A 57671-nucleotide genomic window follows, 5' to 3' on the forward strand; every position below is an offset into this window, starting at 1 on the left:
TCCGTATTAATTATGGCTTATCAGCAATAGTGGCAGAGGGTTTTATTAGTCAACCTCAGCTGACGACAAAACGTTAACCGCACCCTTTCTTAACACCTCCGTATTAATTATGGCTTATCAGCAATAGTGGCAGAGGGTTTTATTAGTCAACCTCAGCTGACGACAAAACGTTAACCGCACCCTTTCTTAACACCTCCGTATTAATTATGGCTTATCAGCGATGGCGACCTTGAGTATGCATTGACAGATTATCGCGCCGAGAGGATATTTCTGGGAATAGTGGCGCTTGGATGTATGCCTTTGAGGCAACAAAAAATCGACGTTCGCCAGATTGTCAAAGCCCTTGGCACCACCAACATAATCCCAATACATTGGATGACTTTGCCATTGACCTCACTGATGCGATCGATGAGCTTGGCCTTAGTTAAGCTTGAAAGTCTATGGCCTTCTTACTTCACCGATTCAGCGACAACCAGGGGCTTTCAATCGAACTTATCACCCGCTCAGACAACATAATCTGCCTTCAAACGACGGTGATTAGTTATTCGATAATGTATGTAAACCCTTAAATAGTTATACGGAAAACTATCAAATATGGTAGTTCAGGTAAATATGCTAGTTAGGTATTTGGTAGTTTAGCAGTTGATATTATTCAAGCATATAAAAATAGCATTTAATATCAATGAATTAGTTTAGTTTCGGTCCGATATTCATTCTGGCATACTCGTTGCAAATACCTCAATAGAACGGACAACCAGTCCGAAAGTAGTAACAATCTTGTTACTACTTAATTTAACATTCCTTATAAGGGAAATAATGATGATCATGCTTAAAAAAAATTTGAACAAATTACTGTTGCCATTAGTTATTGGTGGTTTATTTGCTGGAAATGCAATGGCTGCTGGCCCAACTGCAGTTAATCTTAAAAGCGCAGGTTCATTCACTATTTTGAGTCAAACAGGTATTACTGATGTTTATCGTTCTGCCATTGTTGGTGATGTCGGCACTAGCCCTATCACAGGTGCGGCGCTACTACTTAACTGTAATGAAGTGACCGGCGCTATTTACACGGTTGACACTGCGGGCCCAGCTCCTTGCGCGATAAATTCAGCAAGCTACCTAGAATTGGCTGTGGGTGACATGGGATTTGCCTATGATGACGCCGCAGGACGTGTTTCAGTGGATTTCAATGAACTTGGTGCCGGCGAAATCGGCGGCCTAACTATGGTTCCTGGTCTTTACAAATGGTCTTCAGACCTTAATATCAGTAAAGATGTCACCCTTTCTGGCGGCCCAAATGATGTCTGGATTATGCAGGTGGCAGGTAATCTTAATCAGGCTAATGCAATGAACGTGACATTAGCGGGTGGCGCACTAGCCAAAAACATTTTCTGGCAGGTCGCAGGCTCGGTAACGCTAGGAACGAACTCACATTTTGAAGGTATCGTGCTGAGTAAAACGATGATTGCCGTAAATACCGGCACCTCTATCAACGGTCGATTATTAGCTCAAACGGCAGTGACTTTACAACAAAATGCCATTACTCAGCCTGCTGAATAAGTAGCAAGTAAGAGGGGGGAGATGTTAGGTAAATATTTTCCCCTACTAGTCAATTTAACAGGATTACAAGCTCAGCTCTGTAATCCTGTTTTTTTGGTTTATTCCATTGGTTTTTATAACTTTTATAATTATTTTGAAGCAAAAAAATGGTGGTATTTTTATTTGGTAGGTTACACGTTAAATACGCTAACGCTAAAGGCTTTCCCTGACCAGTCGGTGATGTATAAACATTAAAATATAACAGAAGGTAAGATGAATAATAAATTATTTTTTTGAATTAAAAGTATTTTAGCAAAATCATTCACAATGATTTTTTTAGGCTTAACTGTGGCTATTATGTTTTCATTAATGACGACCATTTTCAAAGGTATTTCAAATGGAACTGACATCATGCAGATTTTTTTGAGTAGCATCAATACTGGGATCATCGCGCTTGCAGTATTTGAGTTGGCTTTGGTGATAAATAAAGAGTATTCAGGCCATGAGGAAAGTGAGAGTGATGCTGTTGCCATCTTAAGGAGAACGATCCCTAGATTTATCGGAACGGTTTGTATTGCGCTATCGCTTGAGGGATTAATTATGGTGATTAAGTATATACCCGTGATCATTGAAAATGCTTGATTTTGTCCCAAATGGGATCATCATAGCCCCATGAAACAAATTACACTCTCGCCAGAACAAAAAGTAGCATTGGAAACTCGACATAAAAGCTCGAGTGATAGGCGTGAGTGTGATCGCATTAAAGCCATTTTACTACGCGATGAAAATTGGCCAACGCCAATGATTGCCCAAGCGTTACGTATTCACGAAACGACCGTAGTTCGATACATTGATGCCTATGCTCACGACCAAAAACTCACGTGTAATAGTGGCGGCTCCTTAAGTTATCTGAGTCAAGAGCAAACTGAACTATTGATTGCACACCTGTGTGAGGTGACCTACTTGCATAGCCATCAAATAGTCGCTTATATCTCAGAACAATTTCAGATTAAGTACACAGTGTCAGGCCTCAATAAATGGCTGCATAAACATCAGTTCAGCTATAAAAACCCTAAAGGGGTTCCTCACAAATTTGATGAAGACAAACAAACGGCTTTCATTGAATATTATGAGCAACTAAAATCCTCGTTAACCCCTGATGAACCGTTATTATTTATGGATGCGGTTCATCCGACCCAAGCCACAAAAATCACCGCTGGCTGGATAAAAAAAGGCGTTGATAAACCGATAGAAACGACGGGAAGCCGAACCCGTATTAACGTGGTTGGTGCAATCCGACTTGGTCACTTAACAGAAGCGGTCATTGAGCAATATAGCAAAACGGTTAACGGTGCATCCATCATCGATTTTTTAAACCAAATTAGAGCGCGTTACTCAACAAGTGGTGTTATCCATTTGGTGCTTGATGGCGCTGGATACCATCGAAATGCCTTAGTGGTTAAAGAGGCTAAAAATCTGAATATAACATTGCATTACCTGCCGCCTTATAGTCCAAATTTAAACCCAATAGAACGATTGTGGAAGGTGATGAATAAACATGCGAGGAATGGGCAATACTTCGCAACGACAAAAGAATTCCGACGAAAAATCACTGACTTTTTTAGCATCACCCTCCCCGATATTGCCGATACACTCGGTGATACAATTAATGATAACTTTCAGAAATTAAAAACTGCAGTTTGAATTCACTTGAGTATAGTCAACTCGATCTCGCCGGTAATTTATATTATCCAGTCGCCATTATTTGCAGTACTGCATTACTTTTGATTGCCTTAGCTATTTTTCTGCACTTTACAAAAAACACCCAAACATCGGCTGATTAACCCCGAGTCGTAATATTGTTTTTACAGACTGTTTATTCATTATTCAGTGAGAGTAAAGTCTTCAGCAATATCAACAGCGCTCAGTTTTATTGTCATCTTGAATAATGTTAGCTTAATTGACTGAGCAACTCGCGTTATCAGGCATTTTTTCTATGTCTTTTTGGCTGCTGCGAATATTGCTATCTTCGGGTTGAAGTCTACGCGCTTTTTCAATCATTTCCATCGCACGCGGTTTGCAACCAGACAAAGACAAACTATAGGCGAAGTTATTTAAATAGGCGGCCTGTTGCTCAGCCTGTTGATCAATATAAGTCAATCCCTGTTGATACCAAAAAGCGGCCTGGGCGTTATCAATGGCTAAATAATAATTGCCGAGTAAAAAGTAACTTAGCCAGTAGTCAGGCCATTGTCTGGTGGCATTTTCAAGGGCACTGATCCCTTGAGTACTTTTACCACTACTGAGCAGATCCTGAGCGGCGCTGGCATAAATGAAAGGATCAAAATGTAAACTGGTTTTATCCGCTGGCACGGCAGCCAACAACCAATACTGACCACGCAGCCAGGTTCGTTCAAATACCTTCAGTTCGGCAATACGATTTTTATTGGTGCCTGAATGCAACCGCACATACTGCTTATCCAAGTCATAACCTGTCACCACTGCGTAATGCCACATTGGATACCATGAGGTCGATACATTTTGTAAAATAATGACCGGAATATTTTCACTCACCAAAGACAGTAGCTGGGTCAGATTGCCTGATTCTGCATAGGCCAGCAGCCCCTGTTGACGTGCAGCTGCAACCATTTCAATTTGTAAACTGCCTTGCAACTCTGGAATAAACAGTGCCGGCGCTATTTGTTGCGGCGTTTTGATTACCCCATAAAAATTGAATACTTCCGCGAGCGTGGTGGGGCCACAGAAATAATCCTCTTGAGGGTAAAAAGGCACCCCAGTAATTTGATGTTTATGCGCAATAGCGGGCGGGTTGGCTAGCAATATGGCGGTCTGGGGTGGTATCGACAGACAGCCGCTGAGAAATAAACAAAAGCCAGTAATACACATGGCTTTTGTGAACATGCTGATGGCATTCATGCTTGAAAATACGATTTAATTTATCGGCCGAATAAAGGAAAATACATCGGTAACACCCACCAAATCGAGCACCACCAACACAACTAATACTGTGACGACAACCCCTACTACGCCAGCAGCTGCAGGCATATCATTCATCTGGGTATTTAATTGATTTATTTCCTGATCGGTCATACTGGCAATGCGCATCTCTGCATCCTCGAGACTGACCCCAAGTGCCACCAGTTTGTCTTGAACCTCAGCGCTGTTGAACATTTCGAGAACTTGCTGTTTATTATATATATTTTGCTGTTGGACGATAACCTGCTCGGAGGAAACTATGCCGGCGTAGGCACCCGAAATACAAGTCAAATAAGTTAACATAACTGCGGCGACTGCGAGAACTTTTTTCATTGGATTTCCTTTGGTTTAGCGAATGTAAATTTCTCATAGAGAGTAGAGTTAATTTTGAGCAATAACAAGCTATATCGGGATGATACCCGCTAGACAAGAAAGGTAAATAGTTGTTGCTTATTTGGGGACTGATTTGTGAATTGATTTGGGAACTGCGGCGACTCACATTACCAGTCCTAGATGCTAGGACGCTGCGCGGCGAGATCCTATAACATCTTAGCAGCGAAGCGACACTAGTAGGACGCCGCCCGTCCCAGCAGCGAGGCAACACTAGAACCTAGCAGACCAAAGGTCGCATTAGCAGCCGTAGTCGTCCTATTCCTAGAACCTTGAACGCTGTCACTTCTTGACATGATCAATAGTGCATTCCGAGGTTATTTGGGTATATTAAGCCACAATATCGCGCTTAAAAATCTAACATGTTTGCCCCTATTTTGCTTATTAATGTTAGTGCCGCAGTTAATGTTAATGGCGCACTATGCCATATTTGCGCATTCGGGCACGCAGGGTGCTGGGGTTGAGTCCGAGGATCACTGCCGCACCTTGCTGGCCTTCAATGCGCCAATTGGTCTGCTGCAACACGTTAATAATATGCTCATGCTCCAACTCAACCAGCGTTTTAACCGAAGGTTCCTCCCTAGGTACTCGTCTGTTAACGCCATCGAAGCGATCGTTGCTAGACACTCGTTTGTCAAAGCTATCAAAGCGATCTAAGATCTGCAGTGATGTTCCTGCGCTGAGGATCACAGCTCGTTCAATGGCACTTTCCAGCTCTCGTACATTGCCGGGCCAGTGATGCTGCTGCAGGGTGTTCTGCGCCGCGTTGCTGACGATATTAATCTGCTTGCCGATTTTCTTATTAAATTTAGCCACAAAATGGTTGACCAGCAACGGAATATCTTCCTTACGTTGCCTTAGTGGCGGCAAGGTGATCGGGAATACGTTCAGCCGATAATAGAGATCTTCACGGAACTTACCATTACGCACTTCATCAATCAGATTGCGATTGGTGGCGGCGATAATGCGCACGTCGACCTTAATTGTGTGAGGACTCCCCAGGCGTTCAAATTCGCCATCCTGAATCACTCGGAGCAGTTTGGCCTGCATCTCGAGTGGCATTTCGCCAATCTCATCAAGAAACAGAGTGCCGCCATCGGCCAGCTCAAAACGACCTATCTGTTTGCTATCGGAACCGGTGAAAGCGCCCCGCTCCCGGCCAAACAGCTCGCTCTCGATCAGCGTTGCTGGCAGGGTAGTACAGTCTACCGTGATCAACGGACTTTTTTTGCGTGCGTTGCGGCTGTGGATAGCGCGGGCGACTAAGCCTTTACCTGTGCCGGTCTCACCAAGCAACAGTACGGTCGCATTCATAGGCGCAACTTGCTCAACTTGATGAAACACCTGCGAGAGCAGTTGGCTGTTACCGATAATTTCGTCGAAATTAAACTGCCGCGCCACTTCTTGCTGCAGATAAACGTTCTCTGCCTGAAGTTTGTCCTTCAACTGTTTAATTTCTGTATACGTTCCTTGCAGTGACGCTTCGGCCTTTTTACGTTCCTCTATTTCCTCGGTGCATTGCAGATTAATGCGGAGCAGCTCTGCCGTACGTTTTTGCACTGTATCTTCCAGTGTGTCGTTACTGCTCTCCAGTTGCTTATAAAGCAAGCGCACTTCCAGCATGTTATGGATGCGCGTTTTGACTTCGACCAGATCAAAAGGTTTACTGATAAAATCCTTGGCACCAGATTGTAGTGCTTGCAGTTTATGGCCTGGTTGGGCGGTGAGAACGAGCACAGGTAAATAGTCGGCCGGATCGTCAGCCTTAAGCGCTGCCATCACCTCAAATCCATCCATCCTCGGCATCTGCAGATCAAGCAGAACAAGATCATAATGGTTTTCAGCATTTAGGTCACAAACAGCTTGAGGATCCATGGTTGTCGTCACCCTTGTATAGCCGCTTTCAAGCAGTAATTGCTCGAGCAGAGTCACATTAGGCTCTTGATCATCGACAATCAGAATCTTGGCATTGAGAATGTCCGTTGCAGTGATCGTCATCAGGTCACCTCATTATTGGGGATATCTGCTGACTGATTGGTATATTCAAGCGCGATGTCTAATGTCTTCAAAAATTCATTAATCCGCAGCGGTTTAGTCAAATAACGAAAGAAGCCGGCGTCCAGACCTTTCTCAATATCGCGAGGAATGGCATTCGCACTCAGTGCCATCACCGGGATAGCGGCTGTGGTCGGATCTTCCCTGAGAATATGCAATGCGGTCAAGCCGCTGATCCCCGGCAGGTTGATGTCCATCAAGATCACATCCGGCTGATAGGTATGCGCCATCTCGATACCGCTGACGGCGTCCGTAGCACTGAGAAAACGCAGATTGGGTCGACGGGCAATGATATCCTCAATGAGCATCAAGTTAGCAGGATTATCCTCAACATAGAGCAAGCTTTTCAACCGTTCAGGGTCCTCACATTGAAGTGGTAGCAAGGGCATTGATGTCGTCGCATCAAGGTTAGATAAGGAGTCGACGGTACGCTTCAGTTCAAACCAGAACACGCTGCCAACGCCGACATGGCTTTGTACACCGATAATGCCGTCCATCGATTCGACCAAACGTTTACTGACCACCAGCCCGATCCCGGTTCCTTCTTGATTATTGGCTTCTTGCCCCAGACGGTTAAACGGTTGGAAAAGTTGCCCAAGTTGCTCCTCTGACAATCCTTCACCTGTATCGCGGACACTGATCCGGATCATATCTTCCGTGCTTTGGCTGCTTTCTAATATCACGCTGCCACCCTCACGATTGTATTTAATCGCATTGGAAAGCAGATTAAGAATCACCTGCTTTAGCCTGGTCCGATCGACGTTGACAAAGTTTATCGAGTCCGAACGGTTAAAGATCATCTTGATACCATAGGTTTTCGCTTGCGGCTCGCTCATCAAGATGCATTCCTGCATCACTTCGTCCAGCGAAATCGTTTCGATTGACATGGGCAGCTTGCCAGATTCAATCAACGCCAGATCGAGGACTTCATTGATTAACTCCAACAAATACCACCCCGCCTTGAGGATCTGAGCAATGCTTTTTTGCTGCGTATGCTGCGGGGGTGGCGTGCTCGACTCTAGTAGTTGAGCAAAACCGAGGATCGCGCCAAGTGGCGTACGCAGTTCATGGCTCATACTAGACAAAAAATCGGATTTGGCGAGGTTGGCTTTCTCTGCTGCCATAGTGGCACTTTCCAACTCAACATTTTTGTCCTGTAATTTTTGATCCAAACGATTGCGCTCAGTCACATCGCGGGCACCGTAAAACACTCCCTGCAGATTATTGTCCCGGTCATAAAAAGTGGTCGCGTTAATGGAGACTACCGTCTCCTGGCCGTTTTGGGCGCGCGCGGTGAGCTCAAGGTCGGTGACCTTCTTTTCACATAGCACCTTTGTTATTCCAGCCACGGCAAGCTCCGGATTGGTAAAGTAGTCTTTAAATGGCGTACCGAGCATTTCATCACGGCTGCAGTCCGTGAGCAGCTCCATCTCCTTGTTAACATCGGTAATAATACCGGACGGATCGGTAGTCGTCAGTGCATCAATGTTGGATTCAATCAGGTTACGGGTATAAAAATGTTGGTCTTGCAGACGCTGACTGAGGTCTTTTTGCTCTTGCTCGATGCGTTTACGCGCGGTGTTGTCGGTGCCGATCAGTAGATAACCTATGATAGCGTCTTGCTCATCCCGGAGCGCGGTTACCGACACGACCGCCGGAAAGCGGCTACCATCCTTGCGGATGTAGGTCAGCTCGTAGATATCCTCAATGCCGCGCCGGGCTTTGAACACCAAAGCATCGAACCCGGGCGTGATCGCAGTGTCAAGTTCAAGACTCAGTACTTTGGCGCGTTCGATAACTTCTTGTGGATCGGAAATGTCGGCGGGGGTGATCTTGTTCATCACCTCATCTGCTGTGTAGCCCAGCATACGCTCGGCGCCCACATTGAAAATCTGGATCACGCCGAGTGCATCGGTGGCAATACTGGAAAAGTTGGCACTATTGAAAATGGCATTCTGCAATGCGCCCGCTTTGATAATTTCCTCTTCCGCTGCCTTGCCGACACTGTTATCGGTGCCGATCAACAGATAACCTATGATGCTCTCCTCGTCGTCGCGTAGTGCTGTGACCGACACTACCGCCGGAAAGCGGCTACCATCCTTACGGATGTAGGTTAATTCATAGATATCTTCAATCCCGCGTGTCGCCTTAAATACTAGCGCATCGAAGCCGGGGGTGATCGGGGTGTCAAGTTCAAGACTGAGTACTTTAGCGCGCTCAATAACCTCCAGGGGATCGGAAATGTCGGCTGGGGTGATCTTGTTCATCACCTCTTCCGCTGTGTAACCCAGCATACGCTCGGCGCCCACGTTAAATATCTGGATAACGCCTTCCGCATCCGTGGCAATACTGGAAAAGTTGGCACTGTTGAAAATGGCACTCTGCAGTTCGCCCGCTTTGAGCAGCGCTTCTTCTGCCTGTTTGCCAACACTATTATCGGTGCCGATCAACAGATAACCGATGATCGCCTCCTGCTCGTCGCGCAGTGCCGTGACCGATACCACGGCAGGAAGGCGGTTGCCATCCTTACGGATGTAAGTCAATTCGTAGATATCTTCAATCCCGCGTGTCGCCTTGAATACCAGCGCATCGAAGCCAGGCTCTATCAAGGTGCCAAGTTCATCTGAGAGCGCCTCGGCACGCGCAATCACTTCCTGGGGATCGGAAATATCGGCAGGCGTGATCTTGTCCACCACATCATCGGCCAAGTAACCCAGCATCCGTTCGGCGCCGACGTTGAAAATCTGGATGACGCCTTTAGCATCGGTAGCAATGCAGGAGAAATTAGCGCTATTGAAAATAGCCCGCTGCAGCGCCCCGGCATTGAGCAGTGCTTCTTCAGCCTGCCTGTGCTCGGTGATCTCTTCAATTGCCGCGTTAAACCGCTCTGCATCAGACTTGGCTAAGCTTGACGGAATTATTTTATTGTTACTTTTCATGACGAATCTCTATCACTATCCGTTGATCCTGGCCGAAACGACCTATCTGGCTTCACACAGGCAAAACAGATATGCGGGAGGAAACAAAGGAAGCAATTTCAATGCGGCCTTTGAGGCCTTTTAGGTATTTTTTCAGTGGCGTAAATATAACATTTTATGACGTAAAACGCTTAAATTTATTCTTCTGGAAAACCGTACTATTTACTGTTTTTACAACACAAACCCCTCCATATATTACGGTTCTGTCATATGCTGAGGCCTAGAGTATTCCTGCCTCGTCGGTGTAATTAATGAATATATAGTATTAAACAATTGTTACTAAACAATTATTTAATTATATTTGACAACTTTAACTTATTGGCATGACTGTTGCTTTAACTATATTAACGTTACCACTATCTCTCCCGGAAAATAGGTCTAGTTTTTTCAGTAAACAGATAAGATCACACAACAGAGAATCTAACTTGATTATCAGTCATTGTCGCCATCAACAATAAGCAGGAAGAAGACGGAAAAGTAAAGGGAATGTAAACGTAATTTCACAGAATTTCTAAGGAATAATGGTATGAATATATTTAACAAAAAGGCATCGCTTCTATTTACGATGCTGCTGGGAGTTTTCCTCTTAGCGGGTTGTAATAACGACGATAATAACAACACTAATAACGATAATGGGGCCGTACTATCATCCATAGCAATTACCCCTGCCAACTCAAGCTTGCCCGCCGGCTTGAAGCAACAGTTTACTGCTATAGGCACCTATTCGGACGGCACCTCGTCTGATATCTCCAGCTCGGCAACCTGGTCATCTGATGACTCGGCTATTGCCACAATCAATGGCAGCGGTCTCGCCACAGGGGTTATCCCAGGTTCAGCTGCGATTACAGCATCTATAAGCTCATCAGATGTGCAATCGGCAACAACCACGCTAACCGTCACCGATGCAATGCTCAATTATCTATCTGGCCATCACACCAGCTAATCCGAGCATTGCCAATGGCTTGACCAAACAGTTCATGGTTACTGGTACTTATTCGAACGGCACGTCGCCAGATGTCACCGCATCAGTCACTTGGTCATCGGCCAATACGCAAGTTGCCACAGTGAATGAGAGTGGCCTTGCCAGCGGCGTTGCCATAGGCTCTGCGCTTATTACCGCTTCTTTAGGCTCTGAGGAAACAACGACTGAGCTCACCATCACAGATACTATTTTAAGCTCAATAGCGTTAACGCCCATTGACCCAAGCATTACCAAAGGCTTGACCCAGCAGTTGACCGCGACCGCGACTTATTCAGACGGTATCTCAGTTGACATTACGGCGTCAGCCACTTGGTTATCTGCAGAGACCGACGTTGCGACAGTAAATGATAGTGGTCTGGCGAGTGCCCTTGCCACGGGTACCTCAGTTGTTACCGCAACTTTTGGTGCTAAATCAGCGACTTCAACGTTAACTGTTACGGATGCGGTGTTGAATTCAATTGCGCTAACACCTGTTGACCCCAGCATTGCCAATGGCTTGACCGAGCAGTTTACTGCTACCGGTACGTATTCCGATGGTACATCTGTTGATATCACCACCTCAGTGACTTGGTCATCGGCTGATACCAGTGTTGCGACAGTGGTCTCTAGTGGTATTGCAAGAGGTATTGCCACTGGGTCGTCGGTTATTACCGCAACCTCAGGCGCGATATCAGCCACTTCAGTGTTAACGGTTACGGATGCGACGTTATCTTCAATTACGGTAACGCCAGGCAATCCAAGTATTCCCAAAGACCAAACGCAACAATTAAAAGCTACAGGGGTTTTCTCAGACGGAACATCGACTGACATCACGGCCTCAGCTGAGTGGTCTTCTGCAAATACCAGTGTTGCTACAGTAAACACTAATGGTCTTGCAAGTGGCGTGGCCTCTGGTACGTCAGATATTACCGCAACATCAGGTGCTACATCAGGTAGTACAACATTAACTGTCACTAATGCCATATTGAGTTCATTAGTTGTTTCGCCAGCTACTCCGAGCGTTATCAAGGGTATGAGCAAGCAGTTTGCTGCCACCGGCACTTATTCAGACGACTCTGTTCATGATGTATCGACAAAGGTGATCTGGTCATCAACAGATCTCTTAGTAGCAACGATAGATACTAACGGTCTTGCCACTGGTATTGATGCAGGTTCGTCGCTTATTACGGCAACCTTAGACACGATATCCGATGATAGCAACTTGACTGTCATAAATGCGACGCTGGATTCAATTACAGTAACGCCGAGTGATCCGATAATTTCTAACGGTAATACGAAACAGTTCACTGCTACAGGAACTTATTCTGACACTAGCGAAATTAATATCACCTCATCAGTTACTTGGTCATCTGCCGATACACAGGTAGCCACTATGAATGCCAACGGTAAGTCAAACAGCGGTCTCGCTAGCGGCGTTGATGTCGGTACATCCGTCATTATTGCAACACTAGACGGCAAATCAGCGGAAACAAACCTGACGGTCGAAGAAGCGATACTCAATAACCCGCTAGCACCAGAATTGGGTGAAGTGGCGCGTTTTGCCATCCTTGCCTCACAGGCCATTACGACCACGAGTGGTTCTGCCATTGTCGGTGGTGACTTGGCGATTCTTGACCAAGCACGCTCTTATTATGCAGGCTTTACCCCTGGAGTGAAGGCAGGCGAACTTGATGAACTGACCAATGGCTTATCTTATGCGGGCGACGACAGCACACCCCCTTATGTGATCCCTGTGCCTTATGCCTCAATGGTTGCATTTATCAATCAGTCGAGAACTGATTTAGGTATTGCCTATAGCTTTCTCGCGAAAGATCCTAATCCAAACGCTGCTACTCAGGTGCTTCCGATTGAATTGGGTAATCTGACCATGACTCGTGGTGTCTATAAAACGGCATCTAACGTCACTATTCAGACCGGTACTCTTACGCTTGATGCTCAAGGAGAGCCTGATTCTGTGTTCATCTTTACCATAGGCGGTGATCTATCTACTGGTGCTCCAGGTGGCGACATTGTCCTTAGCAATGGCGCACAGGCAAAGAACGTCTATTGGAGAACCGCAGGAAAAACCGTTATCGGCACTGGCACCAGCTTCGCTGGAAATGTCTTCGCTTGGTCAAAAGTGAATGTGCTTACCGATGCTATCGTCACAGGTCGACTAATGGCGGTTACGGAAGAGGTTACTTTGGAATCCAATGATATAACCAAAAAACCTTAGTTTGACGGTCGACTGACACGAGTCGACTTAACAAAAGACCGAGGAGACAGATAGCTTGTCTCCTCAAGGATCCCTAAGCGGTGCTGATATAAGCGCAAAACATTGCGATTTTTAAGCACCGTTACCGATAAACCATTTACCTATCAATGAATGCCTTTTGGCATAACCGACCATTCACAGCAGCAAAGAAAATCTATTTATCGGCTCTATTCCCGATGAAGGACGTAAGCATTCTTGGTGTTGCGAGGTTAAATTTTTTTAAAGGATACAAAATATGCACACAAGCAAAAAACATTTTACTCAGCCGATGTGGGCTAGCGCCGCAGTGCTGCTTACCTTAGTCGCGGGTTGTAGTGACGATAACAACGATCCAGCTATTGTGTCCGTCATTGCGCCAGAAGTTGTGCCGACTATTAATATCAGCAATCCAAGTGATCTTGCGGCTAATGTGGCGATCAACCAACAGGTCACAGTAACTTTCAATGAAGCCATGGATGGGCAAACGATTAATGATGCCAGCTTTATTGTAAAAGATGCCAGCGAAACCGTCGTGGTAGGAGCCGTCTCTTATAATGAAACGAGTCATACCGCTGTGTTTACCCCAAACAGTGATTTTACGTATAACACTCAGTACCAAGTATCAATCACAACGGATGTAAAAAATGCTAAAGGCGTCGCGCTGACCAGTGGCTTTAGCTGGTCATTTACCACCTCTGCGTTGCATGATGTTATTGCACCACAGATAGTATCAAACGACCCGGTTGATCTAGCCAAGAATTTTGCTTTGAATAGAAATGTGACCGCTGATTTTAGTGAGGCGCTTGATCCTAATACGGTAAACGGATCCAGCTTTACCTTAAGTGATGGTACAAATCTTGTCGCGGGTGTGATTAGTTTTCAAGGCACCAAGGCAAGCTTCAATCCAGATGATAATTTAGCGGCCAATACGCTCTATACCGCGACCCTGACTACTGCTATCGCCGATTTGGCGATCCCAGCTAATCTATTAGCGACGAAGTTCAGCTGGAGTTTTACCACTAGTGCTGCCGCGGCTCTTGGGCCAAAACCGGTTAACTTAAGCACTGCTGGGGATTTTGCCATTTTGACTAAATCTGGTATTACCAATGTTCCAGCTTCCGCTATAACAGGCGACATAGGTGCAAGCCCTATCACGTCGGCTGCGATGGACAATGTAACGTGTTCTGAAATCAACGGTACTATTTATGGCTCAGACGTCGGATACACAGGTAGTGGTGTAGTTAACTGCTTTAAAGGCGCAGCACCTGATAATACTCTGGTTGCCCAAGCCGTGCTTGATATGGGCACAGCCTATAACGATGCTGCTGGCAGAACGTTACCCGACTATACTGAACTCGGTGCCGGTAATATTAGTGGCATGACGTTAGAGCCAGGTCTATATAAGTGGAGTTCAGGTGTGTTGATCACTACCAATGTGACCCTTTCAGGCAGTGCCAATGACGTGTGGATTTTTCAGATAGCAGGTGACCTTACTCAAGAGGGTGCCAGTCGTATTACTTTAGAAGGCGGCGCTCAGGCAAAAAATATCTTCTGGCAAGTGGCCGGAAGTGCCGGTGTGGCACTTGATACAACGGTGCATTTTGAGGGTGTGGTTTTGGCTGAAAAAGGCATAAGCTTAAATACGGACGCGACGGTTAACGGCAGATTGATGACCCAAACGGCCGTCACCTTAGATCATAATATCGTGGTCGAGCCCGCTGAGTAAATCTGTTACTAGCGATGACTAGCACTAATATTCTAGCAATAATATTCTAGCAATAAAGAGTCTAGCACTAGTCTAGCACTGGCAATATGTCACCATCCTTTGACGCTTTGCGTCAGAAAATCAATATCCGCTAAACTCAGTTTAGCGGATATTTTTATGGTATTAATAGCGACGATAGCGACATTCATTGTGATGCAAAACCCGAATGCCCTAAAAGGTTATCACCATAGGTGAAGCTGTTATGAACACCCCACCGACGTCGCTTAGTGTCGGTCAATGGGTTTTCGGCGATGGTGATAAAACCGACACTGAATGCATAAGACTCTGAATGCGTAGAACATTGGGTCCATGCAGCACTGGAGGCGAGGATCACTTCGACAAGCCGACTTGCGGATCGGTTTGTGCCATTGATGGTATAAATTCAGACCCACAGCAGAGTCACAAAACCCATGGCTAAATCAATTCGCCATGCTTACGGACAAGTTGTCATGTCAACATTGAGCATCTGACACCGGCAAAAACGGCGCTAAATGCGCCGTTTTTTTATATTAAACAACAAGGCAATCACTCATTAGCTGTTAATATTTGCAGCATTTTTGCAAATTTTTCAATGCCAATTTGCGCTGGTTTAGGTAAGTTCTCTAATTCAATAGACAGCAACATATTTTTGACTTCTAACCCTAATTCAGTATCCCCTTCAATGCGTAATTTACGCTGGAAAAAGAGTGTGTCTGGATCTTCTTTACCTGCCGCAACCAAAACTAACTCAGGCACATTGGCACTGAATGTCACATCGGGCTGGGTAAAAGATCGCACCTGTAATTGTGTGTCCATACTCACCTCAAAACGTAAACCAATATCGTCGACACAAATACCAACCCACTTTTGCTGTAGAAAATGGAGTTCATCTGACATCAATTGTTCAGCTAACACTAAATTCAGTAGTTTATTGATGACGATTATTTTTAACTTTTCCGGCATCACGTTCAATGAACGACGGCTAACTTGAGGCGCAAAATGTAACAACTGTTGCGATAAGTGTTGCGATAATTGTTGTGTAAACGCTTGAGCCATCGAGAGTACCTACTTGGAAATAGAACGAGTAATAGAGTCAGTTTACTGGTAATTGATCTAACGAAACCTGTTTTAAATCAAATCATGTTAACTCAATCACATTTACACTCCTCTTCTTAAAAAAAAATGAGCACACCAAAATGGAACTCTTATGCCCCGCAGGTAATTTAGCGTCACTGAAAGCCGCGTTCAATGCCGGCGCTGATGCGGTTTACCTCGGACTTAAAGATGACACCAATGCGCGTTCGTTTGCAGGCTTAAACTTTTCGGCCTCACAGCTAACGCAAGCCACCCAATTGGCCCATCGCCAAGGCCGAAAAGTCTTTTTAACTCTAAACACCTTTCCTAAACCCGGTGAAGAACATCGTTGGTATCAAGCCGTCGATTTAGCGGCACAGTTAAACATGGATGCACTCATAGTAGCGGATCTATCATTGCTCGATTATGCCCACCAGCACTACCCGCACCTTCCCTTGCATTTATCAGTACAGGCCAGTGCCACAAACCTAGGTGCATTGTCATTCTATCAACAGGCTTTTAATATTGAGCGTGCAGTGTTGCCGCGAGTGCTGTCAATGAAACAAGTTCGAGATTTAGCCAAAGTGAGCCCGGTTGAACTTGAAGTCTTTGCTTTTGGGAGTTTATGCATCATGGCTGAAGGACGCTGTCATTTATCATCTTATGTCACAGGCCAATCACCTAATACAGGCGGCTCATGTTCCCCTGCTAACCATGTGCGCTGGCAAGATGCTGGCAGCGACAAGCTGACTCGGCTCAATGATGTGTTAATCGATAAAGCCGATGCGAGCCAACAACTAGGTTATCCCGTGGTCTGTAAAGGCCGTTATGTTGCCGAATACGATCATGATGCAAAATATTTACTGGAATCACCTACCAGTTTAAACACCTTAAGCTTATTACCTGAACTTGCCCGTGCGGGGATCAAATCACTCAAAATTGAAGGTCGTCAGCGCAGCCCTGCTTATGTTAGCCAAGTCACTCACGTTTGGCGCAGTGCTATCGACGCTTATTTGGCCAGTCCCGAGTCTTTTTGCGAACAACCGCAATGGTCACAAGCGTTAGCAAAAGTATCTGAAGGTCAAATTACTACATTGGGCGCTTATGAGCGTCAATGGCAATAAGGTTGCACAATGAAAATATCACTTGCTCCAATTAGTTACTGCTGGTCAAAAACTGACGTTGAACATTTCTATGATCAAGTCGCGTTAAGTAATATTGATACCGTTTATTTGGGTGAAACCGTGTGCAGTCGCCGTCGTGAACTGAAGTTTAACGACTATCTTAACCTTGCCAATATGCTTAAATCTCATGGTAAGCATGTGGTGCTATCGACCATGGCACTAATAGAAGCACAATCTGAACTCAATGAGCTAAAACGGGCGATTGAGAATGGTGATTTCAGTATTGAAGCCAATGATATGGCTGCGGTGCATTATGCGCACCAAGCCAAAGTTCCCTTTGTGTGCGGACCAACAATTAATAATTACAATCGAACCAGTCTTGATTTATTGCATCAAAAAGGGATGTTCCGTTTTGTGATGCCTTGCGAACTATCACAACAATGGTTAAGTTCAGTTATTAATCAAGGCAATAAACCTAAGTTTGAAATTGAAGTGCTCGGCCACGGGTATTTACCATTAGCTCATTCTGCGCGTTGCTTTACCGCCAAACATTACCAACTTCCTAAAGACAAATGCCAAACAATTTGCCAACGACACAGCAAAGGTTTACTGGCTCAAACCCAGGAGTCGCAACCTTTATTACGCTTGAACGGTATTCAAACGCAGTCAGCGGCACAGGTGAATCTGATTAAGCAAATCCCACAGATGGTGGATATGGGCATTGATTATTGGCGGATATCGCCCAATAAATTAACCGATATTGCCATGGGTTCAGATCTTGCCCATGCATTAGAGCATGCAAAAAACAACTCACTGAATATTGAAACCCTGATCAAAAAACAGTTAAATGATCAAAACCATGCATCGATTATCAATCATCATTGTAATGGTTATTGGTTAGGATTACCCGGCATGGACTGTGCCTAAAATCCCAAAAACCTTCCGAATGGGTCCTGAATATACCCAAGTCACTTCAACATGCTCGTTTCAAAGATCCCTTAGGATAACTGAAAAAGGCAGTGATTGAATATAAGAGATCGTCGCTTCGCGACTGATTGGTTCTAGGAACTCGCCAGCTCGCCAGAGGGCGGTGCTTCGATCCTTCTAGGTCCTAGGTCGCTGCGCGGCTAGATGCTATAAAATCTTAGCAGCGAAGTGTTCGCTTGTTATCGTTTCCTAGCAGGACGAAGTCCGCCCTAGAACCTAGAACCTAGAACCTAGAACCTAGAAGCGAAGTGTCCTCGAGTCCTAGCAGCCGCAGGCACTCTATTCCTAGACCCTAAGGACGCAGTCCGTCCTAGCTATTATGGCTTAAAGAATGTGATCAAAATTAGCGGGAATATCCGTGCTCATTAATGGCGCTAAAACAATGGATATCAACATAAAGCCTAAGATAAAACACCTTAGCAACAAATATCCAATCTAATGATTAGATTAGGGTTTTATTATATACCCTGACCTTTCCCCTAAGTAAATATCTACTCACATTTAACTAATATCTATTCGACTCAGTATTCGTTTTACATACAGCAGATAAGGGGGTAACCTTGCCTACCCAAAAAACACAACTGAATGGACATTCAATTTCTGTCCATGATAAAACGTTGGGTAGCACAGCTGGCCAACTTAAAGCACATAAGTAAGGTGTATTTAACGTGACACAAAAAAAACATAGCATTAAAACAATTCTCACCTTTATTATTCCGTCACTGATTGGCTTACTACTGTTTATGACGCCTATCAATATTGAAGGTTCGATTACCATTCCAATTGCCATTATCTCAAAAGCATTGCAAAGCCAAATGGGCAGCTCGATCCAGCTTATTGTTACCTGCATCGTTGTATTAATGGCATTAGCCTCGTTGCTCACTCAGCTCATTAATCCTAAATTCGTGCGTAAAAGCACTTTTTTACGCACCTTGCTGAAAGTGAATTTATTTTGGTTAGCCATACGAATATTAGGCGCAATCTTTATCGTGATGGTTTATTTGCAAGTGGGACCCGACGCCATTATTTCATCGGCAACCGGTGGCTTAGTACTGAATGATTTAGTGCCTGTACTGTTTTCAGTATTCATTTTTGCTGGCATGTTATTACCACTATTACTCAATTTTGGTTTATTGGAATTTTTTGGCACTTTATTAACTAAAGTGATGCGTCCCATATTCAATTTACCCGGACGCAGTGCCATTGACTGTATGGCCTCTTGGCTAGGTGACGGCAGTGTGGGTATTTTAATGACCACCAAACAATACGAAACTCGTTTTTATACCGCCCGCGAAGCGGCTGTTATTGGCACAACCTTCTCTGCGGTGTCGATTACCTTTAGCCTAGTGGTCATATCACAAGTCAAACTTGAACACCTTTTTGTCCCGTTTTATCTCACTGTGTGTTTAGCCGGTTTTGTTGCCGCAATCATAGTACCTAAATTACCTCCGCTATCATGGAAAAAAGATAATTACATCGATGATACCCCTCGCCATGAAGATGACGAAACCATCCCAGCCAGTCATGGGGTATTTTCGTGGGGATTTGAACAAGCAATGCAACGCGCCTCTAAGGCCGGTGGGATAAAGCATGTCCTAACTGAAGGGGTTAAAAACGTTGTTGATATGATATTTGGGGTGATCCCTGTTGTTATGGGGATTGGTACCGTCGCATTGGTGTTAGCTGAACATACCCCTCTTTTTAACTACTTAGGGATGCCATTTATTCCACTATTAGAGCTGCTGCAAATCCCTGAAGCCACCGCAGCGTCGAAAACGATTGTGGTGGGATTTGCCGATATGTTTATTCCCTCCATTTTAGCCAGCTCTATTGAGTCAGACTTAACCCGTTTTGTTATTGCCGCATTATCGGTCACTCAGCTTATTTATATGAGCGAGGTAGGTGCTCTTTTGATTGGTAGTAAAATCCCAGTTAACTTTTTTGAGCTATTCGTTATCTTTATTTTAAGAACCTTAGTGACGCTTCCTATAATTGCATTAATGGGCCATTTACTGGTGTAGTTGAAGCAAGAGAACTTAATAACTCAATATAAAAAAGGAGCACAACGTGCTCCTTTTTTTATGCTAAATATTCTCTGCGTAATCAACAAAAATCAAGTATGCTTGAAAGATAAACATTGACTCAGTGTCATAGCGGTACTGATAAATAAGGGTAAACCATGGACAACAGGCGTAAATTTTCTCGTATATTATTTGATGCCAGTGCTTATATCGCACAAACAGAACAAACTTGGCGAACTAAGATTTTAGATTTAAGTCTCAATGGCGCATTAGTTGAGCTACCGCTAGGATATACCGGTCAACTCAATAGCATCTTAACTCTCGAGTTTATGTTACCTGATTCTGATATCGAACTAAAAATGCAAGCCGCCATTGTGCATAAAACACCTGAGCACCTTGGCTTAAAATGTACTCATATCGATGTTGAAAGTATTACTCACCTTCGCCGAATTATTGAACTGAATATGGGTGATGCAGAATTATTAAATCGTGAAATTACGTCTTTAATCACTCCTGTACCTTAAAAATCGACCGATAATTATTGTCAGTAAATATGCCAAAAGGGTAAGTCAATGACCTACCCTGTTAATCGCAAGTTCCAGCGCTATCAATCGAGGGTTATTTAATTAGTTCAAGTAACTCATGGATAGTTTTAACGGGGATAATTTTTGCGCCAAGCCCTTCCATGGTTTTATGATAATTACGAAATGGAATAAAAATTTCCGTAAACCCATGCTGCGCAGCTTCCTTTACCCTCGGCACACCACTATCAATTGGGCGCACATCGCCGTTCAAGCTCAACTCCCCCATGATGCAAGTCGTTCTAGGCACCACAAAGTCATTTAAACTGCTCAATAATGCGGTTACAAGCGCTAAGTCGATACAGGTTTCTGACTCATCAATTTTCAAACCGCCCACTATATTAAAAAACGTATCATGGAATATCTTAGTTTTAGTATGTTTACGTAAAATACCAGTTAACATCTTAATTCGATTCATGTTTAATCCAACACACACGCGTTGTGGGAACTCTGATTCAGTTTCCGTGGTTAAACATTGTATTTCTAACAGTAAGTTACGGTTACCTTTACGTATACAAGTAATAGTCGAACCCGGTGAGTCAGTGGTCGAGCCTGATAGAAATATTTCGCTTGGGTTATCAACGCTGAGCATACCGCGCTCACTCATGCGGAATATACCCACGGTATCAACATCGCCAAAACGGTTTTTATTGGCGCGCAAAGTCCGAATTTGACCGTCATTGGTATCAATATGTAACAATGCATCCACGATATGCACTAAGGTTTGCGGGCCGGCAATTTCGTTATTTTTATTCACATGAGCAATAATAAACATGGTGACATTATTTTTTTTACAATATTGGGTAAAGGCCTGTGCCGCTGTTTTAACTTGTGAGGGTGACCCTGGGCTACCATTTGCCGCATCGGTAACCACAGCTTGAATAGAATCAATCACGGCAAACTTAATTTGCTTAGCGTCTAGCTCCTCAATAATGGCTTCTACGCTGGTTTCAGACAGCAGATACAAGTTATCTTCGTTGTAATTAAGCTTTAAACGATTAACCCGGTTTTTAAACTGAGATAATGACTCTTCAGCCGTACAGTACAATGAAGCCATTGATTGCGACATTCGCGCGACCAAATCAGATAACAGGGTTGTTTTACCCGCACCAGGATCACCTGAAATAATATTCACCGACCCTGTTGTTAAGCCACCGCTTAATACTCGGTCCAACTCCCCTATCTGAGTCAGTCTTTTTTCGGCGTCCTCTGACTCAACTTCACTGAGTTTTTTCGAGCCGCCGCCGACTCCACCCGCATACCCGAGTACCGATGACCGTGACGTTGAACTCTTTGATGCTGATAATTTCATTTCGACCAAAGAATTCCACGCACCACAACGACACTGCCCCTGCCAACGCGGATAATCTTGGCCACAATCGTCACAAACAAATGTCATTTTTGGAGCTTTAGCCATGTTAATTCCCATGTTGTAAATCAATTAAATACATTCGATTCAACTTATTCAGTCCCAGCCCTAATAAATAATCGCTATTAAGACACTATTTTTACTGCTTATACTTATCATCAACAACAAGGAAAAATGGCTGCTTAAACAACTCATACCTATAACAACTATAACAACTATAACAAGCAGATTTAGCCAGAGCGTTGCCAACGGTTACAATCTTGTCCACACACGATATAAATAAGCCATAAGTGAGTAGCAAGTTGCACTTGTTATTAGTTACTTGTTACTTGTTACTTGAACCCAGCGTGACTAAGCGTTAGATCAATGCCGCGTTATCATTAATACACTAGGTTAATCTTAATGGCGGATCAATTACCCACAATATCATTTCAGCATACTTCTCGAACATCACTGAAATATATATTACTATAAAGATCAGCAATTTCTTGCCGATAAAGATATCAGCCAGACTCACCATAAGCATTTGAAACGACATAATAATGAGTTTAGACAATCACAGTGCATTAATTGAACAACTCAAACCACTGTTCATGGAACCTGATTTTCAGGACGTGTTCGAACAGTTAACTTTTGACGAATCTAATTCAACCCGTTTTCTTTTGAAAATGGAGTTAAACCGTATCTCATCTTTATGCACCCGAATTATTGATTTGCGTCATAAAACGGAACTGCCCTGTGAAGAAGTCATCGTCGCCAATCAAAAGCACTTTCTAGACGCACCCGCTAAAGAAGCCTTGTTACAAGCACTGCCGTTATACCGTAACAAATATACCCTAGGGGTATATGAGCACGTTATACAAACCCATAAATCACGGCGCATTAAGCTAAGAGAAAATGGCCCAGTCGAGATTGTTAACCAAGAAAATCCATTTCTTGTACCTGGAGTCGTACTCGGCAGCTACTTTAATCGCTGCGAAGAACGCATGAATTATAGCATTCGGATTATGGTTTCTCAGCAAGGAATAACTGAAGTTAATGGCGTTACCCTTGATTTATCCGTCGGCGGTGCCCGCATTAAGTTGCCATTAAAACATCACTTAGACCAAGACAAGCCATTACGGGTAAAGCTACTAGAACTCGGTGATGAATTTTACCTAGAAGATTTACAGCAAGGCGTTGATTATCAAATAGTCGATATTCAAAATAAAGATGATAGTGCTATCTTTAGACTGAAAAGACTTGGCGGCGCAGAGGCATTAGATAACGTGCTATCCAAGCTTATCCGCAGCTATAAATTTCGTTATAAAGTGGATGTCAACGACGTCATTGTAACGGCGACAGGATTGGGTTATGAACGTCACTACTTACCGCTATTAACGCATTTACCGCTGTTTGTTTCTATTATTAACGGCAAGCCAGAGATAACCCACCAATTGCTGGGTAGAGGTAACCAACCGATCCAACATTATTTTCAAGATGAAAATAAAATCAGTCAGTTGCCTAGTTTAATTAATAGCAAGCGCTTAAGCCAACTAATCAAATACCCAAGCAATAGCGATTATTGCTACCTCTTCAGTTTTACCCATAAGACTAACGGTAAATTATACTTTTATTCTGCTAACTTAGCAGAGCTTAAAGCGACCAAAAATACCCATTTATTTCTAGGCTTTGCCTCAGCAAAAGCCAGTTGGCGAGTGTTTAAAATTATCACCCAGCCGATTGATCACAGTAAAAACTACAAAACATCGACCTTACCGGGTGATGATGCACGCTATGCTGCCCTAACAGAGCAACAATTATCTCAATTTAGCCATACTTTACAATTAATTGATTTAACTAATAAAGATGCTCGTAAAGACTATCAATCTTGGTCTGTTCAATCCGATGTTAATGGCTTAAAGATTTTTGCTCAAGCTAAAGTTAACCAAAACAGTATCAAAAAAGTATCCATGCCATTTAGTGAACGGCGCCATGAGGCTCGATTCGTGTTTAAAACCTTAGTGACGATCGAACAAGGTGGTAAACAGGTTACAGGCATCTCTCATGATATTTCGAGCAGAGGTTTACAACTGACTTTAGAACAATCAACTAACTTTACTGAACCTGGTGCCGTGTCATTGTCATTTCCACGTCTTCAAGCCGCAGCTGGCAAGGCCAATTTAACCCATTTACCTTATCAATTAATTCGTAGCAGGATGAATGGATTGACCTTGCATTTAAGTGCCACCATTGGTCATTCACCGCACGAAGGCGTCGAGTTTTTAAATAAACTCATTGCCCACAATAAACAAAAACTCGAACAATTATCAGATAATGAAGGTCAACAAAAAGAATTGGCCGATGGCATGAAAAACCTTGTTATGCGTCAGTTACCTGGGGTGCCTTACTTTATCGAAAAAACAGTAAAAGCCGCAAAAATGGCTTATATCGGTATCGGCACGACAACCGACGAAATCAGCCATCTATTTGCCCAAGACAGTGACAAAGTGCTGCAGTACAATTTACTGCCACTATTGGACAACAATGTATTAAAACAACAGATTATAGATCCTCTCAAATTGATGAAACCGAATCACGAAATGGGCTTTTTTGAGGTGTTTATGCAACTCACTCGCCATCCTAGAGGTGCAGTGCAGATCCAATGTAAGCTCAAATCTGAACTGGGTAACAACGCGCAACAGATTCAATTTATTACCCAGAGTAAAAAAGTCGGTCACTTTATGGCATTAAGAGTGTATGTAGGAGCAACAGACAAGCCCGATATGAGCTATATTAGACGCGAGCTAGAATATATCCACATTCATGCTCACCACCGAGCAAAGCAGTTGGAAGAACAATTGTGGAAAGTTATCGGTTCAGGTGAATTATTGGATATTACCACTGAAGTTGAAATCCGTTTCCCAAGTGTAATGGCGCTTGTTTAACCAATCTTTAACTCACTTCAACTCGGCTTAAGAGCTGGGATAAATAAACCAAAATCAGAGTATTTGACCTATTTAATATCGAACTTGAGATTTGTTTTGCTAACAAGGCGCATCGAGCGAGCCTATTGCAAGTCAATACAACGCAGTGAGCGGGACAAAGGATTGTTTGATAACCGTTTATTATCCCGAACTAAGGTTAACTAACCTGACAATGATAAATACCATTGTTTAATTTGTACAAAGTGATCTTGCTCGGCTTGTCGATCAGTCAACATCCCCGCATGATCATAGTCCAATAAATTGCCCTTTTCTTTGGCGAGCAAAGTGTACTTAACCTGGCTAAAACCGCATTCATCTATCATATCGCGCACATCGGATGGATTGCCTAAAACATGATCGTTTTTACCAGCGATAAACCATGCTGGCGGCCACACTGCTTTTGCTGCCGCTTGGGCATAATGAAAATTATCGTCATGATCAATCCAATCACCCCTGACCCAATCAATGGTTTGTAATAATGATGCACTGCTCTCATTATCCATGCCGACGCGAAATCGACTGGCGTCAAAATAGCCTTGCCTGGCAATGCAAAATGGCGCAAACCGATTCCAGAAAAAATCGACCATCAACCATTTTTTAAGTGATCTCACCTTGATAGTACGTTTACAACCAAAGGTGAGTAACGAGGCAACGCTTGACTGTAAATGAGTATACCGAGCCAAGCTGCTCGCCATTAATACCCCGCCCCATGAATGGGCACACCAATGCACTTTATTAACTAAAGGATGACGCTGTAAAATAAACTGTTGCACCAATGGCAATTGTTCACGGATCACTTCACCTTGACCCAACGTAAAGTCGCGATGAATTTTAGGCTCACTTAACCCTCGCCCCGCGGTATCCATCACATAAATATCAAAGCCAGCTTTAGCTAAAAAACAGCCTAAACCACGGCCTGAGTCACTATAAAACACCCGTCCATTAGACATAGCACCATGCAGCATCAAAATAGGCACCCCAAGAGCCGTTGGCGTAGTATGACGAATGTGTCGCAGATGCAATTGGCCATTACGGTAAGGGATAAACAGTGAGTCTTGTTGGATATCTGTTGTCAAAATAGGCAGTTATGTTAGTAATAATGAATCTCAAACTAACACTACTGCCGTGAAACACAACTAGAATAGAGTCTTCATTCTAGTGGTAACCTTAATGCTTATCCTGAGCTAAGATGATGTAATACCATTTATCAGTATGTACACTGCACCAACGACCTACCCGCTACGCCTGTAACAAAAACACTAACGCGCGTAAATCAACATGGTGTCTTGTATTAGCACATCTGCAGCGGCAATTAATGTAGGCTTGCCATTCATCAGAATGTACACTGCGCCAACGACCTACCCGCTACGCCTGTAATAAAAACACTAACGCGCGTAAATCAACATGGTGTCTTGTATTAGCACATCTGCAGCGGCAATTAATGTAGGCTTGCCATTCATCAGTATGTACACTGCGCCAACGACCTCCGTGCTACGCCTGTAATAAAAACACTAACGCAAGTAAATCAACAGCTTGCCTTATATTAGCACATCTGCAGCGGCAATTAATGTAGGCGAGCCATTCATCAGAATGTACACTGCGCCAACGACCTACCCGCTATGCCTGTAATAAAAACACTAACACGCGTAAATCAACATGGTGTCTTGTATTAGCACATCTGCAGCGGCAATTAATGTAGGCTTGGCATTCATCAGAATGTACACTGCGCCAACGACCTACCCGCTACGCCTGCAATAAAAACACTAACGCGCGTAAATCAACATGGTGTCTTGTATTAGCACATCTGCAGCGGCAATTAATGTAGGCTTGGCATTCATCAGAATGTACACTGCGCCAACTGCCTACCCGCTACGCCTGTAATAAAAACACTAACGCGCGTAAATCAACATGGTGTCTTGTATTAGCACATCTGCAGCGGCAATTAATGTAGGCTTGCCATTCATCAGAATGTACACTGCGCCAACGACCTACCCGCTACGCCTGTAATAAAAACACTAACGCGCGTAAATCAACATGGTGTATTGACACATCTGCAGCGGCAATTAATGTAGGCTTGCCATGAAATGCCACACCTAAATCGGCAGCTTGGATCATCGCAATGTCATTGGCACCATCACCAATCGCCACTCGTTGCCCTGATGCAATGGCCCATTGTTCGGCGCACTGACTAACCACTTTCGCCTTAAATTGAGCATCAACAACTTGACCAGTCACTTCGCCACTGAGCTTGCCATCCACAATAACCAGTTCGTTGGCAAACGCGGCATCCAGACCCAGTAATGTTTTTAAATAGCTCACAAAGGGTGTAAAACCACCGGATGCGACCACCAATTTCCATTGATGCGATTTTAGCTCGGCTAACATGGCTTCAAGACCGGGCATTAACGGTAACGTATCGCACAGTTCTTGAATAATGGCAGCATCGGCACCAGCAAGCTTACTGACCCGTAGCCTTAAAGACTGCTCAAAATCTAACTCACCACGCATTGCGCTTGCCGTGACTGCGGCAACGCCTTCACCAACACCAGCCATGGCAGCGAGTTCGTCAATACATTCAATGTCAATGGCAGTAGAGTCCATATCCATCACTAACAAACCCGGTTGATTTAGGCGTGCTAAAGGTTGTTGAATAAGTACAATTTCAGCGGCTATATTCTGTGGAAATGATGCAATCCATTTATCATTTACTGTTTGAGTCGACAGTTCAAAACCTAATAAATCATTCTGCCTGACTAGCTTTGCGATATGAGCATCGGATGAAATTAACGATAACCAAGATTCAATCTCAGTTGAGCATTCAACACTAAAAATAATCCGACAACGATACGGAAAATAAGATTGTAAGCTCAGTAAATAATCAGATTCTTGATAACGATATAATACACGTCCTAGATGTTGATATTTATCACAAGTATCTGAAAATAAAAAATTTAGTAAGACATTGTCACGTTGTTCCAGCATCAATATGGCCTCTTAGTATGTTACGACTATCTACTGACAAATTTTTCGATTAATATAGCTTTTTGATGATTCTGTGTAATGGGACCGGCACTTAATGGCTGCTCGACAAAAAACAGCCTCAAGACAGCTTCCAATTAAATAGAAAAAACACTAAGGATTAAAGTGATTTTTGTTAAAGGTCTTAAGAAAAGACAAAAATTCAGCAGGATTGTGCAAATCATAGTGGCAATAGCGCTGATCTTCGGTCTGATGTACTTGTGGCAATCGAGTTTACGTAATGGTCAAAAATTACTAAATTCACAAACAAAAGTGATGGCAAGATTGTTAGCACAGCAAGCCGCTAATGGTGCCGCTCCGGCGATGTTTCTGCAAAATGATGAACAGCTGCAATGGTTAGCATCAGCACTGGCTGCAGATCCCAAAGTGATGTCGGTCAATATCTATAATTCGCAAGGTGTCAGGTTAGCCTTTGCCCAAAGCGTATCTTATGAAAGCTTAGAAGCGGACTCAGAGGCGTTAAAAGGCTTATTAAAGCCGTATCCTCCTTTAATTGAAAACGTCATTCAAGATGATAACAATTTAGGCTATGTCGAAGTGCGTTTAAATCTGGATATCTTTTTTGACGAAATTAAAATCTTGCATGAACAGAATATGGAATTACAGCAAATGATGTTGATCGTAGCGGGCTTCATTGGCTTATTACTTTCACGGGCTTTATCATTTAAACGAGCAGATTTTGATCGCCGAAGGACTCGGGTCAAATTACATAAAAAAACCAAAAAAATATCGTTGACTCCCCAGCCGACTTCCGAAGCCGATACCGATAAAAGCCAGTAATCTAAAAAAACAAAAATGGGCACTAATCAGTGCCCATTTTATTATGTACAGTAAAAAATGTACAGTAAAGATTAGAACGTTAACGCTGCATCTAACGTCATAATAATCATGTCGCTGAATGTTGTTTGACGCTCATCAGATGTGGTTTTCTCACCAGTACGGATATGGTCTGATACTGTCGCAACACATAAGGCTTTAGCGCCTAACTCATGTGCAACACCATATAAACCAGCGGCTTCCATTTCGACGCCTAAAATGCCCATTTTCTCCATAACATCAAACATTTGTGGATCTGGAGTGTAGAATAAATCAGCTGAAAATACATTACCAACACGGACTTTAGTGCCATGTGCTTTAGCAGAGTCAACCACTGCACTTAATAAACTGTAATCAGCAATTGCGGCAAAGTCATTATCTTTAAAGCGTAAACGGTTCACTCTAGAATCAGTACAAGCACCCATACCAATAATCACGTCGCGTACTTTTACGTCAGTGCTAATCGCACCACAAGTACCAACACGGATTAGGTTCTTAACACCGTAGTCTTTGATTAACTCGTGTGCATAGATAGAGCAAGATGGAATGCCCATACCTGACCCCATAACAGAAATACGTTTACCTTTATAAGTACCGGTAAAACCTAGCATGTTACGAACGTCAGTGACTTGTTCAACATTTTCTAAAAATGTTTCAGCTATATATTTCGCACGAAGTGGATCGCCAGGAAATAAAACTGTCTCAGCAAATGCGCCTTCTACTGCATTAATGTGTGGTGTAGCCATTTGTATAACCCCTATATTTATATATTATTTAGTATTGCTTAATTATGTTTACAGTTTAGCAAAACCATTGAACTTTAAATAGAACCGTCGTTTGCAATTATGGCTAATTAATAAAAGATTCACCATAATCCATTGGTTCTAGTTCAAAATAACTCGCAATAGACTGACCAATATCAGCAAAAGACTGACGACGCCCCAATGAACCCGCAGGTAAACCTGCACCATAGGCTAATACAGGAACACGCTCACGAGTGTGTTCAGTGCCAACCCAAGTAGGATCGCAGCCGTGATCAGCAGTGAAAACCACTAAATCGTCAGGTTGCAAAATCGCTAACAGTTCGGGTAAACGCGAATCAAAATACTCAAGTGCTTTAGCATAACCAGCGGTATCACGGCGGTGGCCATAATGAGAGTCAAAATCAACAAAATTAGTAAATACTATGGTGTTATCACCAGCACGGTTAATTTGCGTTAATGTTTGATCAAATAACTCTTCAAGCCCGGTGGCTTTAAACTGCTGAGTAATACCACTGTGAGCATATATATCAGAAATCTTACCGATACTCACCACGTCACCGCCAGCGTCTTTAAGCTTATCTAATACGGTTGGCGCAGGGGGCAATACGGCATAATCATGACGGTTACCAGTACGCACAAAATCAGCATCGCCAGTTCCGACAAACGGACGTGCAATCACACGGCCAATGTTATAAGGCTCTAACTCTTCACGGGCGATTTTGCACAAGTTGTATAAGTTTTCTAAACCAAAGCTTTCTTCATGACAAGCGATTTGGAAAACAGAGTCTGCAGAAGTATAGAAAATAGGCTTGCCTGTTTTCATGTGTTCTTCGCCTAACTCTTCTAGAATTTTAGTACCCGATGCATGACTGTTGCCTAGAAAATCTTCTAAACCAGCACGCTCAAGAATTTTATCGGTTAACTCTTTTGGGAATGAGTTGGTCAAATCACTAAAATAGCCCCATTCATAAAGAACAGGAACACCGGCCATTTCCCAGTGCCCACTTGGGGTATCTTTACCTGAACTTAATTCGTCTGCATGGCCATAAGCACCAATAATCTCGACATTATCATCAAATCCTGCAGCAAACTGACCCGTGCTTTCAAAACCAGCATGACCTAAGCCTAAGCGAGCAAGATTAGGCAACTTCAATGGCCCTTGACGGCCGATATCGGCTCGGCCTTCTGCACAAGCTTGAGCGATGTGACCAAAAGTATCTGAGCCAACATCACCAAACTTATCGGCATCAGTAGCAGCTCCTACTCCAAAAGAGTCGAGCATTAAGATAAAAGTACGTTTCATTATGTCTTTCCTTTATAAATCTGAAGCGCGAATATAACGATATATTTCAGGCGTCTTCTCAGGCGCGCTATCGCCAATAATAACCGCTTGCTGAATAGCCGCGGCAGCTTCTGCAAACGCATCTTCAGATTGAGCATGGATCATCGCTAACGGGATATCTTTGTTAACTGCCTGACCGAGTGCGCATACTTGAGTTAATCCAACACTATAATCCAGTGTATCTCCTGGTTTACGACGTCCGCCACCTAAGGTCACAACCGCTAAACCAAGTTCTCGTGTATCCATTTTGTAAGCAAAGCCAGATGTATTGGCGTATACAGGGCGAATAATCTTCGCGTGAGGTAAATACTTATCGTATGACTCAACAAAATCTGTTGGGCCACCTAAACCCGCCACCATTTTAGCAAATGCCTCTGCCGCTTTGCCATTATCTAATACAGTATTAAGTTTATTACGTGCTTCTGCTTCGTTGTGTGCAATACCACCCAAAACAAGCATTTCTGCACATAAACCCATAGTGACCGCATATAAACGAGGGTTACGATATTGACCTGTTAAAAAGTTAATCGCCTCACGCACTTCAACCGCATTACCTGCGCAAGAAGCCAATACCTGATTCATGTCGGTCAGCAATGCAGTTGTTTTTGTGCCAGCACCATTAGCTACCGCAGTAATACTACGAGCTAATTCTTCAGATGCCTCGTAGGTTGGCATAAATGCGCCACTGCCTACTTTGACATCCATTGCTAGCGCATCTAAACCTGCGGCTAATTTTTTAGATAAAATTGAGGCGGTGATAAGTGAAATAGATTCAACCGTTGCGGTATTATCGCGGATTGAATAAAAACGTTTATCGGCAGGAACAAGATCGCCCGTTTGGCCAATAATGGCCACACCAGCATCTTTTACCACTTTGCGGAATAATTCACTTGACGGTTCAGTTTGATAGCCTGGAATAGCATCAAATTTATCTAGCGTACCGCCAGTATGACCTAGGCCACGCCCCGAAATCATCGGCACATAACCACCACAAGCTGCAGCCATAGGACCAAGCATTAGGCTTATGACATCGCCTACACCACCGGTACTATGTTTATCGATAATAGGGCCATCAAGGCCGAGTGAATCCCAATTTAATACGGCTCCGGAATCTCGCATTGCTATCGTTAATGCAATACGTTCGTCCATATTCATATCTTTGAAGTACACCGCCATGCCGAACGCAGCAATTTGGCCTTCAGAAACCGTGTTATGGGTGATGCCATCAACAAAAAATTGAATTTCTGCAGTACTTAGTGCATCGCCGTTACGTTTTTTACGGATAATCTCTTGAGCAAGAAACATATTGAGTCCCTATTAGGCAATCCAACACCTTTAGGATCGCCATTAATATCTGGAATGTCATCAATTGATGACGCTTTGCATAACGATAATTCATCATCCAAAGTGGCTATTAGCGCATTGTACGAATTAGTAGCCTGAAGTAGGCGTAGGCGCTTCAGTCAATTCGAGCGTATGCAACAAGCTATTTAATAAGCTAGATGCACCAAAACGGAATGTCTGCGGACTGACCCAATCTGCACCTAAAATACGCTCAGCTAAGGCTAAAAACTCTGCCGTTTTCGCTGCATCTCGCACGCCGCCAGCAGGCTTAAAACCAACCTGACGGTTTTTCTCGCTGATGACGGTTAACATAATTTCAGCAGCTTCAAGCGTGGCATTAACCGCAACTTTCCCCGTCGAAGTTTTGATGAAATCAGCACCTGCATCAATCGCTAATTCAGAGGCTTTACGGATAAGTGCGGGATCTTTTAACTCACCAGATTCGATAATAACTTTCAACAAGACATCATCACCACACTCTTCTTTACACGCTTTAACCAGTTCAAAGCCAACCGTCTCATTGCCTGCCATTAAAGCACGGTATGGGAACACGACATCAACTTCATCAGCGCCATAGGCAATGGCAGCGCGAGTTTCTAATACCGCTATAGCGATATCATCATTACCGTGTGGGAAGTTGGTCACTGTAGCAATCTTAATGTCTTCACAATCAAGTTCATTAAGTGTTTTACGTGCAATAGGAATAAAGCGAGGATAAATACAAATCGCCGCAGTATTGCCGGCTGGAGACTTGGCTTTGTGGCATAAATCGATCACTTTTTGATCGGTATCATCGTCATTTAACGTGGTTAAGTCCATTAATGAAATACCGCGTGACGCCGCTTTTTTTAAATCAGTCATAATTGCTCTCCGAAACGAAAAATCAAAGTCGATAATTTTTTTTCAGGCAACACTATGTAGCTGGCATATTATTATAATTATGGCCGGGCCTTCAGTATTGCCAGTAAATCTAGGTGATATTTACTAACCTAAGTATTCAATCTGATAACGAGTACCACGACTTGAATCCTTGAAGACCGGAAAAGGTAAAACAAAGATATTTGTTTCAACTATTCCGCGAAAAATCCTTTTTAGCGCGTAAAAATAAGACCTTGTAGAGTACAAACCTTTATATAAAAACACTATTATTGGACAATGATTTTAAATGAAAGTTCGATATCCTTGTTTCGGTAAAATATGGAGCCGCTAAACGCGGCTCCATTAAATTATATCTTAAACAACTAGATTTTGTAAGTTGCGGTAAGGAAATGAGTCCAACCAGTAGTATCTAAACCACCAAAGAATTCATTCTTAAACGCGTTATCATTTAAGCCATATGCATGGTAGAAGTACTTACCACCATAACCTAGAGCAAAACGGTCTGTGTGATAATAAAGACCGAAGAATGCAGCGCCACCGTGTTCAGTGTTATTAAAGTCACCATCGGAATTTGTACCAGAATATTCTTCATCCATATCGAATTGGTAATCGACATAGCCTTGGAAAGATAAGAAGCTCTTATCTTCAAAGAAAACAAATGGCTTGAACCAGTTAGCCGAGAATTGGTAACCATTCCAGTCTTTACGGTTAATGTCATAAGCACCATAAAGGTTCATGCCAGTTTTACCTAACCATGGAACCATTACATCCGCACCAACACCCCAGAAAGACATGTTAACATCGCCTTCACCATTGCCTCCGGTATTGATAGCGCCACCACCCCAGTTAAATAGAGTAGAGAAATAAACTTCTTGAACTGGGCCTAAAGATAAATCAGTACCCGTAATGGCATCAATAGAAAAACGAGGAGCGAACTTCATGAACATTTTGCTCTCGCCGTCAGCTTTATCGCCTGAATCACTGTTGCCTAAGTTGAACACATCAACATAACCATAGAGGTCAACAAAGCCAGAACGACCGCCAAACTCCATTTCTAAATAGTTATGAGTAGCTTCATCTTCGTTTGCAATTGGATGCTCATCTATTGCATACATAATGTTAAACTGCATCCAATTATAATCGTTTGCATGAATGTCGCCAGTTTGTTCGGCAGCAGAAACAGTAAATGCAGAACCTGCTAGTGCAACTGTACTTGCTAATACTAAAGTATTTAATTTTTTCATCATCAACCCCATGTATATTATTTAACTATCTTCTTAGATAGCACTTCTTTTTAGTCATTCGTATCTTACCGTTACTGATATTAATCTCAATATTTAATCGATAAAAAAACGAATACAAAATTCTATTTTGTGAACAATGTCGCGACTTTTTGTCTACGAATTGTTAACGCTTTGACATTTTAATTTTGACTAGAGGTTTTAATGTATCCTCTTTTACAATCACTAAAACGGCATAACTTCGTATTGGGAAACGGTGGATTAACACAAAAATCAATAACAACATTGTTACACACTGGGTCTTTAGTCTTTATGAATCTAAAGACCCAGTTTTTTGGGGGATACCCCCCTGGACTGGTTCTTAGATAGCTAAGAATAGACCGGCTATTGTCGCGCTCATTAAGTTGGCAAGCGATGCGGCTATAACAGCACGAACACCAAGCTTAGCAAGGTCATGACGACGGCTTGGAGCCATAGCGCCTAGGCCACCGAGTAGAATTGCGATTGAAGACAAGTTAGCAAAACCACATAATGCGAATGAGATGATAGCTTGAGTTCTAGCAGTCATCGCAGCTTGTGTTCCTTCCACGCATAGTGGTAAGCCTTTAGCGACTTCACTAGCAACACTGGTACACGCTATAGCGGCATCATTAAGGTAAGGAGCAAAGTTTAGGTAAGCGACGAATTCGTTAACAATGATCTTCTGACCAATGAACGAGCCAGCAACCATTGCTTCATTCCAAGGCACACCGATAAGGAATGCTAAAGGCATGAACAAGTAACCTAAGATAAGCTCTAGAGTAAGGTTCTCAAAACCAACGAGTCCGCCAAGGCCGCCTAACATGCCGTTAAGCATGGCGATAAGACCAACGAAAGCAAGCAGCATTGCACCAACGTTAAGTGCTAAATGCATACCAGAAGCAGCACCAGCAGCCGCAGCGTCAATGACGTTAGCAGGCTTATCAGTGTCTTCAGGCAGATCGCCCATTTCGTTTTTAGTTTCTTCAGTCTCTGGGTGAATAAGCTTAGCCATTAATAGGCCACCTGGAGCTGCCATGAAAGAAGCCGCAACCAAGTACTCAATTTTAACGCCCATACCAGCATAACCAGCAAGTACTGCACCAGCGATTGATGCTAAACCACCCACCATGATGGCGAATAGCTCAGAGTTTGTCATAGTCGCAATGAAAGGACGAACAACAAGCGGCGCTTCAGTTTGACCAACGAAGATGTTTGCAGTAGCAGCCATAGATTCTGTACGGCTTGTACCTAGAGCCTTCTGAAGACCACCACCGATGAACTTAATAACCAACTGCATAATGCCAAGGTAATAAAGTACAGCAATCAAAGAAGAGAAGAAGATAATGACGGGTAGTACGCGAATAGCGAAGACGAAGCCAACACCATTTGAGAACATTGCGTCAGTACCTAGACCACCAAATAGGAAGTCGATACCAGCTTGAGAGTAACCAATAACATTGGCAACACCCATTGATACACCGCCAAGCACTTCTTGCCCAACGGGTACATACAATACGAAACCACCGAAAGCGGCCTGAATTGCTAGTGCACCCAAAACGGTACGTTTGTTAATTGCTTTTTTATTATTTGATAGTGCGAAACCTATCAATAGTAAGGTGACCACCCCTACTAAACTCATTACTATATCCATTAATCATCACCCTTTTGTTAACAGTTTTTTTGAATGTTGTTAACTCACCTAATTTCCGCTGATGATTATAACTGAGCGTGAAACGAAAAGCGTCGTTTTGATCAAGTTTTTAAAGTTTAATTTCAAACCCTTACAACATTAAAAAATATTTAACTTAAGGTGTTCATTAAAAAATAACTAAAGGTCAAATAGTTGCAAAGCATTTTGATTCAATTGTTCTAATATACAGACAGTCGACTTTTCCTTTAAAAATGCGATCTCGGACACAACACGAAGAAGAGTGAGTGGGGTGTTACGCGATTGTGGATGATCAAATGGAGCCATGCTTGGCGAATCCGTTTCCAATAAAAAGTGTTCTAACGGTAAATTGACCACGGTTTCACGGAGCTTTTTTGCACTGGGGTTGAGAATTAACCCACCAACACCTAATTTAAACCCGAGCGAAATATAACGTTTGGCCATGTCACTGTTACCATAAAACCCATGCACAACTCCGCCTCGTGTTAGCTTAAAATGTGCCAACATTGTCAGTAATTCTTGATGAGCTTTAACGGCATGTAAAATGACAGGTAATTGATAAGTTTGAGCAAGTGCTAACTGTTTCTCAAGTAACAACAATTGTTTATCAGACCAATGATGTAATTTATCGAGACCACACTCCCCAACAGCCACCAAACGCTTATTTTTACTATGTTGTTGTAACATTGCATCCAGCTTAATAATGGCCGCATCAATGCTCTCAGGCACGTACCAAGGGTGAATGCCAAGCGAAAAAAAACAATCAAATTGTTGCGCTATTTGGATTTGCTTTTGCCATTGGTCAACCGACACACCCGGTAAAATTACCGACGTAATACCGCTACGATGCATAGCCTCAAACAGCTGTTCTCTATCACCATCGAACGCTGACATATCAAGATGAGCATGAGTATCAATCATAAGGTCACTGTTTTTCATTGGCACGATAAACCTGGTGCACTGTGGGTTCAGTTTTTGGTCTATCCATTTCAGGTTCGCTCAACCTTGGTACACAACTACGTTTATTTTCTAGGGTTAATCCCATGTCATCACACCATAAAATGTATTTTTGCCAAGGTTTGACAATAAATAGCTTAATAATAGCGTTAACCATCCTAATTCCCTCATAAAAACAATAATAAAAAAGGCGGCAAAGCCACCTTTTTTAACATCTCTGCAAAAACCATGTTAACAATTAGTGTTCACGCGTCTTAGTGAACTCAATGTCAGGATAGCGTTCCATGGATAAGTTTAGATTCACCATTGTTGGCGCAATATAGGTCAAGTTATTTCCGCCATCGAGGGCTAAATACTGACTACATTTACGCTGAAACTCTTCTAATTTACGCTCGTCTTTGCAATACACCCAACGAGCCGTACTGACACTGATACCTTCGTAAATAGCTTCAACGTTATATTCACTTTTTAAGCGTCCAACAACCACTTCAAACTGAAGTACACCAACCGCTCCCACAATGAGATCGTTAGAGTCAATGGGTCTAAAGACCTGTACAGCACCTTCTTCAGATAACTGAACTAATCCTTTAAGCAGTTGTTTCTGTTTTAAAGGATCTTTTAATCGAATACGACGGAACATTTCAGGGGCAAAGTTAGGCACACCAGTAAAACGTAATTTTTCGCCTTGGGTAAAGGTATCACCAATTCGCATCGTGCCATGATTATGTAGTCCAATAATGTCACCAGGATAAGCAGCTTCAGCACGACTACGATCCCCAGCCATAAAGGTCAACGCATCACTGACATTGACATCTTTACCAATGCGAACATGGTGCATTTTCATACCTTGCTCATACCGACCCGAGCAAACACGCATAAAAGCAACACGATCTCGGTGTTTTGGATCCATATTGGCTTGAATTTTGAAGATAAAACCAGAGAATTTTTCTTCATCAGGAGTGACATTGCGGACATCACTTTCACGAGGAAGCGGCTTGGGGGCCCATTCAACCATACCGTCCAGAATATGATCTACACCGAAGTTACCTAAGGCGGTACCAAAATACACTGGCGTAAGCTCGCCTTTTAGAAAGGCCTCTTGATTGAACTCATGTGAAGCACCCGCAACCAGTTCCATTTCTTCACGGATTTCAGCAGCATAAGAGCCAAGCACTTTGTCTAGTTCAGGATTGTGTAATCCTTTGATAATACGCTCTTCTTGAATAGTGTGACCCATACCACTCTGGTATAAAATGATTTCATCACGCAAAATATGGTAGACGCCTTTAAACTCTTTACCAGAGCCAATAGGCCAAGTGATAGGTGCGCAAGCTATCTTTAAAATAGCTTCGACTTCATCCATTAATTCAATGGGCTCACGAATATCACGGTCACATTTATTCATGAATGTCACAATCGGCGTATCACGTAAACGCGTCACATCCATTAATTTAATAGTACGATCTTCGACACCTTTAGCGGAATCAATCACCATTAAACAAGAATCGACCGCCGTTAGGGTACGATAAGTGTCTTCAGAAAAATCTTCGTGACCAGGTGTATCAAGTAAGTTGATGAGTGCGCCACCGTAAGGAAACTGCATAACAGAGGTGGTAATGGAAATACCACGATCTTTTTCCATTTCCATCCAATCAGATTTAGCATGTTGACCAGACTTTTTGCCTTTTACCGTTCCGGCCTTTTGTAAGGCGTTTCCGAATAAAAGTACTTTTTCGGTGATGGTGGTTTTACCCGCATCGGGGTGCGAAATGATGGCGAAAGTACGACGCTTGTCGACCTCAACGTTATTGCCTGACATGTTAACCTTGCACTAGCCGCTAAAAATGGGGCAAATTATACCGCCTATCGGCAGAATTGGCTAGGCAAAGTGTTTTTTAGCTTTTCAATGGTACTTGGGTAGACTGTTGGATCATATTTTTCATTTTAGCTAATTCAATTCTCGCATAACGATGCTCAACAAAATCATAAATATTAGTCGCTAACGTTAAACGATAAAAATTAGCAGCTTGCTGATATTGGCCATTTGCAGCAGCATGTTTAGCTAAGTAGAAATAAGCTTCACATAAGCGTTCAGCATATTCTTTTGGTTGAGACAAGCCCACTTTTGCAGCAGAAAATACTTGTTCTTGGTTGACGTTACCTATGTAAAAATCAACCAATATACTAGACCAATCTTCATCATTTAACTGTTCACGTTGTTGCGCCAAATTCACTAAAGCGGCATTTTTATCAACCGCAGCAGTCATCAAATAGAGCCAAAGAACCCGGTAACCATCACTAGGGTCTCGCTCATAAAATACTTTCATGTCGTCTACCGCTAATTCGTAGCGCTCGCCATAATATAATGCGATACCGCGATTTAAAAAGGCGTAATCATAATTAGGTGACAGTTCTAATACACCATCAAAGGCTTCATAAGCACTATCGAACTCACCTTCTTGAGTGTAGTAAATGCCCAGAAAGTTATAGGCATCAGCTAAATCGGGTTGTAATTTTAGTGCCTGATGAAAATCAATTCTACCCAGTAAGCGTAATCCGACACTGTCATAAATGACGCCACGATCGTAATGAAAACGTGCGCGTTGCTCGTCAGTTAACTCCATAGTAGCCAAAATTTCATTTAGCTTTGCCAGCGTCACTTCCAACTTATAGTCTGGCATGACAGGAGCGATAATCATCTGTCCTGCAATATTATCATTTGAACCTAACGTTGCAGTACACCCTGACAACAACATGCTTGCACCCACAACAACGGCAACGATTGTGGTGCGTAGTTTACATTCCATCCGCTTTACCTTATCAGGTTCTATTAATATTCAACATCATAGCAATCTGGCAATCTAAGAGCCATCCACATTACAGATTATTTTTCAGCACATAAAAAAAGGAGATCAAATGATCTCCTTTTTTGTGGTTAAACCGTTAAATTAGATTACTCAGCAGTTTCTTTCGCTTGAGCTTCTTTAATTGACAGTCTGACACGACCTTGACGATCCACTTCCATTACTTTTACAGCAACTTCTTGGTTCATTTCTAAATGATCAGATACATTTGCGACGCGCTCATCACTGATTTGAGAGATGTGTACTAAACCATCTTTACCTGGAAGAATGTTTACAAATGCACCGAAATCAACAATACGGATTACTTTACCGTTGTAGATGCGACCCACTTCAACTTCAGCAGTGATTTCTTCGATACGACGGATAGCTTCTTTCGTTGCTTCGCCATTCGATGATGCTATTTTCACAGTACCATTGTCATCAAGCTCAATCGTAGTACCCGTTTCTTCGGTTAGCGCACGAATTACCGCGCCGCCTTTACCAATTACATCACGGATCTTCTCTGGGTTGATCTTGATAGTGGTGATACGAGGAGCATGGGCAGAGATATCATCACGAGGAGAACCAATGGCTTGGTCCATCACGTTTAGGATATGAACGCGTGCGCCATAAGCCTGTTGTAGTGCGATATCCATGATTTCTTTGGTGATACCTTCGATTTTGATATCCATCTGCAATGCAGTGATACCATCACGAGTACCGGCTACTTTAAAGTCCATGTCACCTAAGTGATCTTCATCACCTAAGATGTCAGAAAGTACAACGAAATCGTCGCCTTCTTTAACGAGACCCATTGCAATACCAGCAACAGAACTTTTGATTGGTACACCCGCATCCATTAATGCTAATGAAGTACCACATACTGAAGCCATTGAGCTTGAACCGTTAGATTCAGTGATTTCAGATACAACACGAATGCTGTATGGGAATTCTTCAGCAGAAGGCATCACTGCATTCATACCACGCCATGCTAACTTACCATGACCAATTTCACGACGCTTAGGTGAACCAACCATACCGGTTTCACCAACACAATACGGAGGGAAGTTATAATGAAGCATAAAGCGATTAGTACGTTCGCCCATGATGCTATCAATCTTCTGAGCATCACGTTCAGTACCCAAAGTACAAGTGACTAGTGCTTGTGTTTCACCACGAGTAAACAATGAGCTACCGTGAGTACGTGGAAGTACACCCGCTAACACACTTAATGCGCGGATCATGTCTGGTTCGCGACCATCGATACGTGGCTTACCACTAATAATACGTCCGCGGACCACACTTTTCTCTAAGCTACCAAGTAGGGTGTCGACTTCACGACAATCTACCTCTGGATTCTCTGCAACTAACGCCGCTTTCGCAGCCGCTTTAACAATACCGACTTGTATATAACGGTCTTGCTTGACTTCAATTTGGTAAGCGTCTGTCATGCCAGCTTCTGCAAGCTCTTTGATTTTAGCGACTAAATCTTGATCTTGAACGGGTGCAGTCCAATCCCATGTTGGCTTACCCGCTTCAGCTTTGAATTCGCTGATAGCATCAACAACAACTTGCTGTTGATCATGACCGTAAGTTACCGCACCTAGCATGATTTCTTCTGCAAGCGCTTTTGCTTCAGATTCAACCATAAGTACCGCGGCTTTAGTACCGGAAACCACTAAGTTAAGCGAGCTTGTTGCAAGCAGATCAACCGATGGGTTAAGTACATATTCGCCGTCGACATAACCAACACGCGCAGCACCTATTGGGCCACTGAAAGGAATACCAGAAATAGCTAACGCGGCTGAGGTACCAATCATCGAAATAATATCTGGCTCGATTTGTGGATCAACCGATACCACAGTAATGATAACTTGAACTTCGTTTTTAAAACCGTTAGGAAATAAAGGACGAATAGGACGGTCAATGAGACGTGCAATCAGAGTTTCATCTTCTGAAGGACGACCTTCACGCTTAAAGAAACCGCCAGGAATTTTACCTGCAGCATAGGTTTTTTCTTGATAGTTAACCGTTAGCGGGAAAAAGCTACGGCTTAAGTCCGCAATTTTTTTACCAACGACAGTAACTAATACTGTGGTATCGCCCATGCTTGCTAAAACTGCAGCATCTGCTTGACGTGCCATAACACCTGTTTCTAAGGTGACGGTATGTTGACCATACTCAAAACTCTTTACAATTGGATTCACGTGACCCATTCCTTAATTTAATGACCTTTAATTACGCGCACAAGTATACTTCAATTAGGTTGAATAGTTAAATAGACGCGAGTTACAGAACGTAAAAATCGTTAAAATAATCATTTTCCTACGTGAGATCATTGAATTAAAAAATGATTTAGATGCTATAAAGCTAAGATTATCTCTACTAAGTGGCCTGATGTTCGATATTTGGTTGGATTATTGATGACAAGACAGATGAATTTGACTAAAGTCTTAGTTGATAATGTTAATTTTTGTATGGGGTTAAGCTATTCATTAGCCACGATGCGATTGATTTTTTATTGAATATAAATCTTTTTTGATTTTAGCATTTTGAGCTACAAAATTAATTTAGAAATAGTCACTTATATGACATGGAATAATATATGACGGCCCGTTTTAAGTCTCTTACATGGAAACAAACTAATTTAGTGGTTTTTACTGCTTTGTTTTTTGCAATTGCCATCTTTATTGTCGAAATTGCATTAGTTGTCATTACGACGAAACAACAACTTACTGCTGAACAACAAGAACTGCTCAATTCTGTCGAACAAATTACCACCAATTCGGTATGGTCTTTAGATGATAAACTTGCCAGCCAAACACTTGAAGGCATTATCAAAGTAGATAATGTTGGTTCTGCGGTGATTGAACTTGATGATGGGTCATTATTTGTGTCGGAGGCAAATCAATACGCTGCGTTCCCAAATAGCTACATTTCGTTAAGTAATCGTCTATTTGGTGATCTAAAAGAGATCTCCCGTCCGCTATATCGACCATTCTATTTTGAAGACAATAAACAACAGCAGCTGATTGGCACGCTGACAATTTTTTACGACACACAAAAACTCACCGCTAAACTATTTAATCAGTTACAACTAGGGTTAATTGCAACTTTGGCTCGCGCATTATTGCTCACACTGGTATTAACCGTGGTGTTTCATCGTTTTCTCACTCAACCCATCGCTCGCATTAGTGAAGCCATCGATAAAATTGATCCTGACTATCCCGATGAAAACTTATTGCCCATGTCAAAAGCCCATAAAGATGATGAATTAGGGCTAGTGACCAGTAAATTTAATCAAATTTTATTACAGTTCAGCCAAACTCAGAATAAGCTGCGCAAAATGGCTACGCGAGATCCACTCACAGGGTTACCAAACCGGACATTATTATTAGAAACATTGAATGTCACCATTCAGCGTTCACGCGTTCATAAACGCAATTTTGCGTTACTCTTTATTGACTTAGATCGATTTAAAAATGTAAATGATTCATTAGGCCATGCAATCGGTGATCAATTCCTCGCCCGTATTGCACGTATTCTAGAAAGAGTGGTTGGTGATAGAGGCAGCGTGGCTCGTTTAGGCGGTGATGAATTTGTGATTTTAGCAGATGAAATCCAAACCCCTTCACAAGCAGCTGATTTTGTTGATAAGTTACTTATTCAATTAAATACTCCAATTCAACTTAATGAACATGCAATTCATCCAGCGGCTTCTATCGGCATATCGATATATCCTGAAGATGGTACCACTGCAGAGGATTTAATTCGTCATGCCGATATAGCAATGTACAGCGCTAAAGCGGCTGGATCGAATCAGTGGTCCTTCTTTAAGCAACAAATGACCGATCGCGCTGCGGTGAGATTGCGCACAGAAGCGTCGTTACACGATGCATTAAAAAACAACGAATTCTTATTGTATTTTCAGCCTAAATTTGATCTAAAAACCAATAAAGTAGTGGGATGTGAAGCCCTTATTCGCTGGCAAAAAGACGGTCGTTTAATCAGCCCGATGTCGTTTATCCCTGTTGCGGAAGAAACCGGTATTATCATCCCTATCGGACGATGGGTCATAGAGCAAAGCTGTAAAGTCATTAGAGATTGGCAACGTAAATTCAATTATGAAATCCCCATTGCAGTGAATGTGGCATCACAACAATTTGCAGATGCTAGTTTAGTGCCTGATATTAAGCAATTGGCAATACGTTATCAAATACGTCCAGAATTGCTTGAAATAGAAATTACAGAAACGTCACTCATGAATGATGTTGAGCAAGCTATTACCAAGTTAGCACAGCTGAAATCAGCTGGCTTTGGCATTGCGGTCGATGACTTTGGTACCGGATATTCTTCATTGTCATATTTGCGCCACTTACCGATTACCACAATGAAAATTGATCGTGCATTTGTGAGTGATCTTCCACAAGATAGCGCAATTGCGTCGACTATTTTAATGCTTGGCCGTCAACTTGATTTGACCATTGTTGCTGAAGGTATTGAAAATATCCAACAACTTGAATGGCTCAAAGACAATCAATGTGAAATTGGCCAAGGTTTTTACTTCAGCCAGCCGCTGCCATTAGCTGAGTTTGAAGAAAAATATATTGCCTGCAATACCGCAAAAATATTGCATGTTTAAACGCAATTTATCAGCCACAGTAATCTGATGTAATCACTGTTAATTGTCACGATACAGTTAACAGTGATTGGCCTTAAGACAGCTTCGAGATTGACCTCAATTTAAATCACTGCAGTTACACTGAATACGTCCCAACTATAGCTATTTTCATATCCATACTCTACAAACTCATTTTTGTATTTGCTCTCTCATCAGCTTGGGCAAGCTGTTTTTATATAATTATATTGTAATAAAACATCGAGATTAACAGCCGTTGCGATTAGGGTAACCTAGTCTGGAGGATCACCACGACACTAATAAGATAAGTATTTGAAGGCAAAATGTGAGTCACTATACACTGGCCTAATATCCATTAATGTCATTTATTATTGATAATAGCTTAACTTACCTCCAACTTAGGTTAATCAATTTAGGTTAATCACAGAGTTATTAGCGGGAGGGATAAATAAATGTGTTACATAGGTTAAAGTCTGAATATTTCACCTGTCTCATATCAAACTGGTCATTTGTGTTGCGAACAAAGCGACTTCACGTGGTAATAGCTGGGTTAATCGCGGGTCTATTGCCATTCAATGTAACCTATATAGCGGCACAAAGCACAGTTTGGTTACCTTTTATTATCCTGTTCTAGAGGTTAACGTACAGTGCCTGACACTTTGCAATCTAATACAAGGCAGCATTAAACCGAGTCAATACCCTGTAAAATCGGGTTCTACGCTGGTAATGCTTTACGAAATACATCTATAGGAAACAACCACAATTTGTACATCCAAACCTTAGTGATTACTGAGCAAGTGTTGGGCCCTATCTATGGGAACTGTATTAATACAGATTAGAAAAACCAAAGTATCGATGAGTGCAAAAACGACTGAAAAATGATTATTAGAGGGGTTTAACAAAGCGATAAGCTTTTTTTAACTAATAAAAAAGGAGGCCAAAGCCTCCTTTTTTACGGTTTAATCTACTTACAAACGTAAACAGGACATCGAATTAACGACGTAAACCTAACTTCTTGATCATAGCAGTGTAACGAGCTACGTCAGTACGCTTTAAGTAAGCAGAAAGCTTACGGCGTGCATTAACCATGCGTAATAAACCACGACGAGAGTGGTGATCATGGATGTGCTCTTTAAAGTGACCTTGAAGGTGGTTAATTTGAGCAGTTAACAAAGCTACTTGAACTTCAGTTGAACCTGAATCGTTTTCGCCGCGACCAAAATCAGCTAAAATTTTTGCTTTTGCTTCAGCACTTAGTGACATGTGTATCTCCAAAAAAAGTAAATGTATCTCTAGCCGATCACTAACTCAGCCAGAGCGAGCGCAGTATTTTAACCAGATTGATGGTTAACCGCAATATAAATTCAATTATTTATTTGTAAAGCAGACTTTAAAGCCAACTGACTACTCTGTTGGATCATTGTCGTGTATCACAATCAAGCGTTTTGGTGCTAATAAACCATCATCATTCATGGTACCAATACCAACAAACCGACGTTCATCGCCAATAGTGATACGAACCAATTCATTAGGTTTAAGACCCGCAGCTTGAATCGCTTGTCCTTGCATAACGTAATACAGCATCGCTTGTGGCAAATTAATTTCAGCGAAATTAGCCACTGCGGTATCCATTGGCAGTAATAACGGATCCATCAAGGTCTTAGGCGCTACATCTTGCCTATGAGCTTGCTCAAGTAACGCTTCTAATTGTGCTAAGGTAACCATTTTTTCATACGGGTATTCGGCAACTTGAGTACGACGCAACATAATAACATGTGCTCCACATCCAAGCATTTCACCTAGATCATCAATAATGGTCCGTATGTAAGTCCCTTTAGAACAATGAATATCTAGCGTTAATTCATCACTTTCAAGCTTAATAAAGTTTAACTCAAATACGGTGATAGGCCGCGACTCACGTGGGATTTCAATTCCCTCACGGGCATATTTATACAAAGGTTGACCTTGGTATTTTAATGCCGAATACATTGACGGTATTTGTTGAGTCGTTCCTCGGAAAAACGCAAGCTTCTCATCAAGTAATTCTTGGGTAATGTTAATAGGGCGCGTTTGTACGACTTCCCCATCTGAGTCACTAGTATCAGTACGTTCACCCAATTTAGCCGTCACGAGATAGCGTTTATCCGCTTCTAATAAATGCTGAGAGAACTTCGTCGCTTCTCCAAGACAAATAGGCAACATACCCGTTGCTAACGGGTCTAAAGCACCTGTATGACCCGCTTTATTGGCATTAAAAAGACGCTTAACTCTTTGCAGGGCAAAGTTAGAACTCATGCCAGTATCTTTATCGAGTAATACGATTCCGTCGATGAAGCGACCTTTAGGGCGACGAGCCATTAATCTTGCTCCTTGTCACCGTCAACAGACTCGCTGTTCTCAGAGGCTTCTGGAGTAGACTGTTGCTGCGTTTCACCGTCAACCGACTCGCTGCTATCGTAGGCTTCTGGAATAGAATGTTGCTGCGTGTCACCGTCAACAGACTCGCTGCCATCGTAGGCTTCTGGAGTAGACTGTTGCTGCTTGGCTTTATCTTTGTTGATCACTTGCGTCACTAGGTTAGACATACGCATGCCTTCAACCAGTGAGCTATCATAGATAAAACGTAATTCAGGCATGACGCGTAATTTCATGCGCCCAGCAACTAAAGTACGGACATAAGGTGCAGCAGCAGTAAGTGCATCAATTTTTTGTTGGACAAGTTCAGTATCTTCTTCATAGAAGGTCACAAACACTTTTGCATAACTCAAATCACGAGAGACGTCGACGTCGTTTACTGTGACAAAACCAATGCGAGGATCTTTCATATCGCGTTGCAACACCATTGCAAGTTCTTGCTGGAGTTGTTGTGCAATACGGCGTGTACGACTAAATTCTTTTGCCATGATGATATGCCATATCGTTAGGTCTACAATCAAAAAGGGCGGCTAAAGCCGCCCTTCCATTGGTTCTTATAAGGTGCGAGCAATTTCGACTGTTTCAAAAACTTCAATTTGATCGCCCACTCGGACGTCGTTGTAGTTCTTGACACCGATACCACATTCCATGCCATTACGGACGTCTGGAGTATCGTCTTTAAAGCGGCGTAATGATTCAAGTTCACCTTCGAAGATAACCACGTTTTCACGTAATACACGAATTGGTGCGCTACGTTTAACGATACCTTCAGTAACCATACAACCAGCGATAGCGCCAATTTTAGGAGACTTAAAGACTTCACGAACTTGAGCAAGGCCGATAATTTCTTGTCTGAACTCAGGTATTAACATACCTGTCATTGCAGCTCGAACTTCATCAATTAAGTTGTAGATGATGCTGTAATAACGTAAATCAACACTTTCTGATTCAATGGTCTTACGAGCCTGTGCATCTGCACGTACGTTGAAACCAACAAGAATCGCATTTGAAGCGGCTGCTAATGTTGCGTCGGTTTCAGTTAATGCACCGACACCTCGAGCAATAATGTTCACTTTAACTTCATCAGTAGACAGTTTAGCTAAAGATTCACAAATAGCTTCAAGAGAACCTTGAACATCCGCTTTAAGTACGATATTCAGTTCTTGTACTTCGCCTTCTTCCATGTTGGCAAACATGTTTTCTAGCTTAGACTTCTGCTGACGCGCTAACTTAATGTCACGGAATTTACCTTGACGATACAACGAAACTTCGCGAGCTTTACGTTCATCACGTACTACTGTCGCTTCATCACCCGCTGACGGCACACCAGAAAGACCTAAGATCTCTACTGGAATAGAGGGACCCGCTTCAGTGATAGCATGACCGTTTTCGTCTTTCATCGCACGGATTTTACCGTACTCTAAACCACATAAAACGATATCACCTTGGCGCAACGTACCTTCTTGAACCAAGATAGTGGCTACTGGGCCACGACCTTTATCAAGTTGCGATTCGATAACCACACCCGCCGCCATTCCATCACGGACCGATTTAAGTTCTAATACTTCAGATTGAAGTAAAATACCTTCTAACAATTCGTCAACGCCCATACCAGTTTTAGCTGATACATGAACGAACATGTTATCTCCGCCCCAATCGTCTGACATGATGCCATGTTGAGACAATTCACTCTTAACACGATCAGGATCAGCATCTGGCTTATCCATTTTGTTAACAGCAACGATTAACGGTACATTACCCGCTTTAGCATGTTGAATCGCTTCAATCGTTTGTGGCATTACGCCATCATCGGCAGCAACAACCAAAATAACAATATCGGTCGCCTTAGCACCACGAGCACGCATTGACGTAAACGCCGCGTGACCAGGAGTATCAAGGAAGGTGATCATGCCGTTTTCAGTTTCAACGTGGTATGCACCAATATGCTGGGTAATACCACCGGCTTCGCCAGCCGCCACTTTCGCACGACGGATATAATCCAGTAACGACGTTTTACCGTGGTCAACGTGACCCATGATAGTAACAACTGGCGCACGTGATTCTAGCTGGATATTGTCATCGCGATCTTGCATAACTTGATGTTCAAGTTCATTTTCACGAATAAGAACCACTTTATGACCTAATTCTTCTGCAATCATTTGGGCAGTTTCTTGGTCAAGTACTTGGTTAATCGTTACCATTGTACCCATTTTCATCATTTGCTTGATGATCACTGTGGCTTTAATTGCCATTAAGTGAGCTAATTCGGATACGGTTACGGTTTCACCAATACGCACGTCACGACTTACAGCTGCAGCGGGTTTATTAAAACCGTGTGCCATAGATTCTGGTGCAGTACTGCGATTACGCATGTGTTTTTCGCGTCCGCCACGCGCATCTTTTCCGCCACGTTTTTTATTGGCGCTTTTATTGCGAGCACGACGACCACGTTTTTCATCATCAGCATCTGAACTGTCTTCTGCTGCACGAGCAACTTGAGATGTTGTGATGTGATGATCACCGTTCTTTTCAGCATCTAAACGTTGACGTTCTTCTTCAGCCCAACGCTTTGAATTTACTTCAGCAAGTTGACGTGCTGTTTCAGCAGCTTTCGCGGCTTCATCTTTTTGCTTTTGAGTAAGCACAGCGTCTTGAGTCGCTTTTAAACGATCCGCTTCAACTTTTGCTGCTGCAGTTTCTGGGTCAGCAACTTTAGTTACTTTAGGTTCAGATTTTACTTTTTCTGATTTCAATTTGGCTTCTGCTTCCGCTTTTTTCTTCGCTTCTGCATTAGCTTTCGCTTCTGCCGCTACTTTTGCTTCAGCTTCGGCTTTTGCTTGGGCTTCAGCTTCTGCTTTGGCTTTTGCTTGAGCTTCTAATTCAGCTTGTTTTGCTAATTCTGCATCTTCACGTTTAACAAAAGTACGTTTCTTGCGCACTTCTACTTTCACGTCTTTTGACTGACCGCCAGTGCTTGCAACACTTAAGGTAGACAATGTTTTACGCTGCAATGTCATTTTAGTCGGAACTGAATCTGCACCATGCTGTTTTTTTAGATAATCAAGAAGCTTCTGCTTCTCGTTTTCTGAAACAGTATCGAGTTGTTTTTTACTTATACCAGCTTGTGAGAATTGCTCGATTAATCGATCGACCGATTTTCCCACTTCCACTGCTAATTTTTCTACGCTTGTATCTGCCATCAATTAAATCCCCCTGTTGATCGACTTATGCTTCTTCGCCAAACCAACAGATATTGCGGGCAGCCATGATGAGCTCACCTGCTTTTTCTTCTGTTAATTCTTCAATATCAATTAAATCGTCAATACCTTGCTCGGCCAAGTTTTCTAAAGTCACTACACCTTTGCTCGCAAGAACGTAAGCTAAATGTCTTTCTAATCCTTCCAATGCTAGTAAGTCATCACTTGGCTCTGCACCATCTAACGCTTCTTCAGACGCTAATGCTCTTGTCGAGATTGCCGCCTTTGCACGTTCACGTAATGCTTCAACGATTCCTTCGTCGAAACCTTCTATTGCTAATAGTTCAGATTCTGGAACATAAGCAACTTCTTCTAACGAAGTGAATCCCTCATCAGCCAAAACGGCTGCAAAATCTTTATCTACATCCAGATAATCCACAAACAAGTCAATCACTTTCGCACTTTCGGCTTGGTGTTTTTTGTTCAGGTCTTCAACGGTCATTACGTTTAGTTCCCAACCAGTAAGTTGAGTCGCTAAACGTACGTTTTGACCATTACGGCCAATAGCCTGTGCCAAACTGTCAGCTTCTACAGCGATATCCATCGAATGGTTATCTTCATCCACAATGATAGATGCTACATCAGCTGGCGCCATGGCATTGATCACATATTGTGCCGGATTATCATCCCACATCACAATATCCACTCGCTCGCCGCCTAATTCGTTTGATACGGCTTGCACACGTGCACCACGCATACCAACACAAGCACCTATAGGGTCAATGCGACGGTCATTTGATTTAACCGCGATTTTAGCACGAGCACCTGGATCACGAGCAGCACCCATGACTTCGATCAACTCGTCATAAATCTCTGGCACTTCAACCCGAAATAGCTCAATTAACATTTCAGGCTTACTGCGAGTTAAAAACAACTGCGCGCCACGAGCCTCTGGACGTACTGAGTACAATAATGCACGTACACGGTCACCAGGACGGAAAGATTCACGGCTGATTAAATCTTCTTTAAATAACACACCATCGGCATTGTTACCTAAATCGACAACCACACTTTCTCGTGTACTTTTCTTCACCACGCCGGTAACAATTTCACCTTCACGCTCAATAAATTGTTCAACAATTTGTGCACGTTCAGCTTCACGTACTTTTTGCACGATAACTTGTTTAGCGGTTTGAGTGGCGATGCGGTCAAATGCAACTGAGTCAATTTGATCTTCGATAAACTCACCCACTTGAATCTCTGGTTCTTCATAACGAGCGGCTTCAAACGTAATTTCGCTGTATGGATTTTCCAGAACTTGACCTTGATCATCAACAACCAACCAACGACGGAAGGTGTCGTAATGGCCTGTTTTACGATCAATGGCTACACGAACTTCAATATCGCCTTCGTATTTTTTCTTTGTTGCGGTAGCCAGTGCAATTTCTAGCGCTTCGAAAATTTTCTCGCGCGGAAGGCCTTTCTCATTGGAAACCGCTTCTGCGACTAGCAGGATCTCTTTATTCATTTGGTCTTGCCTCGTTCTTCACCTGAAACTATCAAAACTTAGCGATAATGCTGCCTTTACGGATATTATCCAAAGCAACAATCAAGTCTTTACCATCAACGGTGATGGTGAGCATTTGCCCATCAACGCTATTGATGACGCCTTTTAAATTACGACTACCGGCAACAGGCATAGTCAATTGTACTTTTGCATCTTCACCTACATAGGCCACATATTGCTCAGCGGTAAATAAGGGTCTATCTACGCCAGGTGAAGAGACTTCTAATGTATATTCTGTAGAAATAGGGTCTTCAACATCCATAACTGCGCTAACTTGACGACTGGCTTCTGCACAATCTTCAATATTGATGCCATTCTCGTGCTCAATAAAAACACGTAATATTGAATGACGACCAGCTTGAATATACTCAATGCCCCATAGTTTAAAGCCTAACGCTTCAACAGGTACTGTTAACATTTCAACTAGCTTGGATTCTATTGTTGCCAAAAATGACCCCCAAAAAAACAGAAAAAGGGCTAGTAGCCCCCATTGCAATCCGTATAAAACACGGACATTTAAAAGTCTATATAACAAAAAACCCCGTAATCACGAGGTCATTTTATTATAAAACCTGTAAATTGTAATTTATCTTCTCTAGAAGTTAAATCACAAGGAGCTGGTTGCGGGGGCCGGATTTGAACCGACGACCTTCGGGTTATGAGCCCGACGAGCTACCAACTGCTCCACCCCGCGTCAACTCATGCAAGTATATTGATTTACTCTATATCTTGCAATAACTAATCAAACGCTATCCATGATTTGTTAGTTTAAATTTGGTGCCGAGAGCGGGACTTGAACCCGCACGTCCGTTAAGACACAGCCACCTCAAGGCTGCGCGTCTACCAATTCCACCACCTCGGCGACACCTGGTATACTAGTCAGGAATTTTCGTTTCTGACTGTTCGGTTTGCACAGGCGCATCATCAATGATTTGCTCTGCTGCTGGACCTAAATCTTGCCACTGATCATTTTCTTGAGTGTGATTAGCACTTAAATTACCAATCACTAAACTCAATGCAAAGAAACCAATGGCTAATACTGCAGTACTGCGGGTCAGGAAGTTACCTGAGCCACTTGAGCCAAATAATGTGCCTGAAGCACCGGCTCCGAAAGATGCACCCATATCGGCACCCTTTCCTTGTTGGATTAAAATTAAGCCGATAAGACCTAACGCTACCACCAAGTATACAACTATAAGAACTTCGTACATATAATTATGCGCTCATCGCTATGGTACATAAACTTAAAAACTCACTTGAGTTCAAACTTGCACCGCCAATCAGACCACCATCAACATCAGGCTGGGCAAATATATCTGCCGCATTGCTTGGGGTGACACTACCACCGTAAAGAATCCTGATATTCTCTCCTATAAAAGGAGACACTTCAGAGAGGCGACTGCGAATAAACGCATGTACTTCTTGTGCCTGCTCTGGTGTAGCGCTCTTACCTGTCCCTACTGCCCATAAAGGTTCGTAGGCGATAATTGCGTTATCAAAAGCCATGGTACCGTTTTTTTCAATTACTATATCAAGCTCTTCGGCAATCACCTCAAAGGTACGTCTTGCTTCACGAGCCGGTCCTGATTCACCTACACATAAAATCGGTGTCAGACCATTTTTTTGTGCTGCGGCAAATTTCTCTGCCACTATATTACTCGTCTCTCCGTACATACGGCGACGTTCGGAATGGCCGATAATGACATATCGACATCCAGAATCTTTTAGCATCTGCCCGGATATTTCGCCGGTGTAAGCACCAAAATCATGATGACTAAGATTTTGTGCGCCCATTCTAACAAGCGCTCCGTCTAAGGTTTGCTTATTGGCTTCAAGCAGCTGCCGAACACTTTCAAGATAAATTGAAGGCGGGCATAAAACCACTTCAGCTGAATCATTTTGGAGCTTGGTAGCAAACTTCTTAAATAGCTCTTGGGCCAAGGCCGAATTACCATTCATTTTCCAGTTACCAGCGACCATAGGACGTCTGAGTGCCATTCACTGTCTCCTCTGAAAGCGGCGTGAATAATAGCGAACCACTTATCAAGTTACAAGAGCTAAAAGGGGAATATTTCACATAAGCTGTCGAAGCGGCTACTTTTTGAGCGAGCAACAACAAATTGAATATTCAAATAATTAACATGCTGCCTTTACCGCGTCAGCAATACGGTTTGCATGTGCAAGCACTTGCGGATGGTCATCCCCCTCAACCATAACCCTGATTAACGGTTCTGTTCCCGACTTTCGCAATAATACTCGCCCACGAATACCTAATTGTTGCTCAACATCAGCTTGCGCTGATCTCACAGCATCAGTATCCAGCGGGTTTGAGTTTCCTTCAAAACGGACATTTACCAATACCTGCGGCAACATCTTTATTGATTCAGTCAATTGTTCAAGTGATGCTTTTTGACGTCGCATTGCAGCTAACACTAGAATACCTGCAACAATGCCATCACCGGTGGTGCCATGATCGAGATTAAGAATATGGCCAGAGTTTTCACCTCCGATACGCCACTGTTTCTCTTTGAGTATTTCCATGACATAGCGGTCACCGACCTTTGAGCGAACAAAAGGAATATCAAGCGCTTGTAATGCTAAATCTAACCCTAGGTTAGACATTAACGTGCCCACTACACCGCCTTTTAAAATACCACGTTTTTGAGCATCTACCGCTAAAATATATAAGATTTGATCACCATCAATCACGTCACCGCGGCTATTTACCATCATAATGCGATCGCCATCACCATCTAATGCGATACCTAAATCCGCTTTTTCGGCTAATACCGTTTCACAAATTTTAGCCATAGAGGTTGCGCCGACTTTGTCATTGATGTTTATGCCGTTTGGCTTATCGCCAATAGTAATCACATCAGCACCCAATTCACGAAATACATTAGGAGCTATGTGGTAGGTTGCACCATGTGCACAATCAACAACAATTTTCAAACCTTCAAGTGTTTGATCCGCTGGAAAATTCCCTTTGCAATATTCAATATAACGCCCTGCAGCATCTTCAACTCTTCGAGCCTTGCCTAATAAATGAGATTCAACACACACTAACGGCTTTTCAAGTTCAGCCTCTATTTCTAGCTCAATGGCATCATCTAGTTTACTGCCATTGTTTGAGAAAAACTTGATACCGTTATCATAATATGGATTATGTGACGCACTGATCACCACGCCAGCTTCCGCGCGAAATGTGCGAGTTAAATAAGCAACCGCGGGGGTAGGCATTGGACCAAGTAACAAAACGTTGAGTCCCGCAGCTGACAATCCAGCCTCTAAAGCCGATTCAAACAAGTAGCCGGAAATGCGGGTGTCTTTACCAATAATCACTTTTTGGGTGCCATTGCGAGACAATACCCGCCCTGCAGCCCAACCGAGCTTCAATGCCAGCTCAGGGGTCATTTTACCCGCCCCTACTCTGCCGCGAATACCATCGGTTCCAAAAAACTTTCTTTGCTTCACAGGTCCCCACTTAAGTGATTTGACTCTACTTAACCTTATCTCACGTTAAGAGATAGGGTAAGTAAGTTTCAATAAGACTATTCACCAATTTAATATCAAACTTGCCATTTTTTGCTCACAAGACACATTGACTTGCAATAGCTAGCCTATTGCCAGTCAATGCAACACAGATAGCAGAACAAACAGCGGTTTGATAACCATTGATTATCCCATTCTGTGGTTACTTATAACGTTATCATGCCGATGTCGCTATATATTGGCCATTGTTTCTGACATCACCTTAAGTACATCGGCAGTTTCTGGAACATCATGGACTCGTATAATATGCGCACCTTGTTGAGCAGCAATTAATGCCCCAGCAAGACTACCAGCAAGGCGTTGATCGATATCGCGCGCTAACAGGTCACCAATCATGCTTTTTCGCGACAGACCAACCAATAAAGGTAAGTGAAACTCATGTAATCTTGGTAATGTCGCTAATAGGCGGTAATTATGCGCTAAAGTTTTGCCAAAGCCAAAACCTGGATCGAGAATTAAGCGTTCTCGCTCAATTCCGGCGGCTTCGCAGTAAGCAATACGCAATTCGAAAAAAGCAACCACCTCATCAATCACATCCTGATACTCAGGTTCATCTTGCATGGTTTGCGGCTCGCCTTGCATGTGCATCAAGCAAATAGGCACATCTAACGTAGCGGCCATGGCTAATGCACCAGGCATTTGTAATGCGCGCACATCATTGATCATATTGGCACCGGCATCCACAGCCTGCTCCATCACTTCAGGTTTGCTAGTATCGATTGAAATCCATACATTGTGTGTTTTAGCCGTGTATTCGATGATAGGAATAACACGAGCGATCTCTTGCTCAAGAGTGACTTCAGCAGCACCAGGTCGAGTTGACTCTCCACCCACGTCAATAATTAATGCACCTTGTTCCACCATATCGTCGACATGGCGACAGGCTTGTTCAAATCCGATATATTCGCCGCCATCAGAAAAAGAATCAGGGGTCACGTTTACAATGCCCATCACTACAGGTGCTGATAAGTCGAGGGTTTTATTGGCATGAGTTAATTGAAACACAGGTATTGTCCTACATAAGGTTAAAAAAAAGAAAACCCCTTGCGGGGTTTTCTTTATTCACTAAATTATTTATTTAGCTGGTGATTCATCCGTTTCACTCGTGTCGGTTTTAGCGTCACTAGTATCGGCTTTAACCTCATCGACAGGTGTTTCAACTTCAGATTTAGGCGTGCTATTGCCATTATCTTTATCGTCAGATGATTCATCTTTTTGCCATTCAGCAGGCATACGCACTTCACGTCGCTTCATCAAATCATCAATTTGCAACGAATCAATCGTTTCATATTTCATCAGCGCATCTTTCATCGCATGTAAAATATCCAAATTGTCGTTTAGTAACGTTTGTGCCCGTTGATAGTTTTTATCAATAAACACTTTAGTTTCTGAATCAATTAGTGTCGCAGTCTCACCCGACATAGCCTTAGATTTACCCATACTGCGGCCTAAGAAAACTTCGTTTTCTTCTTCTGCATAGAGTAAAGGACCCAGTTTATCGGAGAAGCCCCATTGGGTAACCATGTTACGGGCAATCGACGTCGCGTATTTGATATCTTGCGACGCTCCAGTAGACACTTTTTCAGTGCCGTAAATAATCTCTTCAGCTAAACGTCCACCATAGGCAACTGAAATCTGTGATTCAAGTTTGCGACGGCTTTGGCTCACAGCATCGGCTTCCGGTAGGAAGAAAGTTACCCCTAATGCACGTCCACGCGGAATAATAGTCACTTTATGCACAGGATCATGCTCTGGTACTAAGCAGCCTACAATCGCATGTCCAGCTTCATGATAAGCAGTCATCTCTTTGTCCGCTTCAGACATCACCATAGAACGGCGCTCAGCACCCATCATGATTTTATCTTTAGCACGCTCGAACTCTTCCATACCAACAACACGACGATTACCACGAGCAGCAAACAACGCAGCTTCGTTAACAAGGTTGGCTAAGTCTGCACCAGAGAATCCTGGCGTACCACGAGCAATAACACTTGCTTTAACATCGTCTGACAAAGGCACTTTACGCATATGCACTTTAAGGATTTGTTCACGACCACGCACATCAGGCAAGCCGACAACCACTTGACGGTCAAATCGACCTGGGCGAAGCAATGCAGCATCAAGAACATCAGGGCGGTTAGTTGCCGCGATAACGATAACACCTTCATTACCTTCGAAACCATCCATCTCAACCAGCAGTTGGTTTAACGTCTGCTCACGCTCATCGTGACCACCACCAACACCAGCACCACGTTGGCGACCTACAGCATCGATTTCATCGATAAAAATGATACAAGGCGAAGATTTTTTAGCTTGTTCGAACATGTCACGCACACGGGATGCGCC

The 57671-nt window shown here is 42.9% G+C and carries 43 protein-coding genes and 2 tRNA genes (1 of these 45 cut by a window edge); 13 read left to right on the plus strand and 32 right to left on the minus strand.

All coding sequences use genetic code 11. The features are described from left to right. Nucleotides 1-825 precede the first annotated feature (825 nt). The 3 genes from EGC80_RS21320 to EGC80_RS21330 all read left to right on the plus strand — a co-directional run bounded on the left by EGC80_RS21320 (nucleotide 826) and on the right by EGC80_RS21330 (nucleotide 3243). Entirely contained in the window at nucleotides 826-1560 is a 735-nt protein-coding gene (locus tag EGC80_RS21320; RefSeq protein WP_233768562.1) for an ice-binding family protein, read from the plus strand. A gap of 327 nt (nucleotides 1561-1887) precedes the next feature. After that, nucleotides 1888-2181 carry a hypothetical protein gene (locus EGC80_RS21325; RefSeq protein WP_206191818.1) on the plus strand — a complete coding sequence of 98 codons (294 nt, stop codon included), beginning with the start codon at nucleotides 1888-1890 and terminating at the stop codon, nucleotides 2179-2181. Between the two features lie 30 nt (nucleotides 2182-2211). Then, the gene (locus tag EGC80_RS21330; RefSeq protein WP_124012054.1) at nucleotides 2212-3243 is read left to right on the plus strand and encodes an IS630 family transposase; all 1032 of its coding nucleotides are present in this window, start codon (nucleotides 2212-2214) and stop codon (nucleotides 3241-3243) included. 252 nt (nucleotides 3244-3495) lie between these two features. On the opposite strand, the gene EGC80_RS21335 is transcribed toward EGC80_RS21330, so the two are convergent. The 4 genes from EGC80_RS21335 to EGC80_RS21350 all read right to left on the minus strand — a co-directional run bounded on the left by EGC80_RS21335 (nucleotide 3496) and on the right by EGC80_RS21350 (nucleotide 9920). Then, nucleotides 3496-4461: a PA2778 family cysteine peptidase gene (locus tag EGC80_RS21335; protein WP_233768563.1), complete on the minus strand. Its 966-nt coding sequence runs from the start codon at nucleotides 4459-4461 to the stop codon at nucleotides 3496-3498. 30 nt (nucleotides 4462-4491) lie between these two features. Then, a complete protein-coding gene (locus EGC80_RS21340; protein WP_124012056.1) occupies nucleotides 4492-4869 on the minus strand; it encodes a PA2779 family protein in 378 nt (125 codons plus the stop codon). Between the two features lie 465 nt (nucleotides 4870-5334). Then, entirely contained in the window at nucleotides 5335-6924 is a 1590-nt protein-coding gene (locus EGC80_RS21345; RefSeq protein WP_124012057.1) for a sigma-54-dependent transcriptional regulator, read from the minus strand. Continuing rightward, nucleotides 6924-9920 carry a PAS domain-containing hybrid sensor histidine kinase/response regulator gene (locus tag EGC80_RS21350; protein ID WP_124012058.1) on the minus strand — a complete coding sequence of 999 codons (2997 nt, stop codon included), beginning with the start codon at nucleotides 9918-9920 and terminating at the stop codon, nucleotides 6924-6926. The genes EGC80_RS21345 and EGC80_RS21350 overlap by 1 nt, the downstream gene beginning before the upstream one ends. A 565-nt stretch (nucleotides 9921-10485) precedes the next feature. On the opposite strand from EGC80_RS21350, the gene EGC80_RS21355 reads away from it, so the two are divergent. The 3 genes from EGC80_RS21355 to EGC80_RS21365 all read left to right on the plus strand — a co-directional run bounded on the left by EGC80_RS21355 (nucleotide 10486) and on the right by EGC80_RS21365 (nucleotide 14900). After that, nucleotides 10486-10902 carry an Ig-like domain-containing protein gene (locus EGC80_RS21355; protein ID WP_124012059.1) on the plus strand — a complete coding sequence of 139 codons (417 nt, stop codon included), beginning with the start codon at nucleotides 10486-10488 and terminating at the stop codon, nucleotides 10900-10902. Further along, nucleotides 10862-13156 (plus strand): Ig-like domain-containing protein, encoded by a 2295-nt coding sequence (locus EGC80_RS21360; protein ID WP_206191819.1) that lies wholly within the window; start codon nucleotides 10862-10864, stop codon nucleotides 13154-13156. Before EGC80_RS21355 ends, EGC80_RS21360 begins: the two co-directional genes overlap by 41 nt. Before the next feature lie 274 nt (nucleotides 13157-13430). Then, on the plus strand, nucleotides 13431-14900 hold the full coding sequence (locus EGC80_RS21365) for an ice-binding family protein (protein WP_124012060.1): 1470 nt from the start codon (nucleotides 13431-13433) through the stop codon (nucleotides 14898-14900). A 564-nt stretch (nucleotides 14901-15464) separates the two neighbouring features. Here EGC80_RS21365 and ubiT read toward each other — a convergent pair. Beyond that, entirely contained in the window at nucleotides 15465-15974 is a 510-nt protein-coding gene (ubiT, locus tag EGC80_RS21370; protein ID WP_124012061.1) for a ubiquinone anaerobic biosynthesis accessory factor UbiT, read from the minus strand. 140 nt (nucleotides 15975-16114) lie between these two features. On the opposite strand from ubiT, the gene ubiU reads away from it, so the two are divergent. From ubiU to EGC80_RS21390, 4 genes are all read left to right on the plus strand, one after another. Further along, nucleotides 16115-17116 carry a ubiquinone anaerobic biosynthesis protein UbiU gene (gene ubiU / locus EGC80_RS21375; protein ID WP_124012062.1) on the plus strand — a complete coding sequence of 334 codons (1002 nt, stop codon included), beginning with the start codon at nucleotides 16115-16117 and terminating at the stop codon, nucleotides 17114-17116. Between the two features lie 9 nt (nucleotides 17117-17125). Further along, complete coding sequence (locus EGC80_RS21380) at nucleotides 17126-18043, plus strand: U32 family peptidase (RefSeq protein WP_101032495.1); 918 nt, start codon at nucleotides 17126-17128, stop codon at nucleotides 18041-18043. Nucleotides 18044-18792: 749 nt separating this feature from the next. Continuing rightward, nucleotides 18793-20124 carry a YjiH family protein gene (locus EGC80_RS21385; RefSeq protein ID WP_372491460.1) on the plus strand — a complete coding sequence of 444 codons (1332 nt, stop codon included), beginning with the start codon at nucleotides 18793-18795 and terminating at the stop codon, nucleotides 20122-20124. Nucleotides 20125-20282: 158 nt separating this feature from the next. Further along, on the plus strand, nucleotides 20283-20648 hold the full coding sequence (locus EGC80_RS21390) for a PilZ domain-containing protein (protein WP_101032497.1): 366 nt from the start codon (nucleotides 20283-20285) through the stop codon (nucleotides 20646-20648). A 94-nt stretch (nucleotides 20649-20742) separates the two neighbouring features. Here EGC80_RS21390 and radA read toward each other — a convergent pair whose 3' ends face one another. Next, on the minus strand, nucleotides 20743-22122 hold the full coding sequence (gene radA, locus EGC80_RS21395; protein WP_101032498.1) for a DNA repair protein RadA: 1380 nt from the start codon (nucleotides 22120-22122) through the stop codon (nucleotides 20743-20745). A gap of 494 nt (nucleotides 22123-22616) precedes the next feature. On the opposite strand from radA, the gene EGC80_RS21400 reads away from it, so the two are divergent. After that, complete coding sequence (locus EGC80_RS21400; protein ID WP_124012064.1) at nucleotides 22617-25001, plus strand: PilZ domain-containing protein; 2385 nt, start codon at nucleotides 22617-22619, stop codon at nucleotides 24999-25001. Between the two features lie 200 nt (nucleotides 25002-25201). Here the strand turns inward: EGC80_RS21400 and EGC80_RS21405 are convergent, their stop codons facing one another. After that, complete coding sequence (locus tag EGC80_RS21405; RefSeq protein ID WP_101032500.1) at nucleotides 25202-26116, minus strand: alpha/beta fold hydrolase; 915 nt, start codon at nucleotides 26114-26116, stop codon at nucleotides 25202-25204. Between the two features lie 919 nt (nucleotides 26117-27035). Further along, the gene (serB, locus tag EGC80_RS21410) at nucleotides 27036-28022 is read right to left on the minus strand and encodes a phosphoserine phosphatase SerB (RefSeq protein ID WP_124012065.1); all 987 of its coding nucleotides are present in this window, start codon (nucleotides 28020-28022) and stop codon (nucleotides 27036-27038) included. Between the two features lie 162 nt (nucleotides 28023-28184). Here serB and EGC80_RS21415 point away from each other — a divergent pair, with 162 nt between their 5' ends. Then, nucleotides 28185-28859 carry an AhpA/YtjB family protein gene (locus EGC80_RS21415; RefSeq protein WP_124012066.1) on the plus strand — a complete coding sequence of 225 codons (675 nt, stop codon included), beginning with the start codon at nucleotides 28185-28187 and terminating at the stop codon, nucleotides 28857-28859. A gap of 71 nt (nucleotides 28860-28930) precedes the next feature. On the opposite strand, the gene deoD is transcribed toward EGC80_RS21415, so the two are convergent. The 11 genes from deoD to pnp all read right to left on the minus strand — a co-directional run bounded on the left by deoD (nucleotide 28931) and on the right by pnp (nucleotide 42162). Beyond that, on the minus strand, nucleotides 28931-29641 hold the full coding sequence (gene deoD, locus EGC80_RS21420) for a purine-nucleoside phosphorylase (RefSeq protein WP_101032503.1): 711 nt from the start codon (nucleotides 29639-29641) through the stop codon (nucleotides 28931-28933). Nucleotides 29642-29744: 103 nt separating this feature from the next. Then, a complete protein-coding gene (locus tag EGC80_RS21425; RefSeq protein ID WP_124012067.1) occupies nucleotides 29745-30962 on the minus strand; it encodes a phosphopentomutase in 1218 nt (405 codons plus the stop codon). A gap of 12 nt (nucleotides 30963-30974) precedes the next feature. Beyond that, nucleotides 30975-32306: a thymidine phosphorylase gene (gene deoA / locus EGC80_RS21430; protein WP_124012068.1), complete on the minus strand. Its 1332-nt coding sequence runs from the start codon at nucleotides 32304-32306 to the stop codon at nucleotides 30975-30977. Between the two features lie 126 nt (nucleotides 32307-32432). Further along, a complete protein-coding gene (deoC, locus tag EGC80_RS21435) occupies nucleotides 32433-33206 on the minus strand; it encodes a deoxyribose-phosphate aldolase (protein ID WP_124012069.1) in 774 nt (257 codons plus the stop codon). Nucleotides 33207-33586: 380 nt separating this feature from the next. Further along, the gene (locus tag EGC80_RS21440) at nucleotides 33587-34471 is read right to left on the minus strand and encodes a nucleoside-specific channel-forming Tsx family protein (RefSeq protein ID WP_124012070.1); all 885 of its coding nucleotides are present in this window, start codon (nucleotides 34469-34471) and stop codon (nucleotides 33587-33589) included. Nucleotides 34472-34826: 355 nt separating this feature from the next. Continuing rightward, a complete protein-coding gene (locus EGC80_RS21445; RefSeq protein ID WP_124012071.1) occupies nucleotides 34827-36137 on the minus strand; it encodes a NupC/NupG family nucleoside CNT transporter in 1311 nt (436 codons plus the stop codon). Between the two features lie 177 nt (nucleotides 36138-36314). Further along, nucleotides 36315-37076, minus strand: coding sequence for a TatD family hydrolase (locus EGC80_RS21450; RefSeq protein WP_124012151.1), 762 nt, complete (start codon nucleotides 37074-37076; stop codon nucleotides 36315-36317). A 4-nt stretch (nucleotides 37077-37080) separates the two neighbouring features. Further along, nucleotides 37081-37269: a hypothetical protein gene (locus tag EGC80_RS21455; RefSeq protein ID WP_101032508.1), complete on the minus strand. Its 189-nt coding sequence runs from the start codon at nucleotides 37267-37269 to the stop codon at nucleotides 37081-37083. A gap of 81 nt (nucleotides 37270-37350) precedes the next feature. After that, nucleotides 37351-38931, minus strand: a complete 1581-nt coding sequence (prfC, locus tag EGC80_RS21460; protein ID WP_101032509.1) for a peptide chain release factor 3 — start codon at nucleotides 38929-38931, stop codon at nucleotides 37351-37353. A 76-nt stretch (nucleotides 38932-39007) separates the two neighbouring features. Continuing rightward, nucleotides 39008-39919 (minus strand): lipoprotein NlpI, encoded by a 912-nt coding sequence (gene nlpI, locus EGC80_RS21465; protein WP_124012072.1) that lies wholly within the window; start codon nucleotides 39917-39919, stop codon nucleotides 39008-39010. A 146-nt stretch (nucleotides 39920-40065) separates the two neighbouring features. Next, entirely contained in the window at nucleotides 40066-42162 is a 2097-nt protein-coding gene (pnp, locus tag EGC80_RS21470) for a polyribonucleotide nucleotidyltransferase (RefSeq protein ID WP_124012073.1), read from the minus strand. A gap of 398 nt (nucleotides 42163-42560) precedes the next feature. Between pnp and EGC80_RS21475 the strand changes: the two genes are divergently transcribed. Next, entirely contained in the window at nucleotides 42561-44597 is a 2037-nt protein-coding gene (locus tag EGC80_RS21475) for a putative bifunctional diguanylate cyclase/phosphodiesterase (protein WP_124012074.1), read from the plus strand. Between the two features lie 990 nt (nucleotides 44598-45587). On the opposite strand, the gene rpsO is transcribed toward EGC80_RS21475, so the two are convergent. The 13 genes from rpsO to ftsH all read right to left on the minus strand — a co-directional run. Further along, entirely contained in the window at nucleotides 45588-45857 is a 270-nt protein-coding gene (gene rpsO / locus EGC80_RS21480; RefSeq protein WP_101032513.1) for a 30S ribosomal protein S15, read from the minus strand. Nucleotides 45858-45998: 141 nt separating this feature from the next. Beyond that, entirely contained in the window at nucleotides 45999-46952 is a 954-nt protein-coding gene (gene truB / locus EGC80_RS21485) for a tRNA pseudouridine(55) synthase TruB (protein WP_124012075.1), read from the minus strand. Continuing rightward, nucleotides 46952-47497: a 30S ribosome-binding factor RbfA gene (rbfA, locus tag EGC80_RS21490; protein ID WP_407695559.1), complete on the minus strand. Its 546-nt coding sequence runs from the start codon at nucleotides 47495-47497 to the stop codon at nucleotides 46952-46954. Before rbfA ends, truB begins: the two co-directional genes overlap by 1 nt. A gap of 66 nt (nucleotides 47498-47563) precedes the next feature. After that, on the minus strand, nucleotides 47564-50209 hold the full coding sequence (gene infB, locus EGC80_RS21495; protein ID WP_124012076.1) for a translation initiation factor IF-2: 2646 nt from the start codon (nucleotides 50207-50209) through the stop codon (nucleotides 47564-47566). A 25-nt stretch (nucleotides 50210-50234) separates the two neighbouring features. Continuing rightward, the gene (nusA, locus tag EGC80_RS21500) at nucleotides 50235-51734 is read right to left on the minus strand and encodes a transcription termination factor NusA (protein ID WP_101032516.1); all 1500 of its coding nucleotides are present in this window, start codon (nucleotides 51732-51734) and stop codon (nucleotides 50235-50237) included. Nucleotides 51735-51765: 31 nt separating this feature from the next. Continuing rightward, nucleotides 51766-52221: a ribosome maturation factor RimP gene (gene rimP / locus EGC80_RS21505; protein WP_124012077.1), complete on the minus strand. Its 456-nt coding sequence runs from the start codon at nucleotides 52219-52221 to the stop codon at nucleotides 51766-51768. A gap of 170 nt (nucleotides 52222-52391) precedes the next feature. After that, nucleotides 52392-52467: transfer RNA gene (locus EGC80_RS21510), tRNA-Met, on the minus strand. Between the two features lie 81 nt (nucleotides 52468-52548). Continuing rightward, a tRNA-Leu gene (locus tag EGC80_RS21515) sits at nucleotides 52549-52635 on the minus strand. Nucleotides 52636-52648: 13 nt separating this feature from the next. Continuing rightward, nucleotides 52649-52984, minus strand: a complete 336-nt coding sequence (gene secG, locus EGC80_RS21520; protein ID WP_101032518.1) for a preprotein translocase subunit SecG — start codon at nucleotides 52982-52984, stop codon at nucleotides 52649-52651. A gap of 4 nt (nucleotides 52985-52988) precedes the next feature. Beyond that, nucleotides 52989-53771: a triose-phosphate isomerase gene (gene tpiA / locus EGC80_RS21525; protein WP_101032519.1), complete on the minus strand. Its 783-nt coding sequence runs from the start codon at nucleotides 53769-53771 to the stop codon at nucleotides 52989-52991. Between the two features lie 138 nt (nucleotides 53772-53909). Continuing rightward, nucleotides 53910-55247, minus strand: coding sequence for a phosphoglucosamine mutase (gene glmM, locus EGC80_RS21530; protein ID WP_124012078.1), 1338 nt, complete (start codon nucleotides 55245-55247; stop codon nucleotides 53910-53912). Nucleotides 55248-55496: 249 nt separating this feature from the next. After that, the gene (folP, locus tag EGC80_RS21535; RefSeq protein WP_283107413.1) at nucleotides 55497-56276 is read right to left on the minus strand and encodes a dihydropteroate synthase; all 780 of its coding nucleotides are present in this window, start codon (nucleotides 56274-56276) and stop codon (nucleotides 55497-55499) included. 123 nt (nucleotides 56277-56399) lie between these two features. After that, nucleotides 56400-57671 carry the 3' portion of an ATP-dependent zinc metalloprotease FtsH gene (gene ftsH / locus EGC80_RS21540; protein ID WP_101032522.1) on the minus strand. The gene runs 699 nt beyond the window's last position, so the window shows 1272 of its 1971 coding nt (coding positions 700-1971); its start codon lies beyond the right edge, outside the window — the gene reads right to left on this strand; it ends in the stop codon at nucleotides 56400-56402.

It is taken from the genome of Shewanella psychromarinicola (assembly GCF_003855155.1).
Taxonomy (GTDB): domain Bacteria; phylum Pseudomonadota; class Gammaproteobacteria; order Enterobacterales; family Shewanellaceae; genus Shewanella; species Shewanella psychromarinicola.

Excerpts from the sequence above, each read along its gene's own strand:
- EGC80_RS21320 (WP_233768562.1), top strand. The coding sequence starts at position 826 with ATGCTTAAAAAAAATTTGAACAAATTACTGTTGCCATTAGTTATTGGT.
- EGC80_RS21330 (WP_124012054.1), top strand. The coding sequence starts at position 2,212 with ATGAAACAAATTACACTCTCGCCAGAACAAAAAGTAGCATTGGAAACT.
- EGC80_RS21335 (WP_233768563.1), bottom strand. The coding sequence starts at position 4,461 with ATGTTCACAAAAGCCATGTGTATTACTGGCTTTTGTTTATTTCTCAGC.
- EGC80_RS21340 (WP_124012056.1), bottom strand. The coding sequence starts at position 4,869 with ATGAAAAAAGTTCTCGCAGTCGCCGCAGTTATGTTAACTTATTTGACT.
- EGC80_RS21345 (WP_124012057.1), bottom strand. The coding sequence starts at position 6,924 with ATGACGATCACTGCAACGGACATTCTCAATGCCAAGATTCTGATTGTC.
- EGC80_RS21350 (WP_124012058.1), bottom strand. The coding sequence starts at position 9,920 with ATGAAAAGTAACAATAAAATAATTCCGTCAAGCTTAGCCAAGTCTGAT.
- EGC80_RS21355 (WP_124012059.1), top strand. The coding sequence starts at position 10,486 with ATGAATATATTTAACAAAAAGGCATCGCTTCTATTTACGATGCTGCTG.
- EGC80_RS21360 (WP_206191819.1), top strand. The coding sequence starts at position 10,862 with ATGCAATGCTCAATTATCTATCTGGCCATCACACCAGCTAATCCGAGC.
- EGC80_RS21365 (WP_124012060.1), top strand. The coding sequence starts at position 13,431 with ATGCACACAAGCAAAAAACATTTTACTCAGCCGATGTGGGCTAGCGCC.
- ubiT (WP_124012061.1), bottom strand. The coding sequence starts at position 15,974 with ATGGCTCAAGCGTTTACACAACAATTATCGCAACACTTATCGCAACAG.
- ubiU (WP_124012062.1), top strand. The coding sequence starts at position 16,115 with ATGGAACTCTTATGCCCCGCAGGTAATTTAGCGTCACTGAAAGCCGCG.
- EGC80_RS21380 (WP_101032495.1), top strand. The coding sequence starts at position 17,126 with ATGAAAATATCACTTGCTCCAATTAGTTACTGCTGGTCAAAAACTGAC.
- EGC80_RS21390 (WP_101032497.1), top strand. The coding sequence starts at position 20,283 with ATGGACAACAGGCGTAAATTTTCTCGTATATTATTTGATGCCAGTGCT.
- radA (WP_101032498.1), bottom strand. The coding sequence starts at position 22,122 with ATGGCTAAAGCTCCAAAAATGACATTTGTTTGTGACGATTGTGGCCAA.
- EGC80_RS21400 (WP_124012064.1), top strand. The coding sequence starts at position 22,617 with ATGAGTTTAGACAATCACAGTGCATTAATTGAACAACTCAAACCACTG.
- serB (WP_124012065.1), bottom strand. The coding sequence starts at position 28,022 with ATGCTGGAACAACGTGACAATGTCTTACTAAATTTTTTATTTTCAGAT.
- deoD (WP_101032503.1), bottom strand. The coding sequence starts at position 29,641 with ATGGCTACACCACACATTAATGCAGTAGAAGGCGCATTTGCTGAGACA.
- EGC80_RS21425 (WP_124012067.1), bottom strand. The coding sequence starts at position 30,962 with ATGAAACGTACTTTTATCTTAATGCTCGACTCTTTTGGAGTAGGAGCT.
- deoA (WP_124012068.1), bottom strand. The coding sequence starts at position 32,306 with ATGTTTCTTGCTCAAGAGATTATCCGTAAAAAACGTAACGGCGATGCA.
- deoC (WP_124012069.1), bottom strand. The coding sequence starts at position 33,206 with ATGACTGATTTAAAAAAAGCGGCGTCACGCGGTATTTCATTAATGGAC.
- EGC80_RS21440 (WP_124012070.1), bottom strand. The coding sequence starts at position 34,471 with ATGATGAAAAAATTAAATACTTTAGTATTAGCAAGTACAGTTGCACTA.
- EGC80_RS21445 (WP_124012071.1), bottom strand. The coding sequence starts at position 36,137 with ATGGATATAGTAATGAGTTTAGTAGGGGTGGTCACCTTACTATTGATA.
- EGC80_RS21450 (WP_124012151.1), bottom strand. The coding sequence starts at position 37,076 with ATGATTGATACTCATGCTCATCTTGATATGTCAGCGTTCGATGGTGAT.
- EGC80_RS21455 (WP_101032508.1), bottom strand. The coding sequence starts at position 37,269 with ATGGTTAACGCTATTATTAAGCTATTTATTGTCAAACCTTGGCAAAAA.
- prfC (WP_101032509.1), bottom strand. The coding sequence starts at position 38,931 with ATGTCAGGCAATAACGTTGAGGTCGACAAGCGTCGTACTTTCGCCATC.
- nlpI (WP_124012072.1), bottom strand. The coding sequence starts at position 39,919 with ATGGAATGTAAACTACGCACCACAATCGTTGCCGTTGTTGTGGGTGCA.
- EGC80_RS21475 (WP_124012074.1), top strand. The coding sequence starts at position 42,561 with ATGACGGCCCGTTTTAAGTCTCTTACATGGAAACAAACTAATTTAGTG.
- rpsO (WP_101032513.1), bottom strand. The coding sequence starts at position 45,857 with ATGTCACTAAGTGCTGAAGCAAAAGCAAAAATTTTAGCTGATTTTGGT.
- truB (WP_124012075.1), bottom strand. The coding sequence starts at position 46,952 with ATGGCTCGTCGCCCTAAAGGTCGCTTCATCGACGGAATCGTATTACTC.
- rbfA (WP_407695559.1), bottom strand. The coding sequence starts at position 47,497 with ATGGCAAAAGAATTTAGTCGTACACGCCGTATTGCACAACAACTCCAG.
- infB (WP_124012076.1), bottom strand. The coding sequence starts at position 50,209 with ATGGCAGATACAAGCGTAGAAAAATTAGCAGTGGAAGTGGGAAAATCG.
- nusA (WP_101032516.1), bottom strand. The coding sequence starts at position 51,734 with ATGAATAAAGAGATCCTGCTAGTCGCAGAAGCGGTTTCCAATGAGAAA.
- secG (WP_101032518.1), bottom strand. The coding sequence starts at position 52,984 with ATGTACGAAGTTCTTATAGTTGTATACTTGGTGGTAGCGTTAGGTCTT.
- tpiA (WP_101032519.1), bottom strand. The coding sequence starts at position 53,771 with ATGGCACTCAGACGTCCTATGGTCGCTGGTAACTGGAAAATGAATGGT.
- folP (WP_283107413.1), bottom strand. The coding sequence starts at position 56,276 with ATGGGCATTGTAAACGTGACCCCTGATTCTTTTTCTGATGGCGGCGAA.